Below are 57671 nucleotides of genomic sequence, written 5' to 3' on the forward strand. Positions count from 1 at the left end.
CCGGAGCGGTCCACCCTGTTCGTCCAGTCGCACGTGCCCGAGCACGCCCAGCTGTCCTGGGTGCTCGGCTGCCTGACCGGGTTCGGCGAGGCCAGCCGGATGACGCAGTTCAAGGACAAGTCGGCCAAGGGCGGCGCCGACCGCGCCACCGTCGGCCTGTTCACGTACCCGATCCTGCAGGCCGCGGACATCCTGATCTACCAGGCCGACCGGGTCCCGGTCGGCGAGGACCAGCGCCAGCACCTGGAGCTGACCCGCGACCTCGCGCAGCGCTTCAACCACCGGTTCGGCAAGACCTTCCGGCTGCCCGAGCCGTACATCGTCAAGGAGACCGCGAAGATCTCCGACCTGCAGGACCCGTCGGCGAAGATGAGCAAGTCGTCGTCCTCGCCGGCCGGCATCATCGACCTGCTCGACGACCCGAAGGTGAGCGCGAAGAAGATCCGGTCCGCGGTCACCGACTCCGGGCGGGACGTGATCTTCGACCCGGTCGAGAAGGCCGGGGTGGCCAACCTGCTGACGATCTACTCGGCGCTGACCGGCAAGAAGATCAGCGAGCTCGAGGACGAGTACGCCGGGCGCGGGTACGGCGACTTCAAGAAGGACCTCGCCGACGTCGTGGTCGAGTTCGTCACGCCGTTCCGGGAGAAGACGCTGACCTACCTCGACGACAAGGCGCAGCTGGACGCGATCCTGGCGGCCGGCGCCGAGCGGGCCCGGGCGGTCACCGAGCCGACGCTGGCCCGGGTCTACGACCGGCTCGGCTTCGTCCCCGGCCCGCCGCAGGGGCGGTAGGTCGCCGATGACTACGATCGGTGTCGCGATCCCGATCGCGGAGCCGTACGGCTCGGAGCTGCAGAAGCACCGGGCCGACTTCGGCGATCCGATGGCCGCGTCGATCCCGACCCACATCACGCTGCTGCCGCCGACCGAGATCGGGGCCGGCGACCTGGAGCTGATCGACGAGCACCTGCTCGCGGTCGCGGCCCGGTTCCCGCGGTTCCGGATCCGGCTGCGCGGCACGGCGACCTTCCGGCCGATCTCGCCGGTGGTGTTCGTCCCGCTGGCGGAGGGCATCTCGTCGTGCGAGGTGCTGCAGTCGCAGGTCCGCTCCGGCCCGCTGAGTGTCGACCTGAAGTTCCCGTACCACCCGCACGTCACGGTCGCGCACGACCTGGACAAGGAAGCGCTCGACCGGGCGTACGACGCCCTGTCGGAGTACGACTGCACCTTCGACGTCGAGCACTTCAGTCGCTACGAACACGGCGCCGACGGCGTGTGGCGCCCACAGCGCGAGTTCCCGCTGGCAGGCTGAGACTCGTTCATCGGGGTACAGGAGTCACATGGGCAGCATCAAGCGTGTCTGGGCGCGGTTCACGAGGTCGCAGCTGTGGCGGGCCTGGAACCGGTACGGCGCCCGGCGCGGCAACCGATTGGCCGGGGCAACGAGCTTCTTCGGGTTCCTGTCGATGTTCCCGCTGATCGTGCTGGCCGCGGCGATCATCGGGCCGCTGCTCGGCGACGACGCGATCGACGCGCTGAAGAAGGCCCTGGAGAAGAACCTGCCCGGGATCGGCGACAAGATCGACATCGACGCGCTGATCGCGCACGCCGGGACCATCGGCCTGATCTCCGCGATCGGGCTGTTGTTCACCGGTCTCGGCTGGATCGATTCGCTGCGCGCCTCGATCCGCTCGATGCACGAGCTGGACGACGAGCCGGGGAACATGGTCAAGCTGAAGGCGGTCGACCTCGGCGCCCTGATCGGGCTCGGCCTGATCGGCCTGATCGCCACCGGCGCCTCGTCGATCCTGACCGCGGTGTCGAAACGCATCGTCGACTGGGTCGACCTGGACGGCACCTGGCTGGCGGACTGGGGGCTCGGCCTGATCAGCCTGGTGATCGGGGTCGGCGCCGGCGCCGTGCTGTTCCTGTACATGCAGACGGTCCTGCCGCGGATCGTGCTGCCGCCCAAGGTGGCGCTGATCGCGGCGCTCGCCGGCGGCATCGTGTTCTACCTCGCCCAGCGGCTCGGCAACCTCTACGTGAACCACGTGATCGGCGCGAACGCGGCGTACGGCGCGGTGGCGGTGCCGCTGGCGCTGCTGGTGTGGATCTACCTGATGACCCGCGCGATCATGCTGATTGCCGCGTGGACGAAGGAAGCCACCCTCGACGCCCGTGCCGCGGAAGAGAAGGCGGAGGGGCAGTCGGAAGCGGAGTCGGAGCAGGAGCCGCAGGCCGTCGAGCCCGAACCCCTGCTTCCCGGTCCGCCCGGCAAGCGCTACAAGGTCGTGCCGGTCCCGCAACGCAAGGCGGACACGGTCGCCGTCGCCGCAGGAACGGTCCTCGGCGTCACTGTCACCACCCTGGCGCTCCAAGGCCTCCGGGCGGTCCGCTCCATCCGCCGCTCCTGAAAGGCGCTCGACACCTCGTCCGCTGGCCGAGGTGAAGTCGTTCCCGCGGAGGAACCTCGCGTTGACCTACACGCGGGCGCGGTGACGGCGGCGGCGGAGCGTCCGCGGGCGGCGGAGGAAGAGGCCGAGCAGGAGGACAGGCGGCGCGGCGTACGCCCAGTCGGGGACGCGGAAGGCGAGTGACTTGACCGCCTGGCCCGGGTTCAGCGCGGTGCGGGCCTGCGGTGCGCCCGTCGTCGTACCCTGCTTGGTCGTGGAGGGCTTGCCCTGCGTCTGGGTCTTGGGCGGCGCGGCGGCGGGCTTGACCAGCGTGCCGACCGGCTTGAGCTTGCCGTAGTTCGTGAACGTCCAGGTCAGCAGGTTGCTGGCGTCCTCGGTGATGCCGTGCGGCGCGTTCATCAGCGTCACCACGAGCGTGTGCCCGTTGCGCCGGGCGGCGCCGACGAACGTGTTCCGGGCCAGCGTGGTGTAGCCGGTCTTCACGCCGAGCGCGCCGTCGTAGTTGAACAGCAGCTTGTTCTGGTTCGCGACCTGGTAGGTGCCCTTGTTCCCGGCGTTCGGGAAGTTCGTGTACTTCGTCGACGCGTACTTCGCGAAGTCCGTGCGCTCGAGCCCCGCCTGGGCGAACAGGGCCAGGTCGTAGGCGCTGGAGTACTGCCCGTCGGCGTCGAGGCCGGTCGGGTCGGTGACATGGGTGTCGAGTGCGCCGAGATCCTTGGCCTTCGCGTTCATCCGCTGGATGGTCGCCGGTACGCCGCCCTGGTCGTGGGCGCACAGCGCGTGCACGGCGTCGTTCCCGGAGGCCAGGAACATGCCCTGGAAGAGCAGGTCGACGGTGTAGTGCAGGCCCGGGTACACCCCGACCTTGCTGCCGATGATGCCGGCGTCGGCGTCCGACCCGACGACCGGATCGGTCTTCTTCAGCCGGGGCAGCAGGACCAGAGCGGTGAGCGTCTTGAGGGTGCTGGCCGGGCGGAGCTTCGCGTGCGGGGCCTTGGCGGCGAGCACCTGCCCGGTGTCCAGGTCGGCCACGACGTACGCCGACGCCTGCACGGCCGGCGGTGCCGCCCCGTTGGCGACGACCGTCGGCTTCGCCGTCAGCAGCTCGCCGCCGACCGGGCCTTGTGGGCCCGAATCGGCGGCGGTCGCTGTCAGAGGTCCGGCGACCACCAGTGCGGTGGTCGCGCAGGCCGTCAGAAGCAAACGCATCGGCGGCACTCTAGTTGGCCGACGGTGCAGATGTCACAGTCGGGTCTCATGCCCTGAATCAGGCACAGCGTCAGGCTCGGTACGCGGTCCACATGTCGCTGATCCGGGTCGACTGCCCCGGGGTGAACTGGTTGTAGCAGGAATCGTAGGAGTAGTCCATGTAGTTGTGGATCGGGTCCAGACCGGGCAGCGAGCAGGAGTCCCGGCCCTCCGGGCAGCCGCTGGACGAGCTGCTCTGCGCGGGCGTGTCGGCCACCGAGTCGTTCGTGCTCGTGCAGCCGCCCTGGAACGTGTGATACAGCCCGAACCAGTGACCGGCCTCGTGGGTCGCGGTCTTGCCGTCGTTGTAGTTGGTCGCCGAGCCGCCGGGCAGGGAGCTGTACTGCACCCGGATACCGTCGATCGACGGGTTGCTCGCGTAGTCCCACGGGAAGGTCGCGATCCCGAGGTACGAGAAGTCGACGAGCCAGATGTTCAGGGCGTTCTTGCCGCCCTGGCGCGTCTGGGAGCGGTACGAGGTGCTCTGCCGATCCTTGTGCCACTGGTCGTTGTAGTACCGGTTGACGCCGGCCAGCGTGAACGTGAAGCCGGTGTTCGCGGCCTGCGAGGACTCCTGACCTGCGAAGTCCTGGTTCAGCTCGGCGATCTGCTGGGTGATCTGGGTCGAGGTGACGTCACCGGCGCCGGACTTGCTCAGCATCACGTGGATGTACACCGGGACACTGGCCGACGCCAACGTGCCGACACGCGCTTTCTTGGCCTTCAAGATCTCCGCGGTCCGGGCGTCGATGGCCTTCTGCTCGGCCGCCGACAACTCCCGGTGGTCGGCCCCGAAGCCACCACGCGCGGCGGGACCTTCCTCGGGCGTGAAGCAGGCCGGCCCGGTCTGGTCGACGGGCGCCTTGGCGGTCGCCTGTCCACCGAGCGGACTGAACGCGAGCGCCGTACCGGCCAGAAGCACGGCCAGGGCGCGGGGACGGGTAACGAAAGATCGCATAGCGGTCCTCCACGAATCGGGCCGCTTTGGGCGGTGCGGCCGAATCCGGCGATTTTCCCCACCAACCCGCGAGGTGCCAACCCATTCCCTGACCAACCGGTGCCACGGCACCACCGCGCCGGGTCAGCCCAGGAAGGCTCGGAGGAGGGCCTCGGTGCCGGCCAGGTGCTCCTGCATGGCCGTGCGGGCGGTTGGGGGGTCTTGGGCGAGGATCGCGGTCACGATGGCTTGGTGCTGGTCGTTCGAGTGTTGGAGGTTGGGTTCCAGGAGGGGGATGGCGTCCAGGAGTTCGTTGAGGCGCATGCGGACGTCGGCCATGGCTGAGGTCAGAGACGGGGAGCCCGTGACCTCGGCGATGGCCAGGTGGAGGCGGGAGTCGAGGCGGCGGTAGTCGGTGAGGGTGGCGGCGTTGGTGTCGGCCAGGCAGCGTTGCAGGTGGTCGCGTTCGGCTTCGGTGAGGTCGCGGGTGGCGGCTGCTTCTGCGGCGCCGGTCTCCAGGACCTGGCGGAGCGTGAGTGCGTCGTCCAGGCCGGCGGCCAGGTCGCGGGCGAGGCGTTTGGCCGACGTACGGCGGGGCTTCGGGAGGTGCTCGTTGACGAACGTGCCGCCGTATCGGCCGCGGCGGGACTCTACGTAACCGGCGTCGGTGAGGGCGTGGATGGCCTCGCGGAGGGTGACGCGGCTGACGTTCAGGCGGGCGGCGAGCTCACGCTCGGGCGGCAGGCGGTCGCCGGGCACGACGACGCCGAGCTTGATTGCCTGCAGCAACCGCTCGACCGTCTCCTCGAACGGGTTCCCGGCCCGCACGGGCCGGAACACCGCATCATCCGCCTGAACGACCATGCCCCCAGCCTACGGCCGAGGCTGGTATGAGCTGGGACCCTTCAGCGACGCGGGATGGACGGCGGGCGGGCTGAACCGGCTGCGAGTTTGAGGGGTTCACCTCTGAGTTTGTCCCTTCGCCACCTGGATACGGCGGGGTGAAGGGGCAAGCCAGCAGGTGAACCCCTCAAATGACGTCCGCCGGTGCGGGCCAGTGCAGGGCTGTTCCGTCCCGCCGTACATGGCTCGGGGTTAGACCGGGGTTACATAGGCGCCGGAGATGCCGCCGTCTACCAGGAAGGTGTTGGCGGTGATGAAGGATGAGTCGTCGCTGGCCAGGAAGGCTACGGCGGCGGCGATTTCTGCTGGTTCGCCGAAGCGGCCCATGGGGACGTGGATCAGGCGGCGTTGGGCTCGTTCGGGGTCTTTGGCGAAGAGTTCGGTGAGGAGGGGGGTGTTGACGGGGCCTGGGCAGAGGGCGTTGACGCGGATGCCCTGGCGGGCGAATTCGACACCCAGTTCGCGGCTCATGGCCAGGACGCCGCCCTTGGAGGCGGAGTAGGAGATCTGAGAGGTTGCTGCGCCCATTACGGCTACGAAGGATGCGGTGTTGATGATGGAGCCGCGGCCTTGTTGCTGCATGTAGGGGATTGCGGCCTTGCAGCAGAGGTAGACAGACGTGAGGTTGACCTCTTGGACCTTGCGCCAGGCTTCCAGGCCGGTGTCCAGGATGGATGCGTCGTCGGGTGGGGAGATGCCGGCGTTGTTGAAGGCGATGTCGACGCTGCCGTAGGTGTCGAAGGCCTGTTTGAAGAGGTTGTCGACCGCGGCTGGGTCGGTGACGTCGGTCGGTACGAACAGGCCGCCTACCTCGTCGGCCGCGTCCTTGCCCGCGGCTGGGTCGAGGTCGCCGATCACGACGTGGGCGCCCTCGGCGGCGAGTCGGCGTACCGTAGCCAGGCCGATGCCGCTCGCGCCGCCGGTGACAACGGCGACGCGGCCCTCGAGCCGGTGTGCCTTGACGTCCATATCAGTCCTCCGTGCTGATGAAGATGTTCTTGGTCTCGGTGAACGCGGCGAGCGCGTCCGGGCCGAGTTCCCGGCCGAGGCCGGACTGCTTGTAACCGCCGAACGGGGTCGAGTAGCGGACCGACGAGTTCGAGTTGATCGACAGGTTCCCGGCCTCGACACCGCGCCCCACCCGCAGCGCGCGGCCGACGTCGCGGGTCCAGATCGAACCGGACAGCCCGTACTCGCTGTCGTTCGCGATCCGCAGCGCGTCGGCCTCGTCCTCGAACGGAACGACCGCTACCACCGGCCCGAAGATCTCCTCCCGCAGAGCTCGGTCAGGCGCCGGCGCGAGCACGGTCGGCGGGAACCAGAATCCTGGCCCGCTCGGCGCAGTACCTTGAAAAGCCGGGTTCTCGACGTACGACGCGACCTGCTCGAGCTGTGCGGCGGAGATCAGCGGGCCCATCTCGGTCGCCGGATCGCTCGGGTCGCCGACCTTGAAGTTCTTGACGGCCGGTTCGAGCAGCTCCAGGAACTCGTCGTACGCCGAGCGCTCGACGAGAATCCGGGACCGCGCGCAGCAGTCCTGGCCCGCGTTGTCGAACACGCCGTACGGGGCCTGTGCTGCCGCCTTCTTCAGGTCCGCGTCGGCGAAGACGATGTTCGCGGACTTGCCGCCCAGCTCGAGTGTCAGGCGCTTCACCTGGTCTGCGCAGCCGGCCATGATCTGTTTGCCGACCTTGGTGGAGCCGGTGAAGACGATTTTCCGGACGGCGGAATGCGTGACGAAGCGGTTTCCGACAACGGTTCCCTTACCGGGCACGACTTCGAGTACGCCGGGCGGCAGACCCGCTTCGAGAGCCAGTTCGCCGAGGCGGATCGCGGTGAGCGGGGTGAGTTCGGCAGGCTTCAGGACGACGGTGTTTCCGGCCGCCAGCGCGGGGGCGAAGCCCCAGCCCGCGATCGGCATCGGAAAGTTCCACGGAACGATCACGCCGATCACGCCGAGCGGTTCCTGGAATGTCACATCGATGCCGCCAGCAACCGGAATCTGCTTTCCGAAAAGGCGTTCCGGGGCGGCCGAGTAGTACGTGAGCACGTCGCGGACGTTTCCGGCTTCCCAGCGGGCGTTTCCGATCGTGTGCCCGGCGTTCTCGACCTCCAACGCGGCCAGGTTCTCCAGGTCGGCGTCGACCGCGTCGGCGAACCGCCGCAGCAGCCGGCCGCGATCCGCCGGTGTCACGTTCCGCCAGGTCTCGAAGGCGCGAGCGGCGCGCTCGATGGCCGTATCCGCCTCGGTCTCGGAAGCGAGAGAGATCGTCCGGATCACCTTCTCGGTGGCCGGATTGATCACGTCATACGTCATGAGGCCTCCCGGCCTGGACTGGGGATTGGTGGGAGCGAAGCGAGCGGACGGACAACCCGGCAGCCCCGGGCCGAGGGTCGCGGGGTTCCAGCCCGAGGGAGGCCCCGGCCCGTTCGGTGGCGTTGTCATGGACACGGTTGGGCGGGAGCCCCATGACCCGGCGTGTCATGAGGTGCTCCTGATCGGGGCGGTGAACAGCCGCTGGTCTGGTGGTCGTTGGGGGTTCGGCCTGAGGGAGGGCCTGACCTGCGTGGTGGCGTTGTCGTGGACTTGGTTCGGGGTGAGGTCCACGGCCCGCTGGCTGGCGCGGGTCATGAGGCGCTCCTTACCAGGGCGGTGAACAGCCGCAGGTCTTCGGGGTTCTCCTCGGGGTGCCACTGGACGCCGAGGGCGAAGTCGTGGCCTTCCACCTCGGCCGCCTCGACGGTGCCGTCGTCGGCGCGGGCGGTGATCTTCAGGCCCGGGGCGATGACGTCGAGGGCCTGGTGGTGGTAGCAGCTGCCGTCGGCGCGCTCGCCGAGGATCTGTGCGGTCAGGGTGCCGGGCTCGATCTTCACCTCGGTGGTGCCGAAGACGGCGGGGGACGGGCGGTGCTCGTCGTGCGCGACGACATCGGGTAGGTGCTGGTGCAGCGTGCCGCCGAGCGTCACGTTCAGCATCTGCAGGCCGCGGCAGATGGCGAGAAGCGGGAGGTCGCGGTCCAGCGCGGCCCGGATCAGGACCGCTTCGTGGTCGTCGCGGCCGGGGCGGGTGTCGACGGTTTCCGGATGCGGGGCCGCGCGGTACGAGCCCGGGTCGACGTCGCACCCGCCGGCAACGACCAGTCCGTCGAGGACCTCGAGGACGGACGGATCGGTCCCGACCGGCGGTAGTAGCAGCGGCACCCCTCCGGCCGCGACCACCGCCTCCAGGTACACCCGCGGTACCAGGGCAGCCTCCCGCTGCCAGATACCCCAGGTCGCCGGTTCGAGGTACGTCGTGATGCCGATGCGCGGCGTGCGACGTACCTGCGAACGGCTCGGCGGGCGTCCCGCCGAATCCCCGTTCACCGGCACCGCCCAAGCCCACAGCAGGGGTTAACCCCTGCTGTTGGGGGTTCTTCGCTGGTGTACGAGGGGAGAACCCCCAACGGCAGGGGATAACCCCTCGACCACAGCGCCGCCCCAGCTGAGCCTATGGATCGGTCGGCCCGTGCGTCTGCGGCCTCAGAGGCGTTCGAAGCCACGGGTTCGCTCCCAGTCGGTGACGGTGGCGTCGTAAGCGGCCAGTTCGACGCGGGCGGCGTTGGTGTAGTGGTCGACCATTTCGTCGCCGAAGGCGGTGCGGGCGAGTTTCGAGCCGGTGAAGAGGGCGGCGGCTTCGCGGAGGGTGGCTGGGACGTGTTCCTTGTCGGCGGACTCGTAGGCGTTGCCCTCCAGGAGCGGCTCGAGTTCCAGTTCCTGCTCGATGCCGTGCAGGCCGGAGGCGATGATCGCGGCGACGGCGAGGTACGGGTTCACGTCGCCGCCGGGCAGGCGGTTCTCGACCCGCAAGGAATCGCCGTGACCGACCACGCGCAGCGAGCAGGTGCGGTTGTCGAGGCCCCACGCGACGGCCGTCGGTGCGAAGCTGCCGTGGACGAAACGCTTGTAGGAGTTGATGTTCGGCGCGAGCAGGTACGTGAACTCGGACAGACAGGCGAGCTGGCCGGCGATGAAATGCTCCATCAACCGCGAGAAGCCATGAGAACCGTCGCCCGCGAGCACCGGCGAGCCGTCGTCACCGCGGAAGCTCAGGTGAATGTGGCACGAGTTGCCCTCGCGTTCGTCGTACTTCGCCATGAACGTGAGGCTCTTACCGTGCTTGGCCGCGATCTCTTTGGCGCCGGTCTTGTAGATCGAGTGGTTGTCGCAGGTCACCAGCGCCTCGTCGTACCGGAAAGCGATTTCGTGCTGGCCGAGGTTGCACTCGCCCTTCGCGGACTCGACATAGAGACCGGCGCCGGTCATCCCGTTGCGGATGTCGCGCAGCAGCGGCTCGATCCGGGACGTGCCGACGAGCGAGTAGTCGACGTTGTACTGGTTGGCCGGCGTGAGGTCGCGATACCGCTTGTTCCACGCGGTTTCGTAGGTGTCGTCGAAGACGATGAACTCGAGCTCGGTCCCGACGTACGCCTTCAGTCCGCGCTCGGACAACCGGTCGAGTTGCGCGCGCAGTACCTGTCGCGGCGACGCGACCACCGGCGTACCGTCCAGCCACTGCACGTCGCAGAGCACCAGCGCGGTCCCCTCCAGCCACGGCACCAGGCGGAGCGTGTCGAGATCCGGCGCCATCACCATGTCGCCGTACCCGCGTTCCCAGGAGGACATCGCGTACCCGTCCACCGTGTTCATGTCGACGTCGACGGCGAGCAGGTAGTTGCACCCCTCGGTGCCGTGCTTGAGCACCTCCTCCAGGAAATACCGTGCACCGCAACGCTTTCCTTGAAGGCGCCCCTGCATGTCCGTGATCGCCACCAGCACCGTGTCGACCTCACCGGCGTCGACCAGTCTCCGCAAATCCTCCACACCCAGCACGGCACGCTCCCGGAGTCTATTGGTCTGTCCCTGAACCATTGACTCAGTCCGGCCGGGCGATGTCAATGCGGCCGTGGCATGCGGGCCGTGGCAATGCGGGCCGTTTCCCTTGACACGTCCGGAACCCGGTGCCTCAATGAGCTAAAGGTCTGGGGGGAGACCATTGAGCCGCAGTGCTGAGGAGGCCCAGTGAGCAACGACCGCACCGACTCCGCCCCGATGACCGACGACGAGAAACGCCTGCATCAGTTGGGATACGCGCAGGAACTGTCCCGGACGATGTCCGGCTTCTCGAACTTCGCGGTGTCCTTCACGATCATCTCGATCCTGTCCGGCTGCCTGACCCTGTACGGGTTCGGGATGAACACCGGCGGCCCGGTGATGATCGTCTGGGGCTGGCCGATCGTCGGCCTGATGACGCTGTTCGTGGGCCTCGCGATGGCGGAGGTCTGCTCGAGCTACCCGACCGCCGGCGGCCTGTACTACTGGGCCGCGAAACTCGCCCCGTCGAACGGCGCCGCCTGGTCCTGGTTCACCGGGTGGTTCAACTTCCTCGGCCAGGTCGCGGTGACGGCCGGCATCGACTTCGGCGCGGCGTTCTTCCTGAACGCGTTCCTCGACCTGCAGTTCGGTTTCAGCGCGACACCCGGTCACACCATCTTGCTGTTCGGGATCATCCTGCTGGTGCACGCGCTGCTGAACTCGCTCGGCGTGAAGCTGGTCGCCAAACTCAACGACATCAGCGTCTGGTGGCACATCCTCGGCGTGCTCTTCATCGTGGGCGCGCTCGTGTTCGTACCGGACAAGCACCAGTCGGCGTCGTTCGTGTTCGGCCACTTCGTCAACAACACCGGCTGGGGGTCCACCTTCTACGTCGCACTGCTCGGCCTGCTGCTGGCGCAGTACACCTTCACCGGGTACGACGCTTCCGCGCACATGACCGAGGAGACGCACGATGCCGCCCGCTCGGGCCCGCGCGGGATCGTGATGTCGATCCTGGTGTCGCTGGCCGCCGGGTGGGTGCTGCTGATCGGGCTGACGTTCGCGATCCAGAGCTACGACGGCGCGCTCAGCGGCGACACCGGCGTACCGCCGGCGCAAATCTTCATCGACGCGGTCGGCATGGTCACCGGGAAGATCCTGCTGCTGGTCGTGATCGGCGCCCAGCTGTTCTGCGGCATGTCGTCGGTGACGGCGAACTCGCGGATGATCTACGCGTTCTCCCGCGACGGCGCGCTGCCCGGATCGAAGTTCTGGCACAAGATCAACCACCGCACCCGGACACCCACGAACGCGATCTGGCTGGCCGCGGGCGGGGCATTCGTCCTCGGCCTGCCGTACCTGTGGAACGCGACCGCGTACGCCGCCGTCACGTCGATCGCGGTCATCGGCCTCTACATCGCCTACGTCCTGCCCACTTTGCTGCGGCTGCTGCAGGGTGACCGCTTCCAGCCGGGCCCGTGGAACCTCGGCCGCTGGAGCCGCCCGATCGGCATCGTCGCGATCGTCTGGGTCGCGTTCATCACGATCCTGTTCATGCTGCCGCAGGTCAGCCCGGTCACCGGTAGCACGTTCAACTACACGCCGGTCGCGGTCCTGGTCGTGCTCGGCTTCGCGGCGGCGTACTGGTTCCTGTCCGCGCGCCGCTGGTTCACCGGCCCCAAGGTCCAGGGCACCGAGGAGGAACTCGCCGCGATCGAGCGCGACCTCGAATCCATCTGACGTCCACGCTCTTTGGGCACCCGTCAACCGTTCTCGCAGGGGTGAAACGGTTGGTGGGTGCCCAAAGTCGTCGAAAGACCATCCGGTGCCCCGGCACGATCGTGCCGTGCTGACTGCTCGGAACCAGACAGGAATGGGTGTCAGGATGGTGGCCAGCACATTTCCTCATGTGACACTCGCCGTGTCGAACACCGATCGACTGTGATAATCGGCGAAGGTAATCCTTCGAGGAGTTGTATTGACTGACGACGAGCTGGTCGGGCGAGCGGGACTGGTCGAGCGTGCCACCAAGCAGCTCGAGACCAGCGGCAGTGTGCTGCTCTACGGCCCGACCGGTATCGGCAAGTCGGCCCTCGCCCGGACACTGGTTGCGGAGCGTGTTCGTCAGGGCTGCCGGATTCTCAGCGCGGCACCGTCCAACGCCGAGGCCGGCCTGCCGTACGTCACGCTCCTCGACTTGCTCTCCCACCAGCTCGATTTCGCCTGGCAGGTGCTTCCCGACCACCTCCGGCAGCCGCTCGAGGTGGCGCTGCTGAAGGCGAGCGCGCCGGACACGGTCCGTGACGAGCTGGCCGTTCGGCTCGCCGTATTGCACGTTCTCCGCCGGCTCGCCACGACCGGCCCGGTGCTGATTGTCGTCGACGACATCCAGTGGGTGGACCCGTCCAGCCTCGAGGTACTGACGTTCTGCGCGCGCCGGCTGACCGAGGGGGTGCACCTGCTCGCCACCGAGCAGGTCGCCGACGGGGACCTGCCGGTGATGGCCGACGCGTGCCCGGAGCCCGTTCTCCAGCTCGAGGTCCCGCCGCTCACCGAGCCCGACGTCCTCGGCCTGCTCCGGCAGCGGCTGTCCAGCCCGCTCCCGGTCCGTACGGCCCGGCGGATCTTCACCGCGAGCGCCGGCAACCCGTTCATGGCCCTGGAGCTCGGGCGTGCCGTACTGCGGCATCCGAAGAGCGTCTCGCCCAACGACCCGCTGCCGGTGTCCAGCCGCCTGAAGACCCTGCTCGGGGAGCGTCTGGCCACGCTGTCCACCGGCACTCACGAGGTGCTCCTGCACGCCGCGTCGTCCCCGCGCCCGACCACGACGCAGCTCGCCGCGTCGCTCGGCCGCCCGATCGACGCGGACCTGGCCGAGGCGGAGACCCTCGGCCTGATCGACATCTCCGCCGAGCGACTCCGGTTCACCCATCCGCTGCTCCGCGAGTTCGTGTACGCCGAGGCCACGTCGGCCGCCCGCCGCCAGGCCCACGCCCAACTCGCCGCCGCGGTGGACGAACCGGTCGAGAACGCGACCCACCGCGCCCTCGCCACCCAGGAGGCCGACGCGGCGCTGGCCGCGGCCATCGAGGAAGCCGCCACCGTCGCCGCCGGACGAGGTGCGCCCGGTGCAGCCGCGACCTTGTGGCGCCTGAGCGCGGACCGTACGCCGTGCACGCAGCCGGACGAGCGCGCCCGGCGGCTCACCCGCGCGGCCGACGACGCGGCCGCTGCGGGTCACCTGGCGGAGTCGGCCGATATGGCGCGTCTCGCCGTACAGACCGCAACCCTGCCGGCGACCAAGGTGCCGGCGCTGCTGCTCTGCGCGGACGCCGTCTGGCCGGAGCGGGACCGCCGGGTCGAGCTGCTCGCGCAGGCCTTCGAGGCGGCCGCGGGGGACCAGCGGCTCGAGGCGCGGGTGCGGATCGAGCGCAGCCACAGCCACTACTTCGACCGCAGCCTCGACGATGCGCAGGAGGACGCCCGGATCGCCGAGGCGCTGGCGCGCGAAGCCGGTGACACGGAGGCGGTCGTCGACGCGCTGAGCGCCGCCAGTTCGGTGCTGATCGCCCGCGACGCCGAGCAGTCCGCGGACGCCGTACTTCTGCAGGCCGCCGAGCTCGCCAAGGGCCTGCCGCTCACCAAGGCCACGGTGAACGCGCGCCAGATGGCCGCGATGCAGGAGCTGTTCCGCGGCCGGACCGCCGAGGCGATCACCGGTATCACCGCGCTGGCCGACGAGGTCCGCGACCACGGCGCGATGCGCTGGCTGGCGTCGGTCCTGATCTCGGCGACGGCGATCTACGAGCGCAGCGGCCGGGGCGCGGACGCGCTCGCCGCCGGGCACGAGTGCTACCAGCTGATGCGCGACATCGGCGACGAGGCCGAGGTCGGTCTGATCATCGCCAGCCGCGCGGAGTGGGCGGGCGGTACGGCGGCCATGGGCCGCGAGCTCGCCGACGCCGCGCTGGACGAGGTCCGCCGGATCGGGAACGACGAGTGGACCGGCCCCGCGCTGGCCAGTCTCGGGATGCTCGGTGTGTTGACGGGCGACCCGCAGCGGGCCGTGGAGGCGTTCGACGCGATCGCGGAGTCAGGGGAGGCGGCGATGCCGTGGGACCCCGCGGTCATCCCGTGGCACGCGGACTACGCCGAGGCCCTGGTCGCCGCCGGCCGGCTGGACGACGCGGCGACGCTGATCGCCGAGATCCGCACCCGCGCCGAGAACCTGGACCGCGGCGTCGTCAAGCTCGGCCTGGATCGCGCCGAGGCGCTGCTGATCGCCAAGCAGGGCGACCCGGCCGCGGCGCTGGAGCTGCTGGACAAGGCCGTCGGTACGGCGGGAGACCGGGTCTACCCGCTCGATCTCGCGCGCTGCGAGCTGACCCGCGGCCGGATCGCGCGGCAGGCCCGGCGACGCTCGGTGGCGCGCACCGCGTTCCTGGACGCGATCGAGCAGTTCGAGGCGTACGGCGCACCCGCCTGGCGCGAGGTCGCCGAGACCGAGCTCGCGCGCCTCGACGTACCGAGCCGGAGCCGGCAGCCGTCGGAGCTGACCGACAACGAGCAGCAGATCGTCTCGATGGTCCGCGACGGCTCCACGAACCGGGAGATCGCCGCGGCGTTGTACCTGTCGGTGAAGGCGGTCGAGTCGCAGCTGACCCGCCTGTACCGCCGCTTCGGCGTGGCCAACCGGACCCAGCTGCTCCGGATGGTCGACCGCCCGAGTCAGAATGGCTGAGTGAAACTCGAACGGAAACACGCCGTCGTCCTGCTCGCGATCGCGGCCTGGAACGTCATCACCTATGTGCGCTTCATCAAGGCGCTCGTCGACACCGAGGACCGCCCGACCGGGTACTACGTCGCGCACACGATCCTGATCGTCGTGAACCTGCTGATCGCGGCGCTGCTGGGCACTTGGGGTGTCCGCGCCTACAAGGCGGCTAAGGCCCCGCAAAGCTCGTCGGTGTGACCCCGAGCACCTTCTTGAAGTGCCGGTTCAGGTGTGACTGGTCGTAGAAGCCGGCCAACGTCGCCACCTCGGCTGCCGGGCGCCCGTCCAGCAGGTACCGCCGCGCGAGGTCGACCCGCCGCCCGGTCAGGTACCGGTGCGGCGGCATCCCGAACTCCCGGCTGAACGCCCGCACCAGGTGCGCCGGGTGCGCATGCACGATCCGGGCGGCATCCTCCAACGTGAGGCCGTCCGCGACATGGGCGTCCAGCAGGTCCCGCAGCCGGCCCGCCACACCGGCGTCCCGCAGCCGCCTGGCGACGTCGACGCTGCCGCCCGGCTCTCCGACCTGGCGCGTGAGGTGCTGCTGGATGCGCTCCTCGATCAACGTCAGCCGGCTCTGGGCCTCCAGGTCCTCGCGTCCGTCACTGAGCACGCGGTGCAATTGGTGGATCCGGTGCCGCAGCAGCGCGTCGACGTACTCGGGCTGGTCGACCGCCGCACCGATCAGGTCGGGGCCGCCGAGCCGGTCCGGCGCCAGGTACAGAACACGTTTTCGGAAACCGCCCGGAAACACCGAGCGCCCGTCGTGCGGAACGTGCGGCGGCAACAGCGAGACCTGTGCCTGCGCGAGCCCGTGCTCATGCCGATCGAGGTCGTACCGGACGGCGCCCTCGTCGACGATCAGCACCGTCCACGCGTCGTGCGTGTGGCTCGGGTACGCGTGCGACGGGAAATGGGCGTGCAGGACCTCGACGACGCCGGGCAAACCGGGCCGCCACGCCCGGACCTCGGCGCGACCGCTCATAGTCAGAACATACGCTGCTGCGTGTGAAGGTCTATCTGAGTGCGGACATGGAAGGCATCACCGGAGTCGTCGACGCGGAGGACGTCCAGCCGCCGGGCCGCGACTACGAGCGCGCCCGGGTGCTGATGACGGAGGACGTGAACGCCGCGGTCCGCGGTGCGTACGCCGCCGGCGCGACCGAAGTACTGGTCAACGACGCGCACGGCCCGATGCGCAACCTGCTGCCCGACCTCCTCGACCCGCGTGCCCGCCTGATCAAGGGCCGCCCGAAGCCGATGGGCATGATGGAGGGCCTGACCCCGGAGTACGACGCGGCGCTCTGCGTCGGGTACCACGCCCGCGCAGGCGTCCTGGGCGTGCTCAGCCACAGCTTCATGGGCCACGAGATCGAGGACATCTGGCTCGACGACGAGGTCACCGGCGAGATCGGCCTGTTCCACGCGGCCGCCGCGGCGTACGGCGTACCGGTCGCCCTCCTGACCGGCGACGACACCGCCTGCGACGAGATGAAGGCGTGGGACCCCGCGGTGGCGACCGTCTCGGTCAAGTTCGCCAAGGACCGCTTCGCCGCCCAACTGGTCCCGGTCGCCGAGTCCCGCGAGGCGATCGAGTCCACTACCGCCGACGCCCTGGCCAACCTCTCCCACCCCGCCCGCCCGACCGGTCCCCGGACGATGGCCGTCCGCTGGCAGTCCGCCTCGGTAACCTCCCACCTCACCGCCATCCCCGGCGTCACCCGGCGCGACGACCGCACCGTGACCGTCGAGGCCGACATGCTCCAGCTCTACCGCCTCTTCAACCTGTTCCTCCGCGTCTGCACAGCAGTCACGTCGAACCCGCCGTACTGCTGAGGCGGCTCGGAGATTCGGCCGAGGGGCAGGATCCGAAGCGTGGGTCGATCAGTGATCCTGTCCGTCGGGTACGAGGGGCGCAGCCAACAGAACCTCCTGGACGTGCTCAGAAGCCACGGGACGACCGTGGTCGTCGACGTACGCTTGAACCCGATCAGTCGCAAGCCGGGGTTGAGCAAGACCCGCCTCGCGGCGGCTTTGGCGGAGGCCGGGATCGAGTATCGCCACCTGAAGGCGCTTGGCAATCCGCGGGAGAATCGGAGCCCGTTCCACGAGGGAAGGGTCGCCGAAGGCTGCGAGGCGTTCCGGAAGTTGCTGGCCGCGCCGGAGGCGGAATCCGCGCTCCAGCAGATCGTCGACGAGAGCCGCACCACGACGCTGGCAGTGCTCTGCTTCGAGAAGGACCACGACCGCTGCCATCGCCAGGTGATCGTCGACGAGGTCACCAAGCGTGAGCGGCGAGACATCACCTACGCCTAGGACCGTGAACAGTTCCAGGCCACTCGCGGATGCATAGAACGTACAAGTCCGGTGCCGGGTTCGTCGGCGACGATCGGTGCTGTGACTGAGCCGATCAAGTTCGATACGAAGATTGCCGTGTTGTTGCGGGACGACCTGGCTGTTTGGCAGCGGTTGAATGTGACCGCCTTCCTGGTGAGTGGGATCGCCGGGACGCATCCCGAGGTCGTCGGCGAGCCTTACGTGGACGCGGACGAGGTGCGGTACCTGCCGATGTTTCGGCAGCCGGTGATGGTGTTCGAGGGGTCCAAGGAGTTCATGGCGACGGCGCACGAGCGTGCGCTCGGGCGGGGGATCGAGCACTCGGTGTTCACCCAGGACCTGTTTGCGACCGGCAACGACCAGGACAACCGCGCCGCCGTGCGGGCGGTCCGGACCGCCGAGCTCGACCTGGTCGGGATCGCGTTCTACGGCCCGCGGAACGCTGTCGACAAGACCTTGAAGGGCGCCGCGAAGCACCACTGAGCAGGCACCCGTTCGAGAGGTTCACCACTCACGTTGCCCCTTCGCCCATCGCATGCGGGAGGCGAAGGGGTGGTTTGCGAGGTGAACCCCTCAAACAGGTGGACGGGTGTGGGCCATGGAGGCGGGCGGCGCTTGGGGTGGAGACGCAGCAGCGGAACGAGGGTCAGCGAGGGGCGAACTTCGTCCAGGTGGTGCCTCGGTCGGTGCTGAGCACGACCTCCGTGGTGCGGCGCTTCGGCACCTCGAAGCCGTACATCAGGTCGGAGTCGCCGGCCAGGTCGGCGAGGTCGCCGGGGTAGCCGCGGTCCAGCTTCGCGGCGCCGTCGCGGACCCGGTAGAGCCGCGGGCGGTCACCGGCGCGGCCGCCGAGCAGCAGGGCGGTGCCGTCGTCGAAGGCGAGCGGCGAGGCGCTCAGGCCGGCCGGCGGGTCCTGAACCGTCGTCCAGTTCGCGCCGCGGTCGGTGGACAGCTCCATCTTCGAGACGGTCTGGCCGTTGGCGCCGACCGCCACCGCGGTGGTCAGCAGCGTCCGCCCGTCGGGGCTGACCGCGAGTCGGCCGAGCTGGTTGTGGCTGTCGAGTGCCCGCGAGCCCCACGTGCGACCGCCGTCGTCGGTCCAGAGCATGTCCGTCCGGCCGATCCCGCTCAGGATCCAGCAGCGGCCGCTGTCGTCGCAGACCGGCGACCGGGTGCCCCGGGTCTTGAGCAGCCGGACCGAGGACTCCTGCGGGTTCACCACGACGATCGACCCCGGCACGATCCGGTCGGTGAGGATCTCGTCCTCCTCGAACGTCGAGGTCGGCAACCGGTACCGGAGCCGGGTCAGCACCGGCCCGTCGTACGTCAGCCGGAACATCATCGTCGCGGCGCCGGTCAGCGTGCCCTCGAGCGGCGGTGCGACCGCGATCGCCTCCTTGCCGGCCCGGAGCGTCGCATACGGAACCGGCCACTCGGGGGCGACGGCGCGGGAGCCGTCGCGGTCGATGACGGCGGCGTATCGGCAGTTCGGGCCGCTGGTGCAGTCCGACCAGCCGGCCGCCCAGCGGTTCCGGGTGACCATCGTGACCGACAGCACCTGGGCCCGCTCGGAGTTCACCACCGAGCTGCCGGACCGCCCGGCGGCGGCCGGTGCGATCGCGATCGGCCCGTCGGACGCCGACCGGTGGGACGCCAGGTGCACGACCGCGAGAACGATCGAGGCCGTCGCCGCGAGCACGCCGAGGACGAGGAACGGCGGCATGCTGCGGGGTAGGCCGCAGCGCTCCAGCACCTCCGCCAGGCGACGGTAGTAGCGGTCGGAAAGCTCCCGCAGGCGCGGCTCCACAGTCACCCCCCAAGGCAGAGATGTCCCCGGCGAGGCGGGTCAGGTCGGCGGAGGAATCTTACGCGAGGAGAGGCCCACCCTCACACTCGGCGGAAGATGAGCGCCCGCTTCACTTCCTGGATCGCCTTGGTGACCTCGATACCGCGCGGGCAGGCGTCGGTGCAGTTGAAGGTGGTCCGGCAGCGCCAGACGCCTTCCTTGTCGTTCAGGATCTCCAGCCGCTGCTCCGTGCCCTCGTCCCGGCTGTCGAAGATGAACCGGTGCGCGCCGACGATCGCCTGCGGGCCGAAGTACTGCCCATCGGACCAGAACACCGGGCAGGACGTCGTACACGCCGCGCAGAGGATGCACTTCGTGGTGTCGTCGAACCGGTCCCGGTCAGCCTGCGACTGGATCCGCTCCCGGGTCGGCTCGTGACCGCTGGTGACCAGGAACGGCATCACCGAGCGGTACGCCTCGAAGAACGGGTCCATGTCGACGACCAGGTCCTTGAGCACCGCGAGGCCCTTGATGGGCTCGACGGTGATTTCCTTCTCCGGGTTCAGGTCCTTGATCAGGGTCTTGCAAGCGAGCCGGTTGCGGCCGTTGATCCGCATCGCGTCCGAGCCGCAGACACCGTGCGCGCAGGACCGCCGGAACGTCAGCGTGCCGTCCTGCTCCCACTTGATCTTGTGCAGCGCGTCCAGCACCCGGTCGGTCGGCTGCAGCGTGACGGAGTACGTCTTCCACTCGGCCTCGTCGACGACCTCGGGGTTGTACCGCAGGATCTTGACCTTGACGTCCATCAGTACTTGCGCTCCATCGGCTTGTAGCGGGTCTGCACGACCGGCTTGTAGTCGAGCCGGATGTTGACGTTGCCCTCGGCATCGACGTCGCGGTACGCCATCGTGTGCCGCATGAAGTTGACGTCGTCGCGCTTGTCGTAGTCCTCGCGGAAGTGCCCGCCGCGGGACTCCTTGCGGGCCAGCGCGGACACCACGAGCACCTCGGCCAGGTCGATCAGGAAGCCCAGCTCGACGGCCTCGAGCAGGTCGGTGTTGAACCGCTTGCCCTTGTCCTGGACACCGACGCTCTTGAACCGCTCCTTGAGCGCCTCGATGTCGACCAGCGCCTGCTTCAGCGAGCCCTCGGTGCGGTACACCTGCGCGTTCAGGTCCATCGTGGCCTGCAGGTCGGCGCGGATCGCGGCGATCCGCTCCTCGCCGGCGGAGTTGCGCAGACCCTCGACCAGTTGGACGACGTACGCCGACGGGTCGTCCGGCAGCTCCTCGAAGGAAGCGGTCTCGGCGTACTCCGCGGCGGCGATCCCGGCGCGGCGGCCGAAGACGTTGATGTCCAGCAGCGAGTTGGTGCCCAGACGGTTCGCACCGTGCACGGACACGCAGGCGACCTCGCCCGCGGCGTACAGGCCGGGGATCACGTCGTCGTTGTTGGCCAGCGCCTCGCCCTTGATGTTGGTCGGGATGCCGCCCATCGCGTAGTGCGCGGTCGGGAACACCGGGATCTGCTCGGTGTACGGCTCCACACCCAGGTACGTGCGGGCGAACTCGGTGATGTCCGGCAGCTTCGCGTCGATGTGCGCGGGCTCCAGGTGGGTCAGGTCGAGCATCACGTACGCGCCGTCCGGGCCGCAGCCGCGGCCCTCGCGGACCTCGTTCGCCATCGCGCGGGCGACCATGTCCCGCGGCGCCAGGTCCTTCACGGTCGGCGCGTAGCGCTCCATGAACCGCTCGTTGTCCTTGTTCCGCAGGATGCCGCCCTCACCGCGGGCCGCCTCCGACAGCAGGACGCCGAGCCCCGCGAGGCCGGTCGGGTGGAACTGGAAGAACTCCATGTCCTCCAGCGGCAGGCCCTTGCGCCACACGATGCCCATGCCGTCGCCGGTAAGCGTGTGCGCGTTGGACGTCGTACGGAAGACCTTGCCGAAACCGCCGGACGCGAAGATCACCGACTTGGCGGAGAACACGTGCAGCTCACCGGTGGCCAGCTCGTACGCGACCACGCCGCTCGCCTTGCCGTCGGTCATCAGCAGGTCGAGGACGTAGTACTCGTTGAAGAACTCGACGTTCTGCTTGATGCACTGCTGGTACAGCGTCTGCAGGATCATGTGGCCGGTCCGGTCCGCGGCGAAGCAGGACCGGCGGACGACCGCCTCACCGTGGTTGCGGGTGTGACCGCCGAAGAACCGCTGGTCGATCTTGCCCTCGGCCGTCCGGTTGAACGGCAGGCCCATCTTCTCCAGGTCGAGAACCGCGTCGACGGCCTCGCGGCACATCACCTCGGCCGCGTCCTGGTCGACCAGGAAGTCGCCGCCCTTGACCGTGTCGAAGGTGTGCCACTCCCAGTTGTCCTCCTCGACGTTCGCCAGCGCGGCGCACATCCCGCCCTGGGCGGCGCCGGTGTGCGAACGGGTCGGGTACAGCTTGGTGAGTACGGCGGTGCGGGTGCGCTTGCTGGACTCGAGAGCCGCGCGCATTCCCGCGCCGCCCGCGCCGACGATGACTACGTCGTACTGATGGACCTGCATGACGTCCTAACTTATTTGCAGACCGACAACGTGGAGTTGGGGTCGAGGCAGGGGTCGAAGGTGAAGATCACCAGGGTGCCGAGGACCACGATCACGATCGCGGCCGTGACCAGCAGGGCCTTCAGCCAGAACCGGGTCTGGTCCTTCTCGGCGTAGTCGTTGACGATCGTGCGCAGCCCGTTGGTGCCGTGCAGCATGGCCAGCCACAGCATCAGCAGATCCCAGACCTGCCACAGCGGGTTGGCCCACTTGCCGGCCACGAAACCGAAGTCGAGCGCGGTGATGCCGCCGCCGAGCATCAGGTTCACGAACAGGTGGCCGAGCACCAGGATCACCAGCGCGAGCCCGGACAGCCGCATGAACAGCCAGCTGTACAGCTCGAAGTTGGTCTGGCCGGAGCGGTTCCGGCCGCCGCCCTTCAGGTTCCGCGAGCGGCTGCTGGACCGGGGAGCCGCGATGTCACTCATCTCAGCCTCCGAACACGTGGGTCAGATGGCGGATGACGAACGGGACGAACAGGACGACCCAGAGGACGCCGACGCCGATCATCAGCTGCCGCTGGTAGCGCGGGCCCTTGGCCCAGAAGTCCACCAGGATCAGCCGGATGCCGTTGAAGGCGTGGAACAGGATCGCCGCCACCAGGCCGACCTCGAGCAGGCCGACGACCGGGTTCTTGTAGGTGCCGATGACCTCGTTGTAGGCCTCCGGCGACACCCGGACCAGCGCGGTGTCCAGCACGTGCACCAGCAGGAAGAAGAAGATCCCGACACCGGTGATCCGGTGCGCGACCCATGACCACATGCCCTCCCGGCCGCGGTAGAGCGTGCCGGCTGGTTTGCTGGGCAAACCGTCCTCCGATCGGAGCTCCCGAGCCTGGCGGAATCCAGGCCGATTCGATGCTAGTCCCGCCGCCGACCCCGAAATGTCCTGACAGGTGTGAGATCGGTCGCGTCGGTGGCCCAGCGACCCGGGCCCGGAGTGGCCCTCGACGGTGGCCCTTCGATGCCCTTGACTTCAACTGAGCTTGAACGAGAACACTGGCGGTTTCCGCTGAGAGGGGAGAGTTACGGTGAGTTTCTGGATCTGTGCGACGTGTGCGGTGGAGCACTCGGAGCAGGTCGAGGTGTGCGCGATCTGTGCCGACGAGCGGCAGTGGGTGCCCGCCGACGGCCAGCACTGGACCACGCTCGAGGAGCTGGCCGCGGCCGGCACCGAGGTCACCATCGACGAGGTCGAGCCGGGCCTGTACGGCGTCCGCTCGAAGCCGCCGGTCGGGATCGGGCAGCAGTCGATGCTGGTGACAACCGCCGAGGGCAGCCTGCTCTGGGACCCGATCGGGTACCTGGACGACGACGCCGTCGGCCGGATCCGCGCGCTCGGCGACGTGGTCGCGATCGTCGCCAGCCACCCGCACATGTACGGCGTCCAGGTGGAGTGGAGCCACCGCCTCGGCGACGTACCGGTGTACGTGTCGGAGGCGGACCAGGAGTGGGTCGCGCGGCGGGACCCGGTGATCAAGACCTGGTCCGGTGAGCTCACCCCGCTACCCGGAGTGACCTTGATCCAGCCCGGCGGCCACTTCCCCGGCAGCGCGGTCGTGCACTGGGCGAACGGTGCCGACGGCAAGGGAGTGATCCTGTCCGGCGACACCATCTTCGCCAACCCGGACCGCACCTCGGTCAGCTTCATGCGCAGCTACCCGAACCGCATCCCACTGTCCGGCGCCGTCGTCGACCGGGTCGCCCGCTCCCTGGACCCGTTCGAGTACGACCGCCTCTACAACAACTTCGGCTCGGTCATCCCGGTCGACGCCAAAGCAGTAGTCCGCCGCTCCGCCGACCGTCATGCGGCCTGGGTCCGCGGCGACTACGACCACCTGACGTAAGCCGTACGCCGGACGCCCCGCGGCGGGGGCGTCCGGCTCAGTTGCCTAGGTCCGGCCGACCGCGAGCCCGTCGATCTGCACGAGCTTGCCGCTGGACGCGTTCACGAACTTGAGGGTGCCGCTGAAGAGCGTGCTCTGCACCGGAAGACCGAGCAGCACCTGCTTGTGAGTCGTCGGGTAGGCGAGATTCACCGTGGTCAGATACCTGTTCCCCGCGTACACCGCGACCGATCCGGTCGCCCGCGTCCAGCCGGTCGAGGCCAATGACAACGACCGGTCGTCGAGCGGCCGCGAGAAACAACACCGCTCCGCACTCCACTGGCCGACGTTCCCGAGCTTGTCCGTCGCCCGCACCGACACGCAGTACTCGTACCCGGCCGCGATCGCGAGGCTCATGGACGTCGCGGTGGTCTTCGTCCACGGCTGGACGTAGGCGCCGCGGGCGTGGGCCCAGCGGTGGTGGAGGGCCAAGAACGTCGTACGCCGCTCCGCCGACCGGCGACTACGACCACCTCACCTGATACGTGCAAGCTCGACAGGACGTGTACGCTCGCCGAGTCGCGGGGCACGCTCAGTCCGGCGCCTCTCGTTGTCGGACTGAGCGACACGTCCTGTCGAGCTGCACTGTCAGCTTCGGCCGACCGCGAGGCCGTCGATCTGGATCATCTTGCCGGTGGTGACCGTGCGGACGGTCAGCGTTCCGCTGAAGACGGTGCTCTGCACGGGCAGCCCGAGTAGGACCTGGTAGTGCGTGGTCGGGTAGGCGAGGTTGACCGTCGTCAGCAGCTTGTTCCCGGCGTAGACCGCCACCGCTCCACAGCTCGGGCACCGCGTCGCGACCAGGAAGAACCGCTTCCCCTGGACGGTCCGCGTCAGCGCCTTCCCGGACGCCGTCGTCTGGGTGTCGGTCCCGAAGTAGAACTTCGACGACGATCCCCGGCCCCAACCGGTCGTGGCCATCGTCATCGACCGGTCGTCCAGCGGCCGCGAGAAGCAGCGCTCCGCGCTCCAGGCGCCGACGTTCCCGAGCTTGTCCTTCGCCCGCACCGAAACGCAGTACTCGTAACCGGCCGCCACCGCGAGACTCATCGAGGTCGCGGTTGTGTTCGTCCACGGCTGGACGTACGCGCTGTACGGCCCGGCGAACGAGGCCCGCCGGTAGCGCACGTCGTACGACGCCACGCCGGCCGCATCCGTCGCCGCGACCGCGATCTTGGCCGTCGCCGCAACGGACGACTGGTAGGCCGGTGCGGTGACCCGGGCGACCGGCCCTGTCGCGTCCACGGTCAGGGTGCGGCGGACGGTGGTGACCCTGCCGTCCGGCTCTGTGGCGGTCACCGTCACCGTGTTCTCACCCTGGCGCAGGCTGGTCGCCTGGTACGGCGAGGTGCAAGGCGCCGGTGCTGATCCGCCCGCGGAGCAGGTGAACGTAGTACCGGACAGCAACGCGGAACTGTCGAAGAGGATCGAGACGTTCGGTCCGACCACCCGCGGAGGTGCCGCGATCACCAGGCGGAGCTGTTGCCAGGCGATGTCGCGGCGCGGGGCAACCGTGTTGGTGTCCAGTTCGACCGATCGCAGCGTGCTCGGGTTGACGCTGTAGAGCTTGTTCCCGCTGGTCAGCGCCATCAGGGACGTGCCGTCGGGGTTCCAGGCGATCGATCGGACGGCCGAGTCCAGGGATCCGGCCACCTCGATCTTGTCCGAGGTGAGTGAGATCAGCTTGACGTCGGATCCGGCGCCGAAGGCGGCCCGCTGACCGTCGGGCGAGACCCTCACCGGCGCGCCGTCCGCGGCCGCAGTAGGCGCCGGCATGGTCGCCACCCGGGCGCCGCCGGGCGCGGCCTGGATCCGGGCGAAGCGGTCGGCGCCGTCGAACCGGCGGTCCGACACGATCAGGGTCTGGGCGTCGGGCATCCAGCTCGGACCGGTCACGTCACAGGCGATCTTCACAGGCGTGCCACCGACCGCCGGGATGACGTACACACACGGTGTCTCGTTCTCGGGCGACTGGAAGGCGATCCGCGAGCCGTCCGGCGACCACGCCAGGTGGGTCATGGGCGCGGCGGACGTCCACAGTTTGCCCGTTCCACCGCGCTGACCAGGGCCGATCAGCTGAGTCCAGAGGATCTGCTCGCTGTCGGTCGTGGTGTAGGCGAGGACCCGGCCGTCCGGCGCGGCGGCGAGGGAGTCCTTCGGCGTGACGGGCTCAGGATCGGTGGGAACGGGTACGACGTATCCGGACAGCGTCGACGAGGCGAGCTCGGTGTTCGGCTGGCCGATGGTGACAGCGAGCTGCTCGGTCGGCCGTCCGGCCGCCGTCGGAGTACTGGCCGGGCCCTCGCCGATCTCGTTGACGACCGACAGCGCGTACTTCGTCCCGGGCTTCGGGGCGGTCTCGATCAGGCTCATCCACGGCTTGGCTTCGGGTTCGACCCATTGCGTCGTCTCGACACCGTCCAGGAACCGGTGCACGAAGTAGCCGCGGACCGGCGTACCGCCGGCGGTCTTCGAGGTCTGCCAGGACAGTGCGACGCCCGTGTAGGTGGACGCGACGTTGAAGACGTTCGGGGCGCTCGGCAACGAGACGGACGTGCCGGTCAGCTTGACCTCGTGGTGCTGGAGGCCGGTCGAGTCGCCGATCGTCAGCCGGTCGCCCACTTCGCCGAGGGCCTGGGTCGGCTCGAACTTCAGGGTCACCGTGCACGATGCCCCCGTCGGCAGGTACTGCCCGCAGTCCCGGGCGGCCACCGTCCAGTCGCGACCGCCGGAGGAGAAGGAGTAGTTGCCCAGCTGCACGTAGTCGCTGCCGGTGTTCTTGATGGTGACCGGAATGCTCTTGGAGCTGCCGACCAGGACCCGGCCGGCGTCCAGCTTGTCCGGGGTGACGGACACGATCTGGTAGCCGGACTTGCTCCGGTACCGGATCTCGAGCAGACCGGTGCCTTCGGCACCCGGGCAGGAGGCACCCAGCGAGCTCGCGAACGTCTCGAGCTGCAGGTCCGGCGTGTAGGTCAGTGACTTGACCCGGAAGACGCCCGTGGTGGCACAGGTGCGGCCGCCCTGGGTCAGTTCGATCGGCACCTCGTAGTACCCCGCACCGGCCAGGAAGGCGGGCATCTTCAGGGAGATCGTGCCGGCCGACAGCGTCCGGGTGCCGTTGGCAGGTGCGGAGGCAGTGACCGGGCCCGCGACCTCGTCCTTGAGCCAGGTGAAGCCGGCGCCGCTGTTCGCATCCAGGGCGAGCGCGTCCACGGTGCCGACGGCTGGGTACTCGGTGGGGCGCGTGGCTTTGAGTTCACCGCTGGTTGCGGACTCGGTACCGGTGGTGGCGACGACTCGGTAGTCGGCGGTGGCGCCGGCCGCGATCGACTCGTCGATCCAGCTGACCGTCGACGAGGGCAACATTCCGCTGATGGTCTGCCAGTCGAACATCGTCCGGCGTTCGACCTGGTAGCTGGTGGCGGTGACCGGTTCCCAGGTGATGCCGACTCCGGTACGGGTCGGGAACAGTTGAGCGGCAGGGGCGGTCAGAGCCGTTGTATCGCCGAAGGCGGCGTGGGCGAGGAACGGGACAGTGACGGCAGCCAGCACGGCGGCCAGGGCTGTTCGGAACAGCGCGGATTTACGGGCGCGACGCATCGAATCTCCAGGTCAGGGGACTCCGGCGCACCCCGAGTGGCACCGGTGGAAGGTAATTAACTACCTGGCGATCGGGCCTTACGGCAACTCAGTTAGCTCTCAGGAGACGGGAGTTGCGAAAGTCACGCCGCGACACGAGATTGGGCCAATCGGCTGTGCAAGTTGAGCATGCGGGTGACGCAGGTTTGCCAGGTGTAGAGCTCGGCGCGGTGGCGGGCGGCGTGGCGGCGGTTGGGGTGGTCGGCGAGGGCCAGGACGGCGTCGGCGAGGGCGTTCGGGTTGGCGGGGGCCCAGCGGCCGCAGGATTCGTCGACCAGTTCACGGGCGCCGCCGGTGTTGGCGGTGACCACCGGGGTGCCGGCGGCGAGGGCTTCGAGGACGGCCAGGCCGAAGGTTTCGCCGGGGCAGACGGACAGGGCGATGTCGGCTTCGGCGAGGTGCTTGGCGAGGGTACGGCGGCCGTCGACGTAGCCGTGGAAGGTGACGGGGGCGTCGCCGGCGATCTCGATCAGCTCGTCGAGGTGCGGGCCGGTGCCGTAGACGTCCATCCGGACGTTCACGCCGCGGCGGTGCAGTTCGGCGGCGGTGGCGACCGCGAGGTGCGGGCTCTTCTCGCGGGACAGCCGCCCGGCGTGGACGAGTTTGAGGACGCCGTCGTCCGTCGGCGAACCCAGTGACGGGTGGAACGTGTCGAGGTCGACGCCGAGCGGGATCCGGACCAGGGGCGTCGTCACCTCGTCGAACTCGGCGGCCGCGTAGCGCGAGGTGACCACCGCGGCGTCGTACGTGCGGCCGAGGATCTTGTACAGCGCGGCGACCGTGGCGACCATCCCGAGCTGGCTGTACTTCACGCCGTCCGCGCCCCACCACTGCGTCCCGGCGCCGAGCATCCGGCCGGGCCGGAGTACGTCGTTGCCGCCGAGCTGACCGGGACGCGCCGCGCCGAGGGCGAGCATCGCGTCGAGGCGCTCGTGGCTGAACAGCACCGTGCCGATGTCGTTCTTGCGGGCCCAGCGCGCGACCGGGAGCAGCGTCGACTTGTCGGAGATCTCCACCGTGGTGGGCCCGAAGCGCTTCAGCACGTCGATCACGGTCCACGGCGTGGTGATCAGCCGGTACCCGCCGCTCACCTTCGGCGCCTTCACCCGAACGATCGTGCCGAGCTCGGTCTCGACGACGGAGTCCCGCTCGCCCGGCGTGATCACGATCCGCTCGGCGCCGGCCTCGGCGTACCCCCGGCCGATGTGCTCGATCGCGGTCCGCATCCCGCCGGACGTCGGCCCGACGAAATTGGCCAGCTGGGCGATCCGCAAGCCGCTCATGCAACCCGCCGTACGGCGGCCGCGTCCCGCAGCACCTCGGCGTAGTGCCGGTCGACCAGGTCGTCGACGACCGCGGGCCAGGTGCGGGACTGCACGCGGTGCAGGCCGTTGGCCGCCATCCGGTCGCGGGCCGACGGGTGGTCGAGCAGGGTCTTCACCGCGGACCGGAGCGACCCGGGCTTGCCGGGCTCGAACAGCAGGCCGTTCTCGCCGGGGTGGATGAGGTCGAGCGGGCCGCCGGCGGCCGGGCCGACGGTCGCGACGCCGGAGGCCTGCGCCTCCTGGATCGTCTGGCAGAACGTCTCGTGCTCGCCGGTGTGCACGAACACGTCCAGGCCGGCGAAGATCGACGCCAGGTCGGCGCCGCGGCGCATCCCGAGGAAAGTTGCCGTCGGCAACGCATGCTCGAGCGCGGCGCGGTCCGGCCCGTCGCCGACGACCACGATCCGGCAGTCCAGGCCGGTCAGCTCCGCGAGCCGCCGGACCTTCTTCTCGGCCGCCAGTCGGCCGACGTACCCGACGATCGGCCGACCGTCCGGCGAGATCTCCCGGCGCCACTGTTCGTCGCGGTTCGACGGATCGAACAGGTCGAGGTTCACGCCGCGGCCCCAGCGGTGCACCCGCGGTACGCCGCGCTGGACCAACGCGTCGACGGCCGAGGTCGACGGCGCGAGGGTACGGTCGGCGCGGGAGTGTGTGCGGCTCACCCAGCGCCAGATGCCGCGGTCGGCGGCGGCGTACCAGGGGTACTGGCGGGCGAAACCGGCGATGTCGGTCTGGAAGATCGCGACCGTCGGTACGCCGAGCCTGCGGGCGGCGCGCAGCCCGTACGCGCCGATGATGAACGGCGAGGCGAGATGCACCAGGTCCGGCCGGAACTCGGCCATCGCCCGCTCGATCGACGGGTCCGGCAGACCGACCGGGTACTCCTTGTAGCCCGGCGTCCGGAAGCTCCGGGCGCGCAGGACCGGGACGTCGCCGTAGCTGTCGGGGCCCGGCCCGGGGGCGATGATCAGCAGTTCGTGCCCGCGGGCACGCAGCCGGTCGGCGACGTGGCGAGCCGTGTTCGCCACGCCGTTGATCTGCGGCAGGAAGGTCTCGGCCACCATCACGATTCGCACATCTCGAAGGTTCCTCACCGACCATGAACCCTGGGCGACGCTCTCGTGACACCGCGTCGATGCCCTGGCGACGGCTGCAGGGCCTTGAAGTGTCCTTCAGGTTGCCACCGGGATGTGCTGGGTTAGTCGCACGCGAACTCTGGGATCCGTTCGTCGGCAGGGCGGCCGGTTGACCGCCCTGCCGACGATCCGGTTACGGCGTGCCGAACAGGTGCGCCATCGACCGCTGGACGAGGTCGGTGCGCATCGCCTGCGTGGTCAGGCCTTCGGCGCCGAAGCCGAGGTACACCGTGTCCGGTGTGGTCACACCGGCACCCTCGACGAAGGCGGTCGTGGTACGGATCCAGTCGTTCGGGTTCGCCGCCGAGCCAGGTGGCGGACCGGCGACGGTCCAGCCGCCGAGGTCGGTCTCGAACGACGTCGTTACGGTCGTGCCGGCCGTGACCGTGGTGTCGTCGACGAAGGTGCCGAGGCCCTGGGTGCTCCAGTCACTGACGTAGCTGATCGAGAGTTCGACCTGATGCCCGGCGTACGGCGCGAGATCGACCTTCCAGTCCTGCCAACCCGCGCTGGAACCCGTTGCCGCGTTCCAGCTTCCGGTGGTGCCGGCCGGTGAGCAGTCCGAGCCCTGGTAATGCCCGAGCTGTGGATGCAGTGCCACCCAACCGGCCGGGCAGCTCTGGCCGGTGTCCTGCGACGTGTGGCCGTTCAGGTCCGGGAGCGTGGTCCAGTCGTCCTGTCCGACGGTGTGGGCCTCGACGAAGACGTAGTCCCAGTCCGCCTCGGTGTTGTAGGAGAACTTGAACGACAGGGACGGCTGGGTGCTGGCGGTCACGCTGGTCAGATCCACCGTCCGCGTCAGCCGCTTGTAGCTGATGTCCGCGCGCTGGCTGTAGACGTAGTGCGTGCCCGTGAACGGCTCGAACGGCGCACCGCCGGGCCGCTGCCACTTCAGTGGCGCCGAGCTCGCGAACTGCGGGAACTGGGCCGCCGGCAACACACTCGACGTGAGGACATACGCGTTGGTGTGGTCCTGGTTGTTGGCCGAGTCGCCGCCGTTGAGTGTCCCGGCGAACCCGTTGAACGCGCCGGACGTCCCGGTGATCGGGAACGGGGTCCCGTTGCTGTCGCTGCCGCTGTTGTCGACCTGGGAGTACGCGCCGAGCCAGTACTGCTCGAAGTCGTTCAGCAACGGCAGACACGGGTACGCCTGCGGCGTGGTGCACTCGCCCTGCTGTTCCTCGAACGGGTTGTAGTAGTACGCGCCGTCCTGGTTGCTGGCGAAGCCGGCGTACTTGCCCGTGTACAGCAGCTTGCCGCCCTCGTTGAGGTAGTCGCGGACCGACAGTTCCAGGTCGAGCGCCAGTTCGGCCGCCGTACCTCCCGGCTGGCCGACCTTGCGCGTGATGATGTCGTTGCCGGTCTCCCAGACCACGGCCTTGTAGTGCGACAGCACGCCCAGCGGATGCGGAGCGGTCCGGCTGTTGGCGTCCACGTCGTACACGTCGGAAGTGACTCCGGCCGCGGTGAGTGCGCTGGCGTAGTTGGAGGCGTAGCGAGCTGTCGTCAGTCCTTGCGCCGGGCTGGCGCCGGTGACGTCCTCCGCGGCCAGGATCAGTACCTGTCCGCCGATGTCGCTTGCCACCCTGTAGGTGAAGTGCGCGCTGGAGACCGCCCCGGTCCCCACCTTGTTGCCGGTGAACCACACCTCGACGGAGTCGCCGGGCTTGGTACGGCGTACGGTGCCGCGGAACTCGGCGTAGTAGCGGTCGCCGGTGTCGCCGTACCGCTCGCCGCCCTTCCACTCCGCGACCTTGTCGTCGATCGCGTCGCCGCCGTTGATCCGGTAGTTGATCCGCAGGTTCTTCAACGCCCGCTTGGCGATCACGGCGACCGGCTGGGTGGTGCCGTACGAGACCGTGAACGGGTCGGCCACCAGGTCGGCGGCCTTCTTGCCGACCACCGAGACCGGGTCGTCCGGGTCGTGCGCCGACTTCGCGACCGACAGCGCGAACGGGATGTTCTTGGTGAACTCGGCCTGGATCAGCGCCTCGTCGTCGGGGAAGCTGAAGACGCTGACACAGTCCTCGGGCAGCCACTGGTCGTTCGGGTTCGCGGCCGACACGGTCTGGCAGGTCGACATCTCCGGCGTGAACGCCATCGTCCCGTACGTGTCCGTCACGTGGCCGTCGGTCTCGCCGTTGGTCGTGTAGAGCTCGGCCGAGATGTCCGGGTCGTAGCCCGGTACGGCGGGATTCGCGTCGTCGCCGGCCATCGCCTCGGCGATGACGTCGTCCGGCGACGGCGTGCTCACCTGCCAGCCCACGCCGTACAGCAGGAGCTCGGCGGCGGAGTGGTAGTTGATCAGCTCCGTGAAGCGGACCCTTTGGAACAGCTGGTCGAGAGCTTTCGACTCCGGCTCGGAGCCCGGGGACGGGCCGCGGTACGTGTCGCTGCTCGGGTCGGGTGACGATCCCTCGTTGTCGTAGCCCCACCTGGTGGCCAGGTTGCGGTTCAGGTCGACGCCGTCGCCGGGAGCGATCTGGCCGTCGTTGTTGTTGTCGCGCAGGTTCTTCCGCCACAGCCGGTCGCCGACGAACGTGTAGTCGTAGCCGTCCGGGTTCGCCACCGGCAGGAACCAGAGTTCGGTGGTGTTCAGCAGATTCGTGATGTCGGCGCTCTGGCCGTAGCCGTCGATGACGTAGTGCATCAGGCGCCGGACCATCTCAGGCGTGATCCATTCGCGCGCGTGCTGGGTGCCGGAGTACAGCACCGAGGGCCGGGAGCCGTCGGTGACGAGGCGTGCGTCCTTGGTGACCTTGACGGCGACGATCGGCTTGCCCTGCACCGTCGTACCGATCGAGACGAGTTTGGCCAACCCAGGATTCGCGGCGGCCGTCTGGGTCAGCTCTTCGAGCAGTCCGCCGGCCCCGCTGTACGGGCGGAACACCGTCGGGCCGGCCGCCGCGAGCCGGGCGGCCTCCTCGCTGGCGGTGTGTCCTTTCACCTTCTTGACCTTCAGATCGACGCCGTCCGAACGGAGCTTCGCCGCCTGCCGCTCCGAGATGACGACCTCGACCCTCGTGGTGCCGCCGGCGCCCTTCCCGGTGGCGAGGTCGGCGCGGTCCACGCCGGCGTCCACGACCTTCTGCAGCTGCTGGGTGTTCAGGTCGCCGACGTACACCTCGAGCCCGTCACCCCCTGGCGCCGGCGCTGCTGTCGCCGCCTGCCCCACGGCCAGTGCCCCCGCTACGACGGCCAGTACCGCGATGAAAACAGAAGTTCTCCGCATGTCGCCCCTCCCCGGTCGACGGTGCATATGGCGGCAGCCTGATGTGACCCACGTCACGAGTCAACAGCTCAGCGCGCGTGCTCGATCTCACCCGGTGGTGCATACCAGTGCGGTGCTGGTTCGGAATACCGTTGGGGGATGAGTCATCGCAGCGAGTCGGGGTTCGAGTTCGCGCCGGTGTACGGGCCGCTGGACGGGTTCGACCCGGCGGCCAAGCTCGGGGAGCCGGGGCAGTTCCCGTACACCCGCGGCGTGTACCCGACGATGTACACCCAGCGGCCGTGGACGATGCGGCAGTACGCCGGTTTCGGCACCGCGGCCGAGTCGAACCAGCGGTACCACCAGCTGATCGACCACGGGACGATGGGCCTGTCGGTCGCGTTCGACCTGCCGACCCAGATGGGCTACGACTCCGACGCCCCGATCGCGCACGGCGAGGTCGGCAAGGTCGGGGTGGCGATCGACTCGATCGACGACATGCGGGTGCTGTTCGACAAGATCCCGCTGGACCAGGTGTCCACCTCGATGACGATCAACGCGCCGGGATCCGTGCTGCTCCTGCTGTACCAGTTGGTGGCCGAGGAGCAGGGCGTCTCCGGGGACAAGCTCACCGGGACGATCCAGAACGACGTACTGAAGGAGTACATCGCCCGCGGCACCTACATCTACCCGCCGAAGGAGTCGCTGCGGCTGATCAGCGACATCTTCGCGTACTGCCAGGCGGAGCTGCCGCGCTGGAACACGATCTCGATCTCCGGCTACCACATGGCCGAGGCCGGTGCGACGCCCGCGCAGGAGATCGCGTTCACGCTCGCGAACGGGATCGAGTACGTCCGCGCCGCGGTCGCGTCCGGGCTGGACGTCGACGAGTTCGCGCCGCGGCTGTCGTTCTTCTTCGTCGCGCGGACGACGTTCCTCGAGGAGGTCGCCAAGTTCCGCGCGGCGCGGCGGATCTGGGCCCGGGTGATGCAGGACGAGTTCGGCGCCCGGAATCCCAAGTCGCTGATGCTGCGGTTCCACACGCAGACGGCCGGCGTACAGCTCACCGCGCAGCAGCCCGAGGTCAACCTCGTGCGGGTCGCGATCCAGGGCCTGGCCGCCGTGCTCGGCGGGACCCAGTCGCTGCACACCAACTCGTACGACGAGGCGATCGCACTGCCCACCGAGAAGGCGGCCCGGCTCGCGTTGCGCACGCAGCAGGTCCTCGCCTACGAGACCGACGTCACTGCGACGGTTGATCCGTTCGCCGGCTCGTACGTTGTCGAGTCGCTCACCGACGAGGTCGAGGCCGCCGCGGTCGAGCTGATGGATCAGGTCGAGGAGTACGGCGGCGCGGTCGCCGCCATCGAGAAGGGCTTCCAGAAACAGGAGATCGAGCGCTCGGCTTACCAGATTGCCCAGCAGATCGACTCCGTCGAACGCGTCGTCGTCGGCATGAACAAGTTCAAGATCGCCGAGGAGGAGCCGTACGAACCGCTCCGCGTCGACCCCGCCATCGAGGCCCAGCAGGTCGACCGCCTCGCCACCCTCCGCGCAACCCGCGACCAGTCCGCCGTCGACGAGGCACTGGCCGCCCTGAAGAAAGCTGCCGAGGGCAACGACAACTGCCTCTACCCCATGAAACAGGCCCTGAAGGCCCGAGCCACCGTAGGCGAAGTCTGCAACACCCTCAGAGACGTATGGGGCGTATACGTCCCCGCCGACACCTTCTGACCAACACCTGAAAACGCCACCGCCCAATGGACACTGCTCCACGGCGGCTGCCTTTTGCCGCCTTCGGCGGGTGCAGATCACGCGCGTTGCTGGAGTGCTGCGGCGTCCGGGAATGTAGTGCGGCGGTAATGGTCACCACTTCGCGGCGGCTGTCTTTCTGCCGCCTTCGGCGGGTGCGGATCGTGTGCTGTTGCTGGAGTGCCGCGGCGCCCGGGAATGTGGTGTGGCGGACCCACGGTGTCGCTTCGCCGGAGCCAACCGCCGGCGGTCGTCGGCGGTAAGCACACGAGAGCTGACCTGCATGGTGCGCAGTCGTTGAAAGGGCTCGGGGAGTCTGGCGCTCGCCTTTTGCGGCAGATGCTTGGACGAGCTCCTTGCCGGCCATGGCACCAGCGGGACCTGGCAACCAAACCCGCGATCCTGGCAATAGCCGCCGAGGGGTTCAGCGGTGGTGGTTCAGGAAGGCGGCGAGGGCTGCGAGGTACTGCTGGCGGTTGTCGCGGTGTACTGAGTGGCCGGTGTTGGGGATGTGTGTGGCGTTGAAGTCGCCGGCGGCTGCTCGGGTGCATCGTTCGGCGTACTCGGTGGAGATCAAGGAGCCGCGTTCGGTGTCGCCGTGGATGAGGAGGACGGGGCAGGTGATCTCGGTGAGCAGGTCTGTCAGCGGGAGCGGGTCCTGGTACGGCAGGTCGAACATGTGCGGGTTGAGTTGGGCCTTCGAGGTGGCCCAGGGTTCGAGTTCGTCGTTGGGCCAGTCGGGGTCGTTGGCGTGGCCTTGCGCGACCCGCGCGGGCAGGTCTAGGGCTCGGATCTCGGTGAGCCAGGGGGGCTCGGACCAGGGTTCGTCCTGTTGGTGGGCATCCGCGCCGCCGGTCGGCGGGTCCTCCAGTACGACTGCGCGGACCAGGTCGGGCCTCGCTGCGGCCAGGTACGCGGCCGACATCGCGCCCATCGAGTGGCCGACGACGACCATTCCGCCGTCGCGTGGCTGGCTCGAGAGTACGAGGGCGGCGTCGTCGCGGAGGGCGGTGTAGCGGAAGGGTTCCTCCGGGAGCCCGGACTCACCGTGCCCGCGCGCATCGATCGCGAGCGCGTGGATCCCGGGCATCTCGTCGAGCAGTGGTTCCCAGCACTGCGCGGAGTCCGAGAACCCGTGCAGGAACGCGACATCGGCGATCGCCTCATCGGTCCGGTACCACGCCAGATGCGCCGTCCTACCTCGCACGTCGAACATGCTTGCGGACATTAGCGCACCATGCCCGCCCAGGGAGCGGGCCAGGTCGACGCAGGTCTTCGATGCGCGCGGACCACCGCAGCCGATGGCCGACGCGAGGTGGTGTCCGTTCCGTTGCGCCCAGCCGCAGCTCGTGCCGTTGGTGCAGTGCGGCGTGAGCAGGGGACGCGCGCCCCGCCGGAGGCGGCAGGAGATCTCAGTCCAGTAAGGCGGCGGCGGTGAGGATTGTGGTGCCTATGGTGATGGATTCTTCGGAAGGGGCGAAGCCGGGGGTGTGGAGGTCGGCGGCGGTTTGCTGGGTGGGTGGGCGGACGCCGAGGCGGGCCATGGCGCCGGGGACGTGTTCCAGGTACCAGGCGAAGTCCTCGCCGCCGAGGCTCTGGTCGGTGGGGGCGCCGGCGCCGGCGCCCAGGGTCTGGTGGACGGCGTTCTGCAGGATGTTGATCGCAATCGCGTCGTTCATCACCGGCGGTACGCCGTGGGTGACCTCGGTGTCGACCTCGACGCCGTACGGCTCGACGATCTGCGCCGCGAGGGACGGGATGAGCTCGTCGGCCAGGCGCCAGGCGGCGACGTCGAGGCAGCGCAGGGTGCCTTCGGCCTCGCCGCGGGACGGGATCGCGTTGGCGGCGGAGCCGGAGGTGATGCGGCCCCAGACGAGTGACATGCCGGCGCGCGGGTCGACCCGGCGGGAGAGTGCGGCGGGCAGTTCGGTGACCAGGGTCGCGAGCGCGTAGACGAGGTCCGCGGTCAGGTGCGGCCGTGAGGTGTGGCCGCCGGGGCCGGTGAGCCGGACCAGGAGCTTGTCGGCGGCGGCGGTCAGCGCGCCGATGCGCAGGCCGACCTGACCGACCTCGAGTCGCGGATCGCAGTGCAGGCCGTAGATCCGGCGTACGCCGTCCAGCCCGCCGGCCGCGATCACCCCGAGCGCGCCGCCCGGCATGACCTCCTCGGCCGGCTGGAAGATCACCCGGACCCGCCGGTCCAGCTGCCCGTCGCGCGCCATCCCGGCCAGCACCAGCGCCGTACCGAGAAGGGCCGCGGTGTGAACATCGTGGCCGCAGGCATGGGCGACACCGTCGACGGTCGACCGCCACGGCGCGTCCACGCCGCCCGACACCGGCAGCGCGTCGATGTCGGCCCGCAGTGCGACGCAGGTGTCGCCGGAGCCGATGTCGCAGATCAGCCCGGTGCCGGTCGGCAGCACCCGCGGCGACAAGCCGGCGTCGACGAGCCGCTTCTCGAGCAGCTCGGTCGTCCGTACCTCGTGCCACCCGAGCTCGGGGTGCGCGTGCAGGTCGCGCCGTACCTCGACCATGTCCTCGCGCACCGCTTCGACGCGCGCCAGGACGTCCGCGACCAGCAACTGATGACTCATCCCGCGATTGTTTCATCCCGCAACCACCGCCCGACGGGGCGCTCCCCGGTCGTCACCGCCCGTCACGGCCACGGACGGTGAGCGCAACCACGGAGCGTGCGCACCGTGACGCCCAGGCAGCACCGGGTGAGCGCACCGGAGAAGTTGTCGAAATGTGACGCGAACGCCGGTCACTTTCCGGTATCGAGGCCTGCTTGACGTTCAAAGAAGGACGGCGGTCGCCCTATAGTCTGCGGATGCGGCACGTGGGGGAAGGCGTGCGGCAGCAAAAGAATCTGGTCGACGAAGGAGACGTCCGGTGAAGAAGTACGTGCGGGGAACGGCGATCGTGGGCGTAGTGACGCTTGCCGTCGCCGCTTGTGGCAGCAAGCCGACCGAGGACAACGCAGGCGGCAGCGCCAACAAGGACTTCAAGGCCTGCATGGTCTCCGACTCGGGGGGTTTCGACGACAAGTCGTTCAACCAGACCTCGTACAAGGGCCTGCAGGACGCGGTGAAGGAGAAGGGCCTGACCGAGGTCAAGGCCGAGTCGAAGTCCGACAACGACTACCCGACCAACATGACCGCGATGGTCAACGCCAAGTGCAACGTCATCGTCGCCGTCGGCTTCAAGCTCGAGGACGCCACCGAGAAGGCGGCCACGGCCAACCCGAACATCAAGTTCGCGATCGTCGACTCGGCCCCGGCCAAGCCGATCCCGAACCTGAAGCCGCTGCTGTTCAACACCGCGCAGTCCAGCTTCCAGGCCGGCTACCTGGCCGCCGCGATGTCGAAGTCCGGCAAGGTCGGCACCTTCGGCGGTCTGAAGATCCCGACCGTGACCATCTTCATGGACGGCTTCGCCGAGGGCGTGCGCTACTACAACCAGCAGAAGAGCAAGAACGTCCAGGTCCTGGGCTGGGACGACGCCAAGCAGGCGGGTCTGTTCACCGGTGACTTCGAGGACAAGGCCAAGGGCCAGAACAACGCGCAGAACCTGATCACCCAGGGCGCCGACGTGATCTTCCCGGTGGCCGGCCCGTCCGGCCTGGGCGGTCTGCAGGCGGCCAAGGCCAGCAACGGCAAGGTGAACGCGATCTGGGTCGACACCGACGGCTGCATCAGCGCCGCGGAGTACTGCTCGGTGCTGCTGAGCAGCGTCGAGAAGGGCATGGACGTGGCCGTGAAGGACGCGGTCGTCTCGGTCGTCGACAACAAGTTCGACAACACCCAGTTCACCGGCACGCTGCAGAACAACGGTACGGCGCTGGCGCCGTTCCACGAGTTCGACAGCAAGATCCCGGCCGACGTGAAGTCGGAGCTGGAGCAGATCAAGGCCGACATCATCAGCGGAAAGATCACCGTCCAGTCGAAGGTTCAGCCGAAGGCCTCCTGAACCACGACGCACTTGCGTAGTACGGTGCGAGCCAGGAAGGCAGCAGACCCACAGGTCGCGCCTTCCTGGCTCGCCGTCTGAAGGGGAGGCTGCCCGATGCACCTCGAGCTTTCCGGTCTGACCAAGAGCTTCGGCTCGCTGGTCGCCAACGACCACATCGACCTGGTGATCGAGCCGGGGGAGATCCACTGCCTGCTCGGTGAGAACGGCGCCGGCAAGAGCACGCTGATGAACATGCTGTACGGCCTGCTGCAGCCCGACTCGGGCGAGATCGTGATCGACGGCGCGAAGGTCAAGATCACCTCGCCGAGCGACGCGATCAAGCACGGGATCGGCATGGTGCACCAGCACTTCATGCTGGTCCCGGTGTTCACCGTCGCGGAGAACATCATGCTCGGCCGCGAGAACACCCGGGCCGGCGGCGTCCTGGACCGCAAGAAGGCCCACGCGCTGGTCACCGAGCTGTCCGACCGGTACGGCTTCGAGGTCGACCCCGAGGCGCTGGTCGAAGACATCCCGGTCGGCGTGCAGCAGCGGGTGGAGATCATCAAGGCGCTCGTCAACGACGCCAGCGTGCTGATCCTGGACGAGCCGACCGCGGTGCTCACCCCGGCCGAGATCGACGAGCTGATCGGCGTGATGCGCCAGCTCAAGGAGAACGGCACCTCGATCGTCTTCATCACCCACAAGCTCAAAGAGGTCAAGGCGATCGCGGACAAGATCACCGTGATCCGCCGCGGCAAGGTGGTCGGCCAGGCCGAGCCGTCCGCGTCCGAGGAGGAACTCGCCGAGCTGATGGTCGGCCGCGCGGTCGACCTGGTGGTGGACAAGGAACCCGCCGCGCCGAAGGACGCCGTCCTGCGGGTCGAGGGGCTGACCGTGATCGACGAGCGCGGGTTCACCGCCGTCGACGACGTCGACCTCGAGGTGCGGGCCGGCGAGATCCTCGCGGTGGCCGGTGTCCAGGGCAACGGTCAGACCGAGCTCGCCGAGGCGCTGCTCGGGCTGACCCCGATCGCGGCCGGGAAGATCTCGCTGGACGGGCAGGACCTGACCGGCCGGAGCACCCGGCATCGACTCGACGCGGGCATCGGGTACGTCCCCGAGGACCGTTGGCACGACGGGTTCGTGGACTCGTTCTCGGTGGCCGAGAACCTGGTCCTCGACCTGTTCCGCAAGCCGCCGTTCGGCAACGGGCTGGCGCTGCGCACCGACGAGATCGAGAAGAACGCGCAGGCCCGGGTGGAGGAGTTCGACATCCGCACCCAGGGCATCGACCTGCCGGTGTCGTCGCTGTCCGGCGGCAACCAGCAGAAGGTCGTGCTGGCCCGCGAGCTGTCCCGGCCGCTGCGGCTGCTGGTCGCCTCGCAGCCGACCCGCGGCGTGGACGTCGGCTCGATCGAGTTCCTGCACGGCCGGATCGTGGAGGAGCGCGACCGCGGGACGGCGGTGCTGATCGTGTCCACCGAGCTCGACGAGATCGCCGCGCTGGCGGACCGGATCGCGGTGATGTACCGCGGCAAGGTGGTCGGCGTCGTACCGTCCGACACGCCGCGCGACGAGCTGGGCCTGATGATGGCCGGCGCCTCGAAGACGCAGGCGCACGACGAGGCGATCGAACACCCGACGACCCTGGGAACCATCTGATGAGCACTGAGACAGAGGTTGCGCCGGCGCCCGCGCCCGCGAAGGAGCCGCGAGGGTCCGGCCTGCCGAACTGGGCGGTCCAGGGCCTGGTCTCGCTGAGCGCGATCGTGCTGGCCCTGCTGGTCGGGGCGATCCTGATCATCGTCGGTGACGACCAGGTGCAGGCGACGGTCAAGTACTTCGGGGCCGCGCCGATGGACACCGTCTCGGCCGCGCTGAGCGCGGTCGGCGAGGCGTACAAGGCGCTCGCGGTCGGCGCGTTCGGCAGCTGGACGGCGATCAGCGAGTCGTTGACCCAGGCAACGCCGCTGATCTGCGGCGGCCTCGCGGTCTCGCTGGCGTTCCGTACCGGGCTGTTCAACATCGGCGCCCAGGGCCAGCTGATCATGGGCGCGATCCTCGCGGCGTACGTCGGTTTCGCCTGGCACCTGCCGCCGGTGCTGCACCTGATCGTCGCGATCGTCGCCGGCCTGATCGGCGGTGCGCTCTGGGGCGGCGTGGTCGGCCTGCTGAAGGCCCGGACGGGCGCGCACGAGGTGATCGTGACGATCATGCTGAACTACGTCGCGATCTACCTGCTCGCCTGGCTGCTGACCACGTCGACGTTCCGGCGGCCGGGGCGGACCGACCCGATCTCCCCGATCGTCGACGCGAACGCGCAGTACCCGCAGCTCGGCGGCACCCGGCTGCACATCGGGTTCTTCCTGGCGCTGCTCGCCGCGGTCTTCGTCTGGTGGCTGCTGAACCGGTCGACGATCGGCTTCGAACTGCGGGCGGTCGGCGCGAACGCGGAGGCCTCCCGGACGGCCGGTATGTCGGTCGGCCGCGCGTACGTGATCGCGATGGTCGTGGCCGGCGCGCTCGCCGGTCTGGCCGGGACCCAGCAGGTGCTCGGCACCGACCTGCCGCTGACCGACGGGGTCGCGGCCTCGGTCGGGTTCGACGCGATCACGGTCGCGCTGCTCGGCCGCGGTACGCCGCTCGGCACCGTGCTGGCCGGCCTGCTCTTCGGCGCGCTGAACGCGGGCGGTCTGCAGATGCAGCTGGTCACGCAGACACCGCTGACCCTGACCACTGTCCTGCAGGCCGTGATCGTGCTGTTCGTCGCGGCCCCGGCGTTGGTGCGCTCGATCTTCCGGTTCCTGCCGAAGGAACGCGGCGCCGGCGCAGTGCTCGCGAAAGGCTGGAACGGATGAGCGAGACCACCCCGGACGCGGTTCCCGCGGCCGCACCGAAGCCGCAGGCCATCGAGGCCCCGGCCGACCGGACCCGCCGGCTGCGGGTCGGCGGCGTGATGCTGGTGTTCGCGCTGATCGGGCTCGGCCTGGCGGTGTTCACCAAGGGCGGCAAGGCGACCTTCCAGTTGGTGTCCGGCGACCTGCAGCACAACCTGCTCGGCATCCCCGCCCAGTTCGCGGCGCTGGTTCTCGGGATCCTCGGTGTGATCGCGGCGGGCGCCTACCTGCTGCGCCGGGTCCCGCAGTCGTACTCCGGTTACCTGGCGGCTCTGCTCGGAATCTGCTTCATCGGCGCGTTTCTGTGCTGGGCGGCCGCGGGCAAGACCTTCCCGCTGGCCAACCAGTTCCAGGGCACGCTGAACTTCGCGACGCCGCTGATCCTCGGCGCGCTCGCCGGGGTGATGTGTGAGCGGGCCGGTGTCATCAACATCGCGATCGAGGGCCAGTTCCTGGTCGGCGCCTTCACCGCGGCGCTGGTGTCGAGTACGACGAACAGCTCCGCCGCGGCGCTGATCGCGGCGGCGGCCAGCGGTGTGGTGATGGCGTGGCTGCTGGCCGTGTTCTCGATCAAGTACCTGGTCAACCAGGTCGTGCTCGGCGTCGTCCTGGTGGTGTTCGCGACCGGTATCACCGGCTTCCTGTTCGACCAGTTCATGCAGCCGCAGGCCGAGAAGCTGAACACGCCGGCCGTACTGTCGGCGGTGAAGATCCCGGGGCTGGCCGACATCCCGTTCATCGGGCCGATCCTGTTCAACCAGACCATCCTGGTGTACCTGACCTATCTCGCGGTCGCGGTCGTCACGTTCGTGCTCTTCCAGACCCGTTGGGGCCTGCGGATCCGGGCGGTCGGCGAGCACCCGAAGGCGGCCGACACGGTCGGTATCAAGGTCAAGCGGATCCGGTACTCCGCGGTGCTCGCGGCCGGTGTCCTGGCCGGGCTCGGCGGCGCGTTCTTCACCGTGGGGTACGCCGGTTCGTTCAGCAAGGAGATGACCGCGGGCAACGGGTTCATCGCGCTGGCCGCGCTGATCATGGGCCGCTGGCACCCGATCGGTGCGATGGTCGCGGCGCTGTTCTTCGGTTTCGCGACCCAGTTGCAGTCCCAGCTGCAGATCATCCAGACGCCGATCCCCGGCGAGCTGCTGTTGATGGCGCCGTACCTGGCGACCATCATCGCGGTGGCCGGGCTGGTGGGCCGGGTCAGAGCACCGAAGGCCGACGGTGAGCCCTACGTCACCGAGTAGCTCCGCCCGACTTCGTTTGCCTGGCGAACCAGCCAGGTTGGGGGTTCTACACCCTGATTCAGGGTGTAGAACCCCCAAGCCGGTGGGCCAACCAGGCAAATGGGGGTTCGTCGGGTGGTGAGGGGTGCTTCGACAATGGATGTCGACTGGGCGCGTCTGCGCGAGACGGCCGTGCAGGTGATGCGGCGGGCGTACGCGCCCTACTCCGGATTCCCGGTGGGCGCGGCGGCGTACGTCGACGACGGGCGGATCGTTGCCGGATGCAACGTCGAGAACGCGTCGTACGGATTGACGTTGTGTGCCGAGTGCGGGCTGGTGTCGGACCTGCACCGGACCGGGGGCGGCCGGCTGGTCGCCTTCACCTGTGTGGACCGGCACGAGCATCTGCTGACGCCGTGCGGCCGATGCCGGCAGCTGCTGCACGAGAACGGCGGCGCGGGGCTGCTGATCGAGACCGCGACCGGGGTCCGGCCGCTGCGCGAGCTGCTGCCGGACGCGTTCGGGCCCGAGTTTCTGGAGGAGTAATGAGTTTCGACGCGGTGGATGTCATCCGGGCCAAGCGCGACAAGGGCGAGCTGAGCGACGGGCAGATCGACTGGGTGATCGACGCCTACACCAAGGGCGACGTCGCCGATGAGCAGATGTCCGCGCTGGCGATGGCGATCCTGCTGAACGGGATGAACCGGCGCGAGATCGCCCGCTGGACCGCGGCGATGATCGCGTCCGGCGAGCGGATGGACTTCGGCACGCTGTCCCGGCCGACGGCGGACAAGCACTCGACCGGTGGCGTCGGCGACAAGATCACGTTGCCGCTGGCTCCGTTGGTGGCGGCCTGCGGCGTCGCCGTGCCGCAGCTGTCCGGCCGCGGCCTCGGGCACACCGGCGGCACGCTCGACAAGCTGGAGTCGATTCCCGGCTGGCGGGCTGCGCTGTCGAACGACGAGCTGATGCGGCAGCTCGAGGAGGTCGGTGCGGTGATCTGCGCGGCCGGTGACGGTCTGGCGCCCGCGGACAAGAAGCTGTACGCGCTGCGCGACGTGACCGGCACCGTCGAAGCGATCCCGCTGATCGCCAGCTCGATCATGAGCAAGAAGATCGCGGAGGGCACCGGCGCTCTGGTGCTGGACGTGAAGGTCGGCTCCGGGGCGTTCATGAAACACCTGTCGGACGCCCGGGAGCTGGCCGAGACGATGGTTGCGCTGGGCACCGACGCTGGTGTGAAGACCGTTGCCCTGCTCACCGACATGTCCGTCCCGCTGGGACTGACCGCCGGAAACGCCCTGGAGGTCCGGGAATCGGTCGAGGTGCTCGCGGGTGGCGGTCCGGCCGACGTGGTCGAGCTCACCGTCGCGCTGGCCAACGAGATGCTGGCCGCGGCCGGTGTCACCGGTGTCGATCCGGCCGAGAAGCTGCGCGACGGTACGGCGATGGACGCCTGGCGCGCGATGATCTCGGCGCAGGGCGGTGACCCGTCGGCCGAGCTCCCGGTCGCTCCCGAGCAGCACGTCGTACCCGCGCCGGCGTCCGGCGTACTGTCCAAGCTCGACGCGCTCGCGGTCGGGGTCGTGGCGTGGCGCCTCGGTGCGGGGCGGGCGCGCAAGGAGGACCCGGTGTCGGCGGTGGCCGGTGTGGAGATGCACGCCAAGCCGGGCGACCGGATCCAGGAAGGTCAGCCGCTGCTGACGCTGCACACCGACGATCCCAGCCGCATCGAGCGCGCCCTCGAGTCCCTGGCGGACGCGGTGGAGGTCGCCGAGTCGTACGAACACGGCCCGCTGATCCTGGACCGCATCACCGCCTGACCTGCAACTCGAATCCGGTAGCGCGTTGGGAGGCGGAGCTCCTAGCTGGTCGTTGCCGTCAGGCGGGTGTGCTGCTCTTTCGCCAGGGCGGTGATGAGGGCGGTGTCCGGGGTGAGGCTGGTGCCCAGGGCACCGGATTCGCGGACGGTGAGCTCGACGACCACGGCCCCGACCGCGAGGCTGGCCTCGGCGATCGCGATCGACTGGTCCGTGCTGCCGTCGTACTCGACCCGGGCGTCGGAGAGCGCGTTCGGGATCGTGAACGGGTGGTCGTGGACGTCCTGGTTCCACAGGCCCTGCTGCAATGCCTTCGCCTTGGCTGCCGAGCCGGTCTTGAACAACTGCACGGTGTAGCGCTTCTTCTTGTCCGGGCTGAGCCGGCTCGCCCGGTAGCCCTCGACGAAGCTCGCGTTGAGCAGGAGCGCGCGGTCCAGCGCCGGGTCGGCCGACCAGGTGCTCAGGTACGCCGTGGCGGTGAACGGACCGGGCGCGTTGCGGGTGTCGGTGACGTACCCACGGGGGAGCGCGGCCAGTGAGGCGAGCGTGCTCTTCGCGGTCTTGCCTGCCGATCCGGAGAGCGCGGAATGCTTCGCGACCGGGGTCTGGGCAACGCTCGCCGATGCGCCGTCCTCCCTCCCGCAGGCGGTCAAGCCCAGCAGGACGGCGGTCACTACCACCGCGGCGCCTGACGCATTCCGTCTCACGACACCGATACCAACAGAAGTTGGTGAACTTCAGGCGAACAGCAGCGTGCTAGCGGGAGGTCGCTTCGATGAGCAGCGTCTCGATCCGGGCCCGGGCCGCCTTCGGGTGCAGCGGATCGCATCCCGAGGCAACGCAGCGGCGGACCACCTGCGGGTCGTCGCGCAACAGCAGCAGGCCGCGCCGGAGCAGGGTCAGCGGCGGTTTGCGATGCTCGCGGAGGTCCCGCTGGAACCGCCGGACGAACGTGACCACGCGGTGGTGGTAGACGCAGATCGCGGTGGCGAGCAGGTCGCGGTCGCGGAGCGCGCCGGTGATCCGGTCGGCGAAGATGCCTTCGGCAACCAGCAGCGGAGAACCGCCGGTGGTGACCGGCCGGTGACCGACGGTGCCGTCCGCGGCGATGTCGTAGATCGGGAGGTCGGCGGTCCCCGTCGTACACAGCTGCTCCAGGGCCGCGACCGCGCGGTCGCCGTCCCAGGACCGCGGGTCGTCCCAGTCGACGATGCCGAGCGGCGACCGCGGCATCGCCTCGTCGTCGCCGTCGCGGTAGAAGTCGTCCAGCCGGACGACGGGCAGGCCGACCTGCTCCGCCAGGCGCGACTTCCCCGCGCCGGACGGCCCCGCCAGCAGCACCACCCGTGAACGCACCGGCATATTGTCTTCCACTTCCTGCAGTAACAGCCAATCGCGCCCGGCGATAATCGGGTATGCCGAAGATGAAGCTGGGGGCCGCGTTCTACGCGCTGATCGCGGTCGTCTTGCTCGTGTCCGCAGTGCTTGTCCTTCACAACGTCGGTCAGTACGCGGAGCTGCACGGCTGGCCGCTCATCACGACCGCGGTCGTGGACGGGTTGGCGGGCCTCGCGTTCGGCGTCGGCGCGGTGACCAGGCGGGGACTGGTTGCTGACGACGGTCCCTGGGTCTGCCGGAACGGGTGGCTGATCGTGGTGGCGCTGACAGTCGCCGGCATCCTGGTGACGTTTCTGAGCGATGCGCCCGTCTCGCCGTTCCCGATGGGACCGGCCGTCTTTGTCCCGCATTGGGTGCGGCAACTGCAGGAGAAGTATTACGAGGGCAGGGAAGAGGCTGAGCGGGAGCTCACCCCAGAAGAGCCTGACGGAGTGCGGCCTCCGACTGGTTGAACCATCGGTTGGTGCGGTCGGTCAGTTCGGCTTCTCCGGTGGTCCAGCGTTGGCGGAACCACGGGTGCCCGGCCTCGGAGCCGCGGCGGACGTAGTCCATGCACCAGACGTGGTTGTCGGCGGCCGCGTCGACCAGCCGGTGGCGGTCGCCGTCCGTGAGGCCGTACGTGTCGGCGAAGCGGCGCAGGCGGGTCAGCGAGCGACCCCGTCGTACGTCGTGGATGTCCGCGTCGGGGCGTAGCGGCGCCCACAGGCGGACCGCGGTGGCGACGTCCCACAGCGCCGAGCCGGGCCCGGCGAGGTCGAAGTCGATGAGTGCGACCGCGCGCCCGTCCCGGAACACGACGTTGTCGAGGTTCGGGTCGTTGTGGCTGATCAACCCGGTGACATAGCCCGCCGGCACCGGCTCCGCCCACTCCGGACCGGTCGGCCGGAAGTCCGCGACGGCCTCGTGGTACGCCCGTAACAGCTGGGCCACGCTGTCGAGCGCCTCGTCCGTCATCGACCAGGAGGGGTACGGCGGTGTCACCGTCTCCCCGGGCAGGTACGAGAGCACCTCCCGCCCCTGCGCGTCGATGCCGAGGAACGCCGGTGCGCCCTTGAAGCCGGCGCTCTCCAGATGCTGCAGCAGCGCGTGCGTCGCCGTACTGCTGGCGCGCAGCGGCCGCCGGACGGTATCCCCGACCCGCACCACCAACCCGCGGTTCGCCGTACCTCCGACCAGCTCGACCTCAGCAGCAGGCATCGCGGGTCAGTCTGACGGCTCCAGCAGGGCCTTCGCCAGGGGTGCGTGGGTAACGATCGCGTTCACCAGCCTGCTGCGGACGGCGGCCCGCACCGCGGCCACCTTGGCCAGGCCGTACGGGATCGCGATCACTTCGTCGATCTTGTCCATCTGCTCGGCGTTGATGGCGATCACCCGGTCGGTCACCCGGCTCTGCACCGGTGCGCCGTCCGCGTCCACGAAGACGCCGGAGATGTCCGCGACGACGCCGCGGCGCTGCAACTGCTCACAGGCCTTCTCGTCCATCGCGTCGTACAGCGTCGACTGCCCGGCGGCCCACGACCCGAGCCCGACGACCGCCTTCGACACCGAGTCGAAATGGCTGATCGCCTCCGCGACCTCGGGCTGCTGCCGCAACGCCCGCGCCGTCGCGGCGTCCGGCACGACGAGCGGCGCGTAGAACAGGTACGCCGGTCCGCCCGACAGGCGAGCGGTGTGCCGGACGAGCTCGACCGAGTTCGCCTCGACGTCCGGGCGGGTCAGCGCCCCCGTCAGCTGGACGACGGGCACCGGCGCGAGCGAGGTCAGCTGCTCGGTCATCGCGGTCACCGCCCGCGCCCACGCCAGCCCGAGCACGTCCTCGGGCGTCACGATCTCGGTGAGCAGGTCGGCCGCCGCCTTGCCCAGCTGGGTACGGAGTGCGGGCTCGTCGACCTCGGGGGTGTCCACGACGATCGCCCGGCGCAGCCCGAGGGCCTCCTGCAGCCGCGCCGACAGATCGAGGTCGATCGCGCCGGGGTGGCTGATCTCGATCCGCACGAGCCCACTGCTGCGCGCCTGGTCGAGCAACCGCGCGACTTTGAACCGGCTGAGCCGGAACTCGTCCGCGATCTCCACCTTCGACCGCCCGTCGACGTAGTACCGCCGCGCGATCGACGCCGTCAGCACCAGCTGTGCCGGCCCGAACGTCTCCATCAACGCTCCCCCATCCCTAGCCCGCTCATATGAGCACACGTGTCCCCAAGTGTTGCACAGACCCTTGACAGGTCAAGCCCCTTCCCGGTTCACTCATTGTGTGAGCGGAGGCGTGCTCAAATGAGCGGAGGCAGAGGTGCTGAGTAGGCGCAAACGCATCGGAGCGGCCGGGGTCGCGGTCCTGGTGACCGCGGTCAGCGGCTGTGCGGGCTGGGGAGGCGGAGCCGGCGGCGGTGGTGAGGACAGCATCAACGTCCTGATGGTGAACAACCCGCAGATGGTCGATCTGCAGAAGCTCACCGCCGACAACTTCACCAAGCAGACCGGCATCAAGGTGAACTTCACCGTGCTGCCGGAGAACGACGTCCGGGACAAGATCAGCCAGGAGTTCTCCAGCCAGGCCGGTCAGTACGACGTGGCGTCGGTCAGCAACTTCGAGATTCCGATCTACGCCAAGAGCAAGTGGATCGCGCCGTTGTCGGACTACATCGGCAAGGACCCGTCGTTCGACCAGGACGACGTGCTGAAGCCGATGACCCAATCGATGACCGCGGAGGACGGCAAGATCTACGGCGAGCCGTTCTACGGCGAGTCGTCGTTCCTGATGTACCGCAAGGACGTCCTGGCGGCCAAGGGCGTGACGATGCCGGACAAGCCGACCTGGCAGCAGGTCGCGGACATCGCGGCCAAGGTCGACAACGCGCAGTCGGGAATGCGCGGCATCTGCCTGCGCGGCCAGCCCGGCTGGGGCCAGCTGTTCGCCCCGCTCACCACGGTCGTGAACACCTTCGGCGGCACCTGGTTCACCCAGGACTGGCAGGCCAAGGTCGACGCGCCGGAGTTCACCGAGGCGACCAAGTTCTACGTCGACCTGGTCCGCGCGCACGGCGAGGCCGGCGCGCCGCAGGCCGGCTTCACCGAGTGCCTGAACAACACCATCCAGAGCAACGTCGCGATGTGGTACGACGCGACGTCGGCTGCCGGATCGCTCGAGGCGCCGAACTCGCCGGTGAAGGGCAAGATGGGCTATGCGCCGGCCCCGGTCGTGAAGACCGACAGCTCCGGCTGGCTGTACGCGTGGGCCTGGGGCATCCAGGAAGCCTCGAAGAAGAAGGACAACGCCTGGAGGTTCATCTCCTGGGCATCCGGCAAGGACTACGAGAAGCTGGTCGGGCAGAAGGTTGGCTGGTCCAACGTCCCGGCCGGCAAGCGCGCGTCGACGTACGAGATCCCGGAGTACGTCAAGGAGGCCTCGGCGTTCGCGGAGCCGACCAAGAACGCGATCGAGAACGCGGACCCGACCAACCCGGGCGTCCAGCCGCGGCCGGCGCCGGGGATCCAGTTCGTCGACATCCCGGAGTTCCCGGATCTCGGCACCCAGGTCAGCCAGGACGTGAGTTCGGCGATCGCCGGGCGGATGAGCGTCGACGAGGCACTGAAACGCGGGCAGGAGCTCGCCGACGACGTCGCCGAGCGGTACCGCTCGCGGCAAGCGAAGTGAGGGGTGGGGCCAATGTCCGTCGACGCCAAGCCTGACACCGCGGTGAAGGCCGCGCGCCGCGCCGCGCCGCCCGGCTCCGAGGGCACGATGCTGCGCAAGACCGGCGACTGGGCCCGGCGGGGCCCGTTGCTGCCCGCGCTGGTGTTCATGATCATCGTGACCCAGCTGCCGTTCCTGGTCACGCTGGTCGTGTCCTTCATGGACTGGAACGCGTACTACCCGGACGAGCGCGGGTTCGCCGGGGTCGACAACTTCCGGCGGGTGCTGACCGACGCGAACACCCGGCACGCGATCTGGGTGACGATCGTGCTCACCGCGGGCGTCGTCCTGCTCAGCCTCGCGCTGGGGCTGGCGATCGCGCTGCTGCTGGACCGCAAGTTCCGCGGCCGGGGTGCGGTCCGGACGATGATGATCACGCCGTTCCTGGTCGTCCCGGTGGCCGCCGCGCTGCTGTGGAAGCACGCGCTCTACAACCCGACGTACGGCCTGTTCAACGGCGTGCTGAAGTGGTTGTTCGGCGAGAACGCGCCGCAGCCGGACTGGATCAGCAACCAGCCGCTGTGGTCGATCATCTTCGCGCTGGTCTGGCAGTGGACGCCGTTCATGATGCTGATCCTGCTGGCCGGGCTGCAGAGCCGGCCGCTGGATGTGATCGAGGCGGCCGGGATCGACGGCGCGAACCAGTGGGAGATCTTCCGCTACATGACGCTGCCGCACCTGCGGCAGTACCTGGAGCTGTCCGCGCTGCTCGGCTCGATCTACGTCGTGCAGAACTTCGACGCGGTCTTCACGATCACGTCCGGCGGTCTCGGTACGGCGAACCTGCCGTACACGATCTACCAGACGTTCTACACCGCGCACGACTACGGCCGCGCCTCGGCGGCGGGCGTGATCGTGGTGATCGGCACGATCGTGATCGCGACGCTCGCGCTCCGGTCGGTGTCCACGCTGTTCCGAGAGGAGACCGGTCGATGAGTAGTGGACAGATCACGATCGTGAAAGGGCATCAGCGCCGTGGTGGCGGCTGGGCCTTGAGCGGGCTGGCATGGATCGTGGGCATCCTGTTCGTGCTGCCGGTGCTGTGGATGCTGCTGACCTCGTTCCACTCCGAGGAGGACGCGGCGAAGAACCCGCCGGACGTCGCGGCGCCGCTGACCCTGGACGGCTACCGGGCGTTCTTCGACACCGGGCCGTGGCCGTCGATCCTGAACTCGCTGACCGCGAGCATCCTGTCCACGGCGCTGGTCATCCTGCTCGCGTTCCCGGCGGCGTACTCGCTGTCGATCCGGCCGGTGAAGAAGTGGACCGACGTGCTGTTCTTCTTCCTGTCCACGAAGATGCTGCCGGTGGTGGCCGGCCTGCTGCCGATCTACCTGTTCGCGCAGTCGGTCCACTTCCTGGACAACATCTGGCTGCTGATCATCCTCTACACCTCGATGAACCTGCCGATCGCGGTCTGGATGCTGCGCAGTTTCCTGTCCGAGGTGCCGGTGGAGATCCTCGAGGCGGCCTCGGTCGACGGCGCGTCGCTGACCCGGACGCTGCGGTCCGTGGTGGCGCCGGTGGTCACGCCGGGGATCGCGTCGGCGGCGCTGATCTGCTTCATCTTCAGCTGGAACGAACTGCTGTTCGCCCGCGTGCTGACCGGCACGGTGGCGCAGACGGCGCCGGTGTTCTTGACTGGGTTCGTGACCAGCCAAGGATTGTTCCTCGCCAAAGTCTGTGCCGCGTCCATCGTGGTGTCGCTGCCGGTGCTGATCGCCGGGTTCGCCGCCCAGGACAAGCTCGTCCAGGGTCTGTCGCTGGGGGCGGTCAAGTGACCGCACTGGCTGCTGCCGGCCTCGATGCCGTAGGCAACGACGTTCCGGTGCCGTCCTACGACCGGACGGCGGTGACGCCCGGGATCGTGCACTTCGGGGTCGGCGGGTTCCATCGCGCGCACCAGGCGATGTACCTGGATCGGCTGATGACCGAAGGGAAGGCGCTGGACTGGGGGATCGTCGGCGTCGGGGTGCTGCCGAACGACCGGCGGATGGCCGAGGTGATGGCCGCCCAGGACTGTCTCTACACACTGGTCGTCAAGCATCCGGACGGGACCCTCGAGCCTCGGGTGGTCGGGTCGATCGTGGGGTACCTGTTCGCGCCGGACGACCCGGAAGCCGTGCTGGCGCGGATGGTGGATCCGGCGACCCGGATCGTGTCGCTGACGATCACCGAGGGCGGGTACCACGTCAACCAGGTGACCGGAGAGCTCGACACCGCGGGGCTGGAGGCCGACCTCGAGCCGGGGGCGACGCCCGGCAGCGCGTTCGGGTTCATCGTCGAGGCGCTGCGCCGGCGCCGGGAGGCCGGCGTGCCGCCGTTCACCGTGATGTCGTGCGACAACATCCCCGGCAACGGGCACGTCGCGCGCAAGATGATCGCCGCGTTCGCGCGGCTGAAGGATCCGTCGACGGCCGACTTCCTGGAGAACGAGGTCCGGTTCCCGAACTGCATGGTCGACCGGATCACGCCGGTCACCGCCGACGCGGACCGGGCGGCGCTGGCCGAGCGGTTCGGGATCGAGGACGGCTGGCCGGTGGTGTGCGAGCCGTTCACGCAGTGGGTGCTCGAGGACGACTTCGGCGGCGTGCGGCCGCCGTACGAGGACGTCGGCGTCCAGATCGTCGAGGACGTCGAGCCGTACGAGTTCATGAAGCTGCGACTCCTGAACGCCTCGCATCAGGCGCTGTGCTACCTCGGCTACCTGGACGGCTACCGGTACGCGCACGAGGTGTGCCAGGACAAGCTGTACGTCGACTTCCTGCTCGGCTACATGGACCACGAGGGGTCGCCGACGCTGCCGCCGGTGCCCGGGGTCGACCTCGACCGCTACAAGCACCAGCTGATCGAGCGCTTCGCGAACCCCGAGGTGCGCGACACCCTGGCACGGCTGTGCGCGGAGAGCTCGGACCGGATCCCGAAGTGGCTGCTGCCGGTGGTCCGCGAGCAGCTGGCGGCGGGCCGGGAGATCAAACGGTCGGTGCTCGTGGTCGCGTCCTGGGCCCGGTACGCCGAGGGCGTCGACGAGCAGGGGCAGCCGATCGAGGTCGTCGACCGGCTGCGCGACAAGCTGGTCGACCGGGCGCAGCACAACCGGGAGGATCCGCTGGTGTTCATCGCGGATCCGGACCTGTTCGGCGACCTGGCGTCTGACGAGCGGTTCGTGACGCCGTACAAGGCCGCGCTGCGATCGCTGCACGAGATCGGTGCGCGGGCGACGGTGGAAGCGCTCTAGTCTGTGATCCATGACTGAGCTGAGGCTGGTGGCCGGGGTGGACTGCTCCACCCAGGCCACCAAGGTTCTGGTGTGCGACGCCGAGACCGGGGAGGTCGTCCGCGAGGGACGGGCGCCGCACCCGGACGCCACCCAGGTCGACCCGGCCGAGTGGTGGAAGGCGTGGGAGATCGCGTCCGACGGGCTGCTCGACGGGGTCGAGGCGATCGCGATCGGCGGCCAGCAGCACGGCATGGTCCTGCTCGACGACGCCGGTGAGGTCGTGCACCCGGCCGTCCTGTGGAACGACACCAGCTCCGCCGACGCCACCACGGAACTGATCGCCGAGCTCGGCGGCGCCCAGGCGTGGGCCGAGGCCGTCGGCTCCGTCCCGGTCCCGTCTTTCACCGTCACCAAACTGCGCTGGCTCAGAGACGAAGCCGCCCGCGAGGCGGGCGCGGATGCTGCGCTGCGGCGGGAGGCCGTGCGGCGGGCTGCTGCGGTCGTGCTGCCGCACGACTGGATGACGCACCGGCTGGCGGCGGACCGGTCCGGGATCGACGGGATCACCACGGACCGTGGGGATGCTTCCGGGACCGGTTGGTGGTCGCCGACGACCAACAGCTACCGGACCGACCTGGTGGAGCTCGCCTTCGGTCGCCAGCTGGCTCTCCCGCGCGTGGCTGGCCCGGCGGAGATCGTCGGGCAGACGGCCTTCGGCGCGGCGATCGCGGCCGGCACCGGTGACAACGCCGCGGCCGCGCTCGGCCTCGACCTCCAGCCCGGCGACGTCGCGGTCTCCCTCGGCACCAGCGGTACGGCGTTCGCGCGCTCCGCTCATCCGACCGCGGACCCGACCGGTCTCGTGGCCGGCTTCGCGGACGCCACCGGTGAGTACCTGCCGCTGGTCTGCACGCTCAACGCGGCCCGCGTGATGTCCGCGACCGCCCAGATGCTCGGCCTGGAGCTGCCGGCCTTCGACGAGGCCGCGATCAGCTCGCCGGGCAGCGACGGACTGGTCCTGCTGCCGTTCCTGGACGGCGAACGGACGCCGGACCTGCCGCACTCGACCGGCCTGATCTACGGCCTCACCCGGGCGACCATGCAGCCCGCGACGATGGCCCGTGCCGCGGTCGAGGGGCTGCTGTGCGGTCTCGCCGACGCCGTCGACGCGCTCCGCGACCAGGGCCTCCCGGTGCAGCGCGTCCTGCTCCTCGGCGGCGGCGCCCGCTCCCGCGCCGTACAGGCTCTCGCCCCGGCCCTGCTCGGCGCGGAGGTCGTCCTCCCGGAGCCGGCCGAGTACGTCGCCCTCGGCGCCGCCCGTCAGGCGGCCTGGGCCCTGTCCGGCGCGGCCACCCCGCCCACCTGGCAGGTTCCGGTCGGCAAACCCGAGCCCGCGATCACCGTCGACGCGCCCGCGATCCGGGCCAACTACGCCCAGGTCCTCGGCAACACCCGCCCGCTGCTCTCCCAGCCCTACAACCAGTAGTCCGTCACGCGCTGACGTCTACAGTGGACTGATGGTGTACTTCGGTGCGGTGCTCGGGCTGATCGGGCTGCTGACGTTGCTGGTCCGCGACGATGACGTCGTCGGGCTGCCCGCCGTCGCGGTCGGGATCGGGCTGCTCGTCATCGGTGCCGTGGTCGGCGTGCTGGGCGTGCTGCGCCGGCGCGCGGTCCGGCGGCGGAAGATCGCGAACGGCGAGCCCGTCCCGGTCGGCACTGTGTTCGACCGGGCGAAGGCGCTGCCGCGGCTGCTCCGGGACGTCCGCCGGGGGACGTACGCCGATCTGCCGAAGAGCCGGACGTTCCTGTGGGTGCTCGCGCTCGTGTATCTGGTGTCGCCCATCGACATCCTGCCGGACCTGCTGCCGATCATTGGCGTCACCGACGACGCAGGGGTCGCGGTCTGGCTGCTCACCAGCGTGTCGACCGCAGCGGGCCTGTATCTGCGCAAGGAGCGCGAGCAGCTCCCGCACCAGTCGCCGAGCGGTCGCCGGTCTACAGGCGGCGCCTGACCCAGTCGGCCACGTCCTCGGCGGCTTCCTCCGGGTGCTCGTAGGCGAAGCGTTGCAGCGGATCCGCGGGCGGCTCGCACGAGCCGAGCCGCTCCGCGGCGGCGACGAGTTGCCGAGCAGCCGTGAGGACCCGCGCCGCCTGGGCCGCCGCCTCCACCGGATCGTCCAGCCCGACAGCCGCGGCCGCCAGGTCCGCGACCTCGCAAGCCTGGTACGCCATGGCCAGCTGCGCGCGATTCATCCGAACGCCCGGACGAAGAACAGGCCGGTCATCAGGACCGCCGTGCCGAGGACCAGCCCGCGGAGCATCGTCGGTGGCAGCCGGCGGACGACATGCGCCCCGCCGTACCCGCCGAGCACCGCGCCCGCCAGCAGAGCGACCAGGTGCAGCGGCTGCGCGAGTACGTCGGCCGCGAACACGAAGATCACCGCCGCGGTCAGGTAGACCGCCGCGACCTGGATGACCCGCAGCGGGTTGCCGCGTGCCGGGTCGAGCGATGTCGTCGCGGTCCAGAACGCGAGCATCATCAGGCCGACCGCGCCGCCGAAGTACCCGCCGTAGATCGCCAGCAGGAACTGGCCGGCCAGGATCGCGGCCGGGCCGGGTCGCCCGAGTCGCAGCGCGGCCGTCAGACGCTTTCCGAAGGCGAGAACGACCGTCGCGAATGCCAGTAGCCAGGGGACCGCCGCATCGAAAGAGGCTGACGGCAGTAACAGCAGCAAGCCCGCTCCGATCGCCCCGCCGGCGACGCTGGCGAGGGTGAGCCGGGCAGGCGACGGCTGGGCGAGTCCCTCGATCTCTCGCCGGTAGACCCACGCGCTGGTCGCGTTCCCGGGCAGCAGGGCGACGGTCGTGGTCGCGTTCGCGGTGACCGGCGGCATGCCGGCGGCCACCAGGGCAGCCAGTGCCACGAAGCTCCCGCCGCCGCCGACGGCATTGAGCGCGCCGGCCGCGACACCGGCCAGGAGAATCAGCAGCACCCTTCGAGGATCCGGGTCCGGCGCGCACTCCACAATGCGTGATCCCCGTAGCCAGCCTTAGCCTGAAACGTAGGCTGGTGTCATGCGGTACGACCTGGACGATCTCCGGCTGTTCACCCACGTCGCGGCGGAAGGCTCGATCACCGGCGGCGCGCGCCTGATGCACCTCAGTCTGCCTTCGGCCAGTGCGCGGGTCAGAGCGCTCGAAGCGCAGGCCGGCGTACCGCTGCTGGTGCGCGAGCGACGCGGCGTCCGGCTGACGCCCGCCGGCGCCACGCTGGCCCGGCACGCCCGTGAGGTGCTCGCCGAGACCATCCGGCTGGACAGTGCGGTCGCGTCGTACGCCGGGTCGCGGGCGGCGCCGATCCGCCTGGTCGCCGGCGGGTCCGCGATGCACCAGTTGGTCCCGCTCGCACTGGCCACGTTCCTCCGCGACCATCCGGAGTACGACGTGAACGTGAGCGAGCGCCGGACGATCCGCAGCGTCCGGCTGCTCGCGGCCGGTGAGGCGGATCTCGGCGTGATCCTCGACGACGAGCCGACCCAGCTCCGGACCGAACCGCTGGCCGACGACTCGCTGGTGGTGATCGGGCAGGCCGGCGGCATCCTCGCCGGCCGGGCCTCGATCGCGTACGCCGAGGTGGCCGAGCATCCGCTGGTCGGCCTCGACCGGCACTCGCCGCTCAGCCAGTGGATGGACGACCGCCTCGGCCCGCACGCGCCGGCCCCGCGCTACCGCACGCTGGTGCCGACCCTGCACGCCTTGATCACGCTCGCCACCGCCGGCGCCGGGCTCGCCGTCGTACCGCGCCGAGCCGTGAACGCCACGGCCACCGCGGAGATCTGCCCGCTCCAGGATTCCTGGTCACGCCGGGCCCATCTGTTGTGCTACGCCGCCGACGCACCGGAAGCCACCCACCTGCTCGCGTCCCACCTGCACGCGGCGGCGGACGGCTAGCGCGACGCCATGCCTTCGACGAGGTAGTCCAGGCCGAGCTCGAACACCTCGGACGCGGTCAGGTGCCGGGCTCCGCGCACCGACTCGCCCAGCCGCGGATAGTGGCCGGTGGCAAGCATCCGCTGGAGGTACGGCCCGAACGTGTGCTGCCATTGCTCTTTGTCCAGCCCGCTCGCCCGCTCGGCGCGGCGCTCCGCGACTTCCTTGCGGACGGCGCCGACCAGGTAGACGCTCAGCGTCTCCATCGCGCCGGCTCTCGCGTCGAGGTCGTCCACGCCGGATGCGTGCAGCGCGGCGTGGCACGCCTCGGCGTGGGCCAGGGTCGCCGGACCGAGGTGTGGCCGGCCGCCGTGCAGGTCCGCGAACCACTCGTGCCGCAGGGCGGCGTCGCGGATCCCGTGTGCGATCGAGCGCAGGACGTCGCCTGCTGTCGATCCGGTGGGCGCGGGGATCTCGGCGTACACCGCGTCGGCCATCAGCGCGAGCAGCTCGTCCTTGGTGTCGACGTACCGGTAGAGGCGCATCGGTCCGGCGTCGAGCGCGGCGGCGACCTTCCGCAGCGACACGGCATCCAGGCCGTCCGCGTCCGCGAGGGTGATTGCGGCGCGGACGATCCGCTCCCGGCTGAGCGGGCTCGGGGCCTGTCGCTCGGGAGGCTCCGGCCGTTCCCAGATCACGGATTCGTTCGGCACCCAGTGAACGATACACTGGCTC

52 protein-coding genes (1 of these 52 cut by a window edge) are annotated in these 57671 nt (G+C 69.4%); 25 read left to right on the forward strand and 27 right to left on the reverse strand.

The annotated features are described in order from the left end of the window. The 3 genes in view from trpS to AB0L64_RS12950 are tightly spaced (at most 28 nt apart) and all read left to right on the forward strand, a layout consistent with a single transcriptional unit that may run on beyond the window. On the forward strand, positions 1–795 hold the 3' portion of the coding sequence (gene trpS / locus AB0L64_RS12940; protein ID WP_363710319.1) for a tryptophan--tRNA ligase. 261 nt of this gene lie to the left of the window's left edge; 795 of the gene's 1056 nt are visible here — the last part of the coding sequence; its start codon lies beyond the left edge, outside the window; it ends in the stop codon at positions 793–795. Positions 796–802: 7 nt separating this feature from the next. After that, complete coding sequence (locus AB0L64_RS12945; RefSeq protein WP_363710320.1) at positions 803–1315, forward strand: 2'-5' RNA ligase family protein; 513 nt, start codon at positions 803–805, stop codon at positions 1313–1315. Between the two features lie 28 nt (positions 1316–1343). After that, the gene (locus tag AB0L64_RS12950) at positions 1344–2417 is read left to right on the forward strand and encodes a YihY/virulence factor BrkB family protein (RefSeq protein ID WP_363710321.1); all 1074 of its coding nucleotides are present in this window, start codon (positions 1344–1346) and stop codon (positions 2415–2417) included. A gap of 66 nt (positions 2418–2483) precedes the next feature. Here AB0L64_RS12950 and AB0L64_RS12955 read toward each other — a convergent pair whose 3' ends face one another. The 7 genes from AB0L64_RS12955 to AB0L64_RS12985 all read right to left on the reverse strand — a co-directional run bounded on the left by AB0L64_RS12955 (position 2484) and on the right by AB0L64_RS12985 (position 10368). Continuing rightward, entirely contained in the window at positions 2484–3626 is a 1143-nt protein-coding gene (locus tag AB0L64_RS12955; RefSeq protein WP_363710322.1) for a D-alanyl-D-alanine carboxypeptidase family protein, read from the reverse strand. A 70-nt stretch (positions 3627–3696) separates the two neighbouring features. Next, entirely contained in the window at positions 3697–4623 is a 927-nt protein-coding gene (locus AB0L64_RS12960; protein WP_363710323.1) for a zinc metalloprotease, read from the reverse strand. Between the two features lie 123 nt (positions 4624–4746). Then, the gene (locus AB0L64_RS12965) at positions 4747–5466 is read right to left on the reverse strand and encodes an FCD domain-containing protein (protein ID WP_363710324.1); all 720 of its coding nucleotides are present in this window, start codon (positions 5464–5466) and stop codon (positions 4747–4749) included. A 231-nt stretch (positions 5467–5697) separates the two neighbouring features. After that, the gene (locus tag AB0L64_RS12970) at positions 5698–6474 is read right to left on the reverse strand and encodes a 3-oxoacyl-ACP reductase (protein WP_363710325.1); all 777 of its coding nucleotides are present in this window, start codon (positions 6472–6474) and stop codon (positions 5698–5700) included. Position 6475: 1 nt separating this feature from the next. Then, entirely contained in the window at positions 6476–7822 is a 1347-nt protein-coding gene (locus AB0L64_RS12975; protein WP_363710326.1) for an aldehyde dehydrogenase family protein, read from the reverse strand. Between the two features lie 311 nt (positions 7823–8133). Next, positions 8134–8877, reverse strand: coding sequence for a gamma-glutamyl-gamma-aminobutyrate hydrolase family protein (locus tag AB0L64_RS12980; protein ID WP_363710327.1), 744 nt, complete (start codon positions 8875–8877; stop codon positions 8134–8136). A 150-nt stretch (positions 8878–9027) separates the two neighbouring features. Next, on the reverse strand, positions 9028–10368 hold the full coding sequence (locus tag AB0L64_RS12985; protein ID WP_363710328.1) for a glutamine synthetase family protein: 1341 nt from the start codon (positions 10366–10368) through the stop codon (positions 9028–9030). 198 nt (positions 10369–10566) lie between these two features. Here AB0L64_RS12985 and AB0L64_RS12990 point away from each other — a divergent pair, with 198 nt between their 5' ends. The 3 genes from AB0L64_RS12990 (at position 10567) to AB0L64_RS13000 (ending at position 15331) form a co-directional block, all read left to right on the forward strand. Further along, positions 10567–12099 carry an amino acid permease gene (locus AB0L64_RS12990; RefSeq protein ID WP_363710330.1) on the forward strand — a complete coding sequence of 511 codons (1533 nt, stop codon included), beginning with the start codon at positions 10567–10569 and terminating at the stop codon, positions 12097–12099. 238 nt (positions 12100–12337) lie between these two features. Continuing rightward, positions 12338–15100 (forward strand): AAA family ATPase, encoded by a 2763-nt coding sequence (locus AB0L64_RS12995; RefSeq protein WP_363710331.1) that lies wholly within the window; start codon positions 12338–12340, stop codon positions 15098–15100. After that, complete coding sequence (locus AB0L64_RS13000) at positions 15101–15331, forward strand: hypothetical protein (RefSeq protein WP_355696278.1); 231 nt, start codon at positions 15101–15103, stop codon at positions 15329–15331. Here AB0L64_RS13000 and AB0L64_RS13005 read toward each other — a convergent pair. Beyond that, complete coding sequence (locus AB0L64_RS13005; RefSeq protein WP_363710332.1) at positions 15303–16118, reverse strand: AraC family transcriptional regulator; 816 nt, start codon at positions 16116–16118, stop codon at positions 15303–15305. The two genes, AB0L64_RS13000 and AB0L64_RS13005, sit on opposite strands and share 29 nt — an antisense overlap. Before the next feature lie 23 nt (positions 16119–16141). Here AB0L64_RS13005 and AB0L64_RS13010 point away from each other — a divergent pair, with 23 nt between their 5' ends. The 3 genes from AB0L64_RS13010 to AB0L64_RS13020 all read left to right on the forward strand — a co-directional run bounded on the left by AB0L64_RS13010 (position 16142) and on the right by AB0L64_RS13020 (position 17953). Beyond that, complete coding sequence (locus tag AB0L64_RS13010; RefSeq protein WP_363710333.1) at positions 16142–16969, forward strand: M55 family metallopeptidase; 828 nt, start codon at positions 16142–16144, stop codon at positions 16967–16969. Between the two features lie 39 nt (positions 16970–17008). Then, entirely contained in the window at positions 17009–17449 is a 441-nt protein-coding gene (locus tag AB0L64_RS13015) for a DUF488 domain-containing protein (RefSeq protein ID WP_363710334.1), read from the forward strand. 81 nt (positions 17450–17530) lie between these two features. Then, on the forward strand, positions 17531–17953 hold the full coding sequence (locus AB0L64_RS13020; RefSeq protein ID WP_363710335.1) for a DUF2000 domain-containing protein: 423 nt from the start codon (positions 17531–17533) through the stop codon (positions 17951–17953). 163 nt (positions 17954–18116) lie between these two features. Here the strand turns inward: AB0L64_RS13020 and AB0L64_RS13025 are convergent, their stop codons facing one another. From AB0L64_RS13025 to sdhC, 5 genes are all read right to left on the reverse strand, one after another. Beyond that, a complete protein-coding gene (locus AB0L64_RS13025) occupies positions 18117–19283 on the reverse strand; it encodes a hypothetical protein (protein WP_363710336.1) in 1167 nt (388 codons plus the stop codon). Positions 19284–19357: 74 nt separating this feature from the next. Then, positions 19358–20062, reverse strand: a complete 705-nt coding sequence (locus AB0L64_RS13030; protein ID WP_359941808.1) for a succinate dehydrogenase iron-sulfur subunit — start codon at positions 20060–20062, stop codon at positions 19358–19360. Beyond that, a complete protein-coding gene (sdhA, locus tag AB0L64_RS13035; protein ID WP_363710337.1) occupies positions 20062–21804 on the reverse strand; it encodes a succinate dehydrogenase flavoprotein subunit in 1743 nt (580 codons plus the stop codon). The genes AB0L64_RS13030 and sdhA overlap by 1 nt, the downstream gene beginning before the upstream one ends. An 11-nt stretch (positions 21805–21815) precedes the next feature. Then, positions 21816–22271, reverse strand: coding sequence for a succinate dehydrogenase hydrophobic membrane anchor subunit (locus AB0L64_RS13040; protein ID WP_363710338.1), 456 nt, complete (start codon positions 22269–22271; stop codon positions 21816–21818). A 1-nt stretch (position 22272) separates the two neighbouring features. Continuing rightward, positions 22273–22650, reverse strand: a complete 378-nt coding sequence (gene sdhC, locus AB0L64_RS13045) for a succinate dehydrogenase, cytochrome b556 subunit (protein ID WP_363710339.1) — start codon at positions 22648–22650, stop codon at positions 22273–22275. 223 nt (positions 22651–22873) lie between these two features. Between sdhC and AB0L64_RS13050 the strand changes: the two genes are divergently transcribed. Beyond that, complete coding sequence (locus tag AB0L64_RS13050) at positions 22874–23689, forward strand: MBL fold metallo-hydrolase (RefSeq protein WP_363710340.1); 816 nt, start codon at positions 22874–22876, stop codon at positions 23687–23689. Positions 23690–23734: 45 nt separating this feature from the next. Here AB0L64_RS13050 and AB0L64_RS13055 read toward each other — a convergent pair whose 3' ends face one another. From AB0L64_RS13055 to AB0L64_RS13075, 5 genes are all read right to left on the reverse strand, one after another. Continuing rightward, positions 23735–24160, reverse strand: a complete 426-nt coding sequence (locus tag AB0L64_RS13055; protein ID WP_363710341.1) for a hypothetical protein — start codon at positions 24158–24160, stop codon at positions 23735–23737. Positions 24161–24316: 156 nt separating this feature from the next. After that, positions 24317–27331 (reverse strand): hypothetical protein, encoded by a 3015-nt coding sequence (locus AB0L64_RS13060; RefSeq protein WP_363710342.1) that lies wholly within the window; start codon positions 27329–27331, stop codon positions 24317–24319. A 122-nt stretch (positions 27332–27453) separates the two neighbouring features. Then, positions 27454–28653 (reverse strand): glycosyltransferase, encoded by a 1200-nt coding sequence (locus AB0L64_RS13065; RefSeq protein ID WP_363710343.1) that lies wholly within the window; start codon positions 28651–28653, stop codon positions 27454–27456. Continuing rightward, positions 28650–29774 (reverse strand): glycosyltransferase family 1 protein, encoded by a 1125-nt coding sequence (locus AB0L64_RS13070; RefSeq protein WP_363710344.1) that lies wholly within the window; start codon positions 29772–29774, stop codon positions 28650–28652. Before AB0L64_RS13070 ends, AB0L64_RS13065 begins: the two co-directional genes overlap by 4 nt. 193 nt (positions 29775–29967) lie before the next feature. Next, positions 29968–33066: a M14 family zinc carboxypeptidase gene (locus AB0L64_RS13075; RefSeq protein ID WP_363710345.1), complete on the reverse strand. Its 3099-nt coding sequence runs from the start codon at positions 33064–33066 to the stop codon at positions 29968–29970. A 138-nt stretch (positions 33067–33204) separates the two neighbouring features. Here AB0L64_RS13075 and AB0L64_RS13080 point away from each other — a divergent pair, with 138 nt between their 5' ends. Next, complete coding sequence (locus AB0L64_RS13080; RefSeq protein ID WP_363710346.1) at positions 33205–34779, forward strand: methylmalonyl-CoA mutase family protein; 1575 nt, start codon at positions 33205–33207, stop codon at positions 34777–34779. A gap of 442 nt (positions 34780–35221) precedes the next feature. On the opposite strand, the gene AB0L64_RS13085 is transcribed toward AB0L64_RS13080, so the two are convergent. Together AB0L64_RS13085 and AB0L64_RS13090 are read right to left on the reverse strand one after the other, a co-directional pair. Continuing rightward, the gene (locus AB0L64_RS13085; RefSeq protein WP_363710347.1) at positions 35222–36025 is read right to left on the reverse strand and encodes an alpha/beta hydrolase; all 804 of its coding nucleotides are present in this window, start codon (positions 36023–36025) and stop codon (positions 35222–35224) included. 184 nt (positions 36026–36209) lie between these two features. After that, positions 36210–37391: an amidohydrolase gene (locus AB0L64_RS13090; protein WP_363710348.1), complete on the reverse strand. Its 1182-nt coding sequence runs from the start codon at positions 37389–37391 to the stop codon at positions 36210–36212. Positions 37392–37689: 298 nt separating this feature from the next. Here AB0L64_RS13090 and AB0L64_RS13095 point away from each other — a divergent pair, with 298 nt between their 5' ends. The 6 genes from AB0L64_RS13095 to AB0L64_RS13120 all read left to right on the forward strand — a co-directional run bounded on the left by AB0L64_RS13095 (position 37690) and on the right by AB0L64_RS13120 (position 44697). After that, on the forward strand, positions 37690–38766 hold the full coding sequence (locus tag AB0L64_RS13095; RefSeq protein ID WP_363710349.1) for a BMP family ABC transporter substrate-binding protein: 1077 nt from the start codon (positions 37690–37692) through the stop codon (positions 38764–38766). A 96-nt stretch (positions 38767–38862) separates the two neighbouring features. Continuing rightward, entirely contained in the window at positions 38863–40413 is a 1551-nt protein-coding gene (locus AB0L64_RS13100) for an ABC transporter ATP-binding protein (RefSeq protein WP_359941773.1), read from the forward strand. Beyond that, positions 40413–41609, forward strand: a complete 1197-nt coding sequence (locus AB0L64_RS13105; RefSeq protein ID WP_363710350.1) for an ABC transporter permease — start codon at positions 40413–40415, stop codon at positions 41607–41609. The genes AB0L64_RS13100 and AB0L64_RS13105 overlap by 1 nt, the downstream gene beginning before the upstream one ends. Continuing rightward, positions 41606–42895 carry an ABC transporter permease gene (locus AB0L64_RS13110; protein WP_363710351.1) on the forward strand — a complete coding sequence of 430 codons (1290 nt, stop codon included), beginning with the start codon at positions 41606–41608 and terminating at the stop codon, positions 42893–42895. The genes AB0L64_RS13105 and AB0L64_RS13110 overlap by 4 nt, the downstream gene beginning before the upstream one ends. 135 nt (positions 42896–43030) lie before the next feature. After that, positions 43031–43420, forward strand: a complete 390-nt coding sequence (locus AB0L64_RS13115) for a cytidine deaminase (protein WP_363710352.1) — start codon at positions 43031–43033, stop codon at positions 43418–43420. Next, positions 43420–44697 carry a thymidine phosphorylase gene (locus AB0L64_RS13120; protein ID WP_363710353.1) on the forward strand — a complete coding sequence of 426 codons (1278 nt, stop codon included), beginning with the start codon at positions 43420–43422 and terminating at the stop codon, positions 44695–44697. Before AB0L64_RS13115 ends, AB0L64_RS13120 begins: the two co-directional genes overlap by 1 nt. A gap of 41 nt (positions 44698–44738) precedes the next feature. Here the strand turns inward: AB0L64_RS13120 and AB0L64_RS13125 are convergent, their stop codons facing one another. Together AB0L64_RS13125 and AB0L64_RS13130 are read right to left on the reverse strand one after the other, a co-directional pair. After that, the gene (locus AB0L64_RS13125; protein WP_363710354.1) at positions 44739–45401 is read right to left on the reverse strand and encodes a hypothetical protein; all 663 of its coding nucleotides are present in this window, start codon (positions 45399–45401) and stop codon (positions 44739–44741) included. 49 nt (positions 45402–45450) lie between these two features. Beyond that, positions 45451–46050: an ATP-binding protein gene (locus AB0L64_RS13130; RefSeq protein WP_363710355.1), complete on the reverse strand. Its 600-nt coding sequence runs from the start codon at positions 46048–46050 to the stop codon at positions 45451–45453. Between the two features lie 59 nt (positions 46051–46109). On the opposite strand from AB0L64_RS13130, the gene AB0L64_RS13135 reads away from it, so the two are divergent. Then, positions 46110–46544: a hypothetical protein gene (locus tag AB0L64_RS13135; protein WP_363710356.1), complete on the forward strand. Its 435-nt coding sequence runs from the start codon at positions 46110–46112 to the stop codon at positions 46542–46544. Here the strand turns inward: AB0L64_RS13135 and AB0L64_RS13140 are convergent. Then, positions 46501–47289, reverse strand: coding sequence for a phosphotransferase (locus AB0L64_RS13140; RefSeq protein WP_363710357.1), 789 nt, complete (start codon positions 47287–47289; stop codon positions 46501–46503). The genes AB0L64_RS13135 and AB0L64_RS13140 overlap by 44 nt on opposite strands. A 6-nt stretch (positions 47290–47295) precedes the next feature. Further along, positions 47296–48243 carry a sugar-binding domain-containing protein gene (locus AB0L64_RS13145; protein WP_363710358.1) on the reverse strand — a complete coding sequence of 316 codons (948 nt, stop codon included), beginning with the start codon at positions 48241–48243 and terminating at the stop codon, positions 47296–47298. A 136-nt stretch (positions 48244–48379) separates the two neighbouring features. Between AB0L64_RS13145 and AB0L64_RS13150 the strand changes: the two genes are divergently transcribed. The 6 genes from AB0L64_RS13150 to AB0L64_RS13175 are packed head-to-tail and all read left to right on the forward strand — an operon-like array spanning position 48380 to position 55018. Next, complete coding sequence (locus tag AB0L64_RS13150; RefSeq protein ID WP_363710359.1) at positions 48380–49744, forward strand: sugar ABC transporter substrate-binding protein; 1365 nt, start codon at positions 48380–48382, stop codon at positions 49742–49744. 12 nt (positions 49745–49756) lie between these two features. Beyond that, positions 49757–50719 carry a sugar ABC transporter permease gene (locus tag AB0L64_RS13155; protein ID WP_363710360.1) on the forward strand — a complete coding sequence of 321 codons (963 nt, stop codon included), beginning with the start codon at positions 49757–49759 and terminating at the stop codon, positions 50717–50719. Next, on the forward strand, positions 50716–51564 hold the full coding sequence (locus AB0L64_RS13160) for a carbohydrate ABC transporter permease (protein ID WP_363710361.1): 849 nt from the start codon (positions 50716–50718) through the stop codon (positions 51562–51564). The genes AB0L64_RS13155 and AB0L64_RS13160 overlap by 4 nt, the downstream gene beginning before the upstream one ends. Continuing rightward, the gene (locus tag AB0L64_RS13165) at positions 51561–53021 is read left to right on the forward strand and encodes a mannitol dehydrogenase family protein (RefSeq protein WP_363710362.1); all 1461 of its coding nucleotides are present in this window, start codon (positions 51561–51563) and stop codon (positions 53019–53021) included. Before AB0L64_RS13160 ends, AB0L64_RS13165 begins: the two co-directional genes overlap by 4 nt. Positions 53022–53031: 10 nt before the next feature. Continuing rightward, a complete protein-coding gene (gene xylB, locus AB0L64_RS13170; protein WP_363710363.1) occupies positions 53032–54489 on the forward strand; it encodes a xylulokinase in 1458 nt (485 codons plus the stop codon). A 31-nt stretch (positions 54490–54520) separates the two neighbouring features. Continuing rightward, a complete protein-coding gene (locus AB0L64_RS13175; protein WP_359941733.1) occupies positions 54521–55018 on the forward strand; it encodes a DUF1232 domain-containing protein in 498 nt (165 codons plus the stop codon). Here the strand turns inward: AB0L64_RS13175 and AB0L64_RS13180 are convergent. Together AB0L64_RS13180 and AB0L64_RS13185 are read right to left on the reverse strand one after the other, a co-directional pair. Beyond that, positions 55002–55259, reverse strand: coding sequence for a hypothetical protein (locus AB0L64_RS13180; RefSeq protein WP_363710364.1), 258 nt, complete (start codon positions 55257–55259; stop codon positions 55002–55004). The genes AB0L64_RS13175 and AB0L64_RS13180 overlap by 17 nt on opposite strands. Continuing rightward, on the reverse strand, positions 55256–55999 hold the full coding sequence (locus AB0L64_RS13185) for a sulfite exporter TauE/SafE family protein (RefSeq protein WP_363710365.1): 744 nt from the start codon (positions 55997–55999) through the stop codon (positions 55256–55258). The genes AB0L64_RS13180 and AB0L64_RS13185 overlap by 4 nt, the downstream gene beginning before the upstream one ends. 82 nt (positions 56000–56081) lie before the next feature. On the opposite strand from AB0L64_RS13185, the gene AB0L64_RS13190 reads away from it, so the two are divergent. Next, positions 56082–56957, forward strand: coding sequence for a LysR family transcriptional regulator (locus AB0L64_RS13190; RefSeq protein WP_363710366.1), 876 nt, complete (start codon positions 56082–56084; stop codon positions 56955–56957). Here the strand turns inward: AB0L64_RS13190 and AB0L64_RS13195 are convergent. Continuing rightward, on the reverse strand, positions 56954–57649 hold the full coding sequence (locus AB0L64_RS13195) for a TetR/AcrR family transcriptional regulator C-terminal domain-containing protein (protein ID WP_359941721.1): 696 nt from the start codon (positions 57647–57649) through the stop codon (positions 56954–56956). The two genes, AB0L64_RS13190 and AB0L64_RS13195, sit on opposite strands and share 4 nt — an antisense overlap. Between the last annotated feature and the right edge of the window lie 22 nt (positions 57650–57671).

The sequence above is a fragment of the Kribbella sp. NPDC051936 genome (genome assembly GCF_040680955.1).
Taxonomy (GTDB): domain Bacteria; phylum Actinomycetota; class Actinomycetes; order Propionibacteriales; family Kribbellaceae; genus Kribbella.

Coding starts and splice junctions, on each gene's coding strand:
- AB0L64_RS12945 (WP_363710320.1), top strand. CDS start 803: ATGACTACGATCGGTGTCGCGATCCCGATCGCGGAGCCGTACGGCTCG.
- AB0L64_RS12950 (WP_363710321.1), top strand. CDS start 1,344: ATGGGCAGCATCAAGCGTGTCTGGGCGCGGTTCACGAGGTCGCAGCTG.
- AB0L64_RS12955 (WP_363710322.1), bottom strand. CDS start 3,626: ATGCGTTTGCTTCTGACGGCCTGCGCGACCACCGCACTGGTGGTCGCC.
- AB0L64_RS12960 (WP_363710323.1), bottom strand. CDS start 4,623: ATGCGATCTTTCGTTACCCGTCCCCGCGCCCTGGCCGTGCTTCTGGCC.
- AB0L64_RS12965 (WP_363710324.1), bottom strand. CDS start 5,466: ATGGTCGTTCAGGCGGATGATGCGGTGTTCCGGCCCGTGCGGGCCGGG.
- AB0L64_RS12970 (WP_363710325.1), bottom strand. CDS start 6,474: ATGGACGTCAAGGCACACCGGCTCGAGGGCCGCGTCGCCGTTGTCACC.
- AB0L64_RS12975 (WP_363710326.1), bottom strand. CDS start 7,822: ATGACGTATGACGTGATCAATCCGGCCACCGAGAAGGTGATCCGGACG.
- AB0L64_RS13005 (WP_363710332.1), bottom strand. CDS start 16,118: ATGAGCGGTCGCGCCGAGGTCCGGGCGTGGCGGCCCGGTTTGCCCGGC.
- AB0L64_RS13030 (WP_359941808.1), bottom strand. CDS start 20,062: ATGGACGTCAAGGTCAAGATCCTGCGGTACAACCCCGAGGTCGTCGAC.
- sdhA (WP_363710337.1), bottom strand. CDS start 21,804: ATGCAGGTCCATCAGTACGACGTAGTCATCGTCGGCGCGGGCGGCGCG.
- AB0L64_RS13040 (WP_363710338.1), bottom strand. CDS start 22,271: ATGAGTGACATCGCGGCTCCCCGGTCCAGCAGCCGCTCGCGGAACCTG.
- AB0L64_RS13060 (WP_363710342.1), bottom strand. CDS start 27,331: ATGCGTCGCGCCCGTAAATCCGCGCTGTTCCGAACAGCCCTGGCCGCC.
- AB0L64_RS13065 (WP_363710343.1), bottom strand. CDS start 28,653: ATGAGCGGCTTGCGGATCGCCCAGCTGGCCAATTTCGTCGGGCCGACG.
- AB0L64_RS13075 (WP_363710345.1), bottom strand. CDS start 33,066: ATGCGGAGAACTTCTGTTTTCATCGCGGTACTGGCCGTCGTAGCGGGG.
- AB0L64_RS13080 (WP_363710346.1), top strand. CDS start 33,205: ATGAGTCATCGCAGCGAGTCGGGGTTCGAGTTCGCGCCGGTGTACGGG.
- AB0L64_RS13085 (WP_363710347.1), bottom strand. CDS start 36,025: ATGTCCGCAAGCATGTTCGACGTGCGAGGTAGGACGGCGCATCTGGCG.
- AB0L64_RS13090 (WP_363710348.1), bottom strand. CDS start 37,391: ATGAGTCATCAGTTGCTGGTCGCGGACGTCCTGGCGCGCGTCGAAGCG.
- AB0L64_RS13100 (WP_359941773.1), top strand. CDS start 38,863: ATGCACCTCGAGCTTTCCGGTCTGACCAAGAGCTTCGGCTCGCTGGTC.
- AB0L64_RS13105 (WP_363710350.1), top strand. CDS start 40,413: ATGAGCACTGAGACAGAGGTTGCGCCGGCGCCCGCGCCCGCGAAGGAG.
- AB0L64_RS13110 (WP_363710351.1), top strand. CDS start 41,606: ATGAGCGAGACCACCCCGGACGCGGTTCCCGCGGCCGCACCGAAGCCG.
- AB0L64_RS13115 (WP_363710352.1), top strand. CDS start 43,031: ATGGATGTCGACTGGGCGCGTCTGCGCGAGACGGCCGTGCAGGTGATG.
- AB0L64_RS13120 (WP_363710353.1), top strand. CDS start 43,420: ATGAGTTTCGACGCGGTGGATGTCATCCGGGCCAAGCGCGACAAGGGC.
- AB0L64_RS13135 (WP_363710356.1), top strand. CDS start 46,110: ATGCCGAAGATGAAGCTGGGGGCCGCGTTCTACGCGCTGATCGCGGTC.
- AB0L64_RS13140 (WP_363710357.1), bottom strand. CDS start 47,289: ATGCCTGCTGCTGAGGTCGAGCTGGTCGGAGGTACGGCGAACCGCGGG.
- AB0L64_RS13145 (WP_363710358.1), bottom strand. CDS start 48,243: ATGGAGACGTTCGGGCCGGCACAGCTGGTGCTGACGGCGTCGATCGCG.
- AB0L64_RS13155 (WP_363710360.1), top strand. CDS start 49,757: ATGTCCGTCGACGCCAAGCCTGACACCGCGGTGAAGGCCGCGCGCCGC.
- AB0L64_RS13160 (WP_363710361.1), top strand. CDS start 50,716: ATGAGTAGTGGACAGATCACGATCGTGAAAGGGCATCAGCGCCGTGGT.
- xylB (WP_363710363.1), top strand. CDS start 53,032: ATGACTGAGCTGAGGCTGGTGGCCGGGGTGGACTGCTCCACCCAGGCC.
- AB0L64_RS13175 (WP_359941733.1), top strand. CDS start 54,521: ATGGTGTACTTCGGTGCGGTGCTCGGGCTGATCGGGCTGCTGACGTTG.
- AB0L64_RS13180 (WP_363710364.1), bottom strand. CDS start 55,259: ATGAATCGCGCGCAGCTGGCCATGGCGTACCAGGCTTGCGAGGTCGCG.
- AB0L64_RS13190 (WP_363710366.1), top strand. CDS start 56,082: ATGCGGTACGACCTGGACGATCTCCGGCTGTTCACCCACGTCGCGGCG.